The 57,671-nt window shown below is 70.4% G+C and carries 44 protein-coding genes (1 of these 44 running past the window's edge); 20 read left to right on the top strand and 24 right to left on the bottom strand.

The window, feature by feature from the left end; translation table 11 throughout:
* The 3 genes from B0F77_RS19685 to B0F77_RS19675 all read right to left on the bottom strand — a co-directional run.
* Window positions 1–415, bottom strand: the beginning of a protein-coding gene (locus B0F77_RS19685; protein WP_086664390.1) for a helix-turn-helix transcriptional regulator. The gene continues 962 nt to the left of window position 1, outside the view; 415 of the gene's 1,377 nt are visible here — the first part of the coding sequence; its start codon is at window positions 413–415; the stop codon falls past the left edge of the window.
* Window positions 416–608: 193 nt separating this feature from the next.
* Window positions 609–1,058, bottom strand: coding sequence for a hypothetical protein (locus tag B0F77_RS19680; protein ID WP_143466826.1), 450 nt, complete (start codon window positions 1,056–1,058; stop codon window positions 609–611).
* Window positions 1,055–2,473, bottom strand: coding sequence for an Hsp70 family protein (locus B0F77_RS19675; RefSeq protein WP_158102768.1), 1,419 nt, complete (start codon window positions 2,471–2,473; stop codon window positions 1,055–1,057). Before B0F77_RS19675 ends, B0F77_RS19680 begins: the two co-directional genes overlap by 4 nt.
* 234 nt (window positions 2,474–2,707) lie before the next feature.
* Here B0F77_RS19675 and B0F77_RS47990 point away from each other — a divergent pair, with 234 nt between their 5' ends.
* The 8 genes from B0F77_RS47990 to B0F77_RS19635 all read left to right on the top strand — a co-directional run bounded on the left by B0F77_RS47990 (window position 2,708) and on the right by B0F77_RS19635 (window position 11,156).
* Window positions 2,708–3,277, top strand: coding sequence for a hypothetical protein (locus tag B0F77_RS47990; RefSeq protein WP_158102767.1), 570 nt, complete (start codon window positions 2,708–2,710; stop codon window positions 3,275–3,277).
* A 51-nt stretch (window positions 3,278–3,328) separates the two neighbouring features.
* Window positions 3,329–3,868, top strand: coding sequence for an IniB N-terminal domain-containing protein (locus B0F77_RS19665; RefSeq protein WP_086664386.1), 540 nt, complete (start codon window positions 3,329–3,331; stop codon window positions 3,866–3,868).
* A gap of 4 nt (window positions 3,869–3,872) precedes the next feature.
* On the top strand, window positions 3,873–5,636 hold the full coding sequence (locus B0F77_RS19660) for a dynamin family protein (RefSeq protein ID WP_211293884.1): 1,764 nt from the start codon (window positions 3,873–3,875) through the stop codon (window positions 5,634–5,636).
* On the top strand, window positions 5,633–7,024 hold the full coding sequence (locus tag B0F77_RS19655; protein ID WP_086664385.1) for a dynamin family protein: 1,392 nt from the start codon (window positions 5,633–5,635) through the stop codon (window positions 7,022–7,024). The genes B0F77_RS19660 and B0F77_RS19655 overlap by 4 nt, the downstream gene beginning before the upstream one ends.
* Window positions 7,025–7,314: 290 nt before the next feature.
* On the top strand, window positions 7,315–8,445 hold the full coding sequence (locus tag B0F77_RS19650) for an HNH endonuclease signature motif containing protein (protein WP_086664384.1): 1,131 nt from the start codon (window positions 7,315–7,317) through the stop codon (window positions 8,443–8,445).
* Between the two features lie 385 nt (window positions 8,446–8,830).
* On the top strand, window positions 8,831–9,772 hold the full coding sequence (locus B0F77_RS19640; protein ID WP_245848409.1) for a cytochrome P450: 942 nt from the start codon (window positions 8,831–8,833) through the stop codon (window positions 9,770–9,772).
* Between the two features lie 5 nt (window positions 9,773–9,777).
* Window positions 9,778–9,867: a hyalucidin A family RiPP precursor gene (locus tag B0F77_RS51080; RefSeq protein WP_461299700.1), complete on the top strand. Its 90-nt coding sequence runs from the start codon at window positions 9,778–9,780 to the stop codon at window positions 9,865–9,867.
* Window positions 9,868–9,929: 62 nt separating this feature from the next.
* Window positions 9,930–11,156 (top strand): cytochrome P450, encoded by a 1,227-nt coding sequence (locus tag B0F77_RS19635; RefSeq protein ID WP_086664382.1) that lies wholly within the window; start codon window positions 9,930–9,932, stop codon window positions 11,154–11,156.
* 93 nt (window positions 11,157–11,249) lie between these two features.
* Here B0F77_RS19635 and B0F77_RS47985 read toward each other — a convergent pair whose 3' ends face one another.
* The gene (locus B0F77_RS47985) at window positions 11,250–11,609 is read right to left on the bottom strand and encodes a hypothetical protein (protein WP_158102766.1); all 360 of its coding nucleotides are present in this window, start codon (window positions 11,607–11,609) and stop codon (window positions 11,250–11,252) included.
* 21 nt (window positions 11,610–11,630) lie between these two features.
* Between B0F77_RS47985 and B0F77_RS49060 the strand changes: the two genes are divergently transcribed.
* Entirely contained in the window at window positions 11,631–12,461 is an 831-nt protein-coding gene (locus tag B0F77_RS49060) for a PucR family transcriptional regulator (protein WP_211293883.1), read from the top strand.
* On the top strand, window positions 12,458–13,597 hold the full coding sequence (locus tag B0F77_RS19625) for a PucR family transcriptional regulator (protein ID WP_086664380.1): 1,140 nt from the start codon (window positions 12,458–12,460) through the stop codon (window positions 13,595–13,597). The genes B0F77_RS49060 and B0F77_RS19625 overlap by 4 nt, the downstream gene beginning before the upstream one ends.
* A 21-nt stretch (window positions 13,598–13,618) precedes the next feature.
* Here B0F77_RS19625 and B0F77_RS19620 read toward each other — a convergent pair whose 3' ends face one another.
* Window positions 13,619–13,975, bottom strand: coding sequence for a hypothetical protein (locus B0F77_RS19620; RefSeq protein ID WP_086664379.1), 357 nt, complete (start codon window positions 13,973–13,975; stop codon window positions 13,619–13,621).
* Between the two features lie 223 nt (window positions 13,976–14,198).
* Between B0F77_RS19620 and B0F77_RS19615 the strand changes: the two genes are divergently transcribed.
* Complete coding sequence (locus B0F77_RS19615) at window positions 14,199–15,587, top strand: DHA2 family efflux MFS transporter permease subunit (protein ID WP_086664378.1); 1,389 nt, start codon at window positions 14,199–14,201, stop codon at window positions 15,585–15,587.
* On the opposite strand, the gene accC is transcribed toward B0F77_RS19615, so the two are convergent.
* The 12 genes from accC to B0F77_RS19560 are packed head-to-tail and all read right to left on the bottom strand — an operon-like array spanning window position 15,558 to window position 39,263.
* Window positions 15,558–16,901: an acetyl-CoA carboxylase biotin carboxylase subunit gene (gene accC, locus B0F77_RS19610; RefSeq protein ID WP_086664454.1), complete on the bottom strand. Its 1,344-nt coding sequence runs from the start codon at window positions 16,899–16,901 to the stop codon at window positions 15,558–15,560. The two genes, B0F77_RS19615 and accC, sit on opposite strands and share 30 nt — an antisense overlap.
* 4 nt (window positions 16,902–16,905) lie before the next feature.
* Window positions 16,906–17,352: an acetyl-CoA carboxylase biotin carboxyl carrier protein gene (accB, locus tag B0F77_RS19605; RefSeq protein WP_086664377.1), complete on the bottom strand. Its 447-nt coding sequence runs from the start codon at window positions 17,350–17,352 to the stop codon at window positions 16,906–16,908.
* Window positions 17,349–19,007, bottom strand: coding sequence for an acetyl-CoA carboxylase, carboxyltransferase subunit beta (accD, locus tag B0F77_RS19600; RefSeq protein WP_086664376.1), 1,659 nt, complete (start codon window positions 19,005–19,007; stop codon window positions 17,349–17,351). The genes accB and accD overlap by 4 nt, the downstream gene beginning before the upstream one ends.
* Window positions 19,004–20,740, bottom strand: a complete 1,737-nt coding sequence (locus B0F77_RS19595; protein ID WP_086664375.1) for an acyl-CoA dehydrogenase family protein — start codon at window positions 20,738–20,740, stop codon at window positions 19,004–19,006. The genes accD and B0F77_RS19595 overlap by 4 nt, the downstream gene beginning before the upstream one ends.
* Window positions 20,737–20,913 (bottom strand): hypothetical protein, encoded by a 177-nt coding sequence (locus B0F77_RS47975; RefSeq protein WP_158102765.1) that lies wholly within the window; start codon window positions 20,911–20,913, stop codon window positions 20,737–20,739. The genes B0F77_RS19595 and B0F77_RS47975 overlap by 4 nt, the downstream gene beginning before the upstream one ends.
* A complete protein-coding gene (locus B0F77_RS19590; protein ID WP_086664374.1) occupies window positions 20,910–22,661 on the bottom strand; it encodes an acyl-CoA dehydrogenase family protein in 1,752 nt (583 codons plus the stop codon). Before B0F77_RS19590 ends, B0F77_RS47975 begins: the two co-directional genes overlap by 4 nt.
* Window positions 22,661–24,232 (bottom strand): PfaD family polyunsaturated fatty acid/polyketide biosynthesis protein, encoded by a 1,572-nt coding sequence (locus B0F77_RS19585; RefSeq protein ID WP_086664373.1) that lies wholly within the window; start codon window positions 24,230–24,232, stop codon window positions 22,661–22,663. The genes B0F77_RS19590 and B0F77_RS19585 overlap by 1 nt, the downstream gene beginning before the upstream one ends.
* The gene (locus tag B0F77_RS19580) at window positions 24,229–31,032 is read right to left on the bottom strand and encodes a beta-ketoacyl synthase N-terminal-like domain-containing protein (RefSeq protein ID WP_086664372.1); all 6,804 of its coding nucleotides are present in this window, start codon (window positions 31,030–31,032) and stop codon (window positions 24,229–24,231) included. The genes B0F77_RS19585 and B0F77_RS19580 overlap by 4 nt, the downstream gene beginning before the upstream one ends.
* Window positions 31,033–31,038: 6 nt before the next feature.
* Window positions 31,039–36,813 carry a type I polyketide synthase gene (locus B0F77_RS19575; protein ID WP_086664453.1) on the bottom strand — a complete coding sequence of 1,925 codons (5,775 nt, stop codon included), beginning with the start codon at window positions 36,811–36,813 and terminating at the stop codon, window positions 31,039–31,041.
* Window positions 36,814–36,832: 19 nt separating this feature from the next.
* On the bottom strand, window positions 36,833–37,678 hold the full coding sequence (locus B0F77_RS19570) for a thioesterase domain-containing protein (protein WP_086664371.1): 846 nt from the start codon (window positions 37,676–37,678) through the stop codon (window positions 36,833–36,835).
* Window positions 37,675–37,953, bottom strand: coding sequence for an acyl carrier protein (locus tag B0F77_RS19565; protein ID WP_086664370.1), 279 nt, complete (start codon window positions 37,951–37,953; stop codon window positions 37,675–37,677). The genes B0F77_RS19570 and B0F77_RS19565 overlap by 4 nt, the downstream gene beginning before the upstream one ends.
* Window positions 37,950–39,263, bottom strand: coding sequence for an NAD(P)/FAD-dependent oxidoreductase (locus B0F77_RS19560; protein WP_086664452.1), 1,314 nt, complete (start codon window positions 39,261–39,263; stop codon window positions 37,950–37,952). The genes B0F77_RS19565 and B0F77_RS19560 overlap by 4 nt, the downstream gene beginning before the upstream one ends.
* Before the next feature lie 293 nt (window positions 39,264–39,556).
* On the opposite strand from B0F77_RS19560, the gene B0F77_RS19555 reads away from it, so the two are divergent.
* Genes B0F77_RS19555 through B0F77_RS19540 form a run of 4 tightly spaced genes read left to right on the top strand, consistent with a single transcriptional unit; the run spans window position 39,557 to window position 42,690 of the window.
* The gene (locus B0F77_RS19555; protein WP_086664369.1) at window positions 39,557–40,279 is read left to right on the top strand and encodes an SCO6745 family protein; all 723 of its coding nucleotides are present in this window, start codon (window positions 39,557–39,559) and stop codon (window positions 40,277–40,279) included.
* Window positions 40,280–40,297: 18 nt separating this feature from the next.
* Window positions 40,298–41,641, top strand: a complete 1,344-nt coding sequence (locus tag B0F77_RS19550) for a flavin-containing monooxygenase (RefSeq protein WP_086664368.1) — start codon at window positions 40,298–40,300, stop codon at window positions 41,639–41,641.
* A gap of 11 nt (window positions 41,642–41,652) precedes the next feature.
* Window positions 41,653–42,003, top strand: a complete 351-nt coding sequence (locus B0F77_RS19545; protein WP_086664367.1) for a hypothetical protein — start codon at window positions 41,653–41,655, stop codon at window positions 42,001–42,003.
* 15 nt (window positions 42,004–42,018) lie between these two features.
* The gene (locus B0F77_RS19540; RefSeq protein ID WP_086664366.1) at window positions 42,019–42,690 is read left to right on the top strand and encodes an SDR family NAD(P)-dependent oxidoreductase; all 672 of its coding nucleotides are present in this window, start codon (window positions 42,019–42,021) and stop codon (window positions 42,688–42,690) included.
* An 83-nt stretch (window positions 42,691–42,773) separates the two neighbouring features.
* Here the strand turns inward: B0F77_RS19540 and B0F77_RS19535 are convergent, their stop codons facing one another.
* Window positions 42,774–45,485 carry an AfsR/SARP family transcriptional regulator gene (locus B0F77_RS19535; RefSeq protein ID WP_086664365.1) on the bottom strand — a complete coding sequence of 904 codons (2,712 nt, stop codon included), beginning with the start codon at window positions 45,483–45,485 and terminating at the stop codon, window positions 42,774–42,776.
* 259 nt (window positions 45,486–45,744) lie between these two features.
* On the opposite strand from B0F77_RS19535, the gene B0F77_RS19530 reads away from it, so the two are divergent.
* The 4 genes from B0F77_RS19530 to B0F77_RS19515 are packed head-to-tail and all read left to right on the top strand — an operon-like array spanning window position 45,745 to window position 49,068.
* On the top strand, window positions 45,745–46,368 hold the full coding sequence (locus B0F77_RS19530; RefSeq protein ID WP_086664364.1) for an RNA polymerase sigma factor: 624 nt from the start codon (window positions 45,745–45,747) through the stop codon (window positions 46,366–46,368).
* A 12-nt stretch (window positions 46,369–46,380) separates the two neighbouring features.
* Window positions 46,381–47,115: an SDR family NAD(P)-dependent oxidoreductase gene (locus B0F77_RS19525; protein ID WP_086664363.1), complete on the top strand. Its 735-nt coding sequence runs from the start codon at window positions 46,381–46,383 to the stop codon at window positions 47,113–47,115.
* A 19-nt stretch (window positions 47,116–47,134) separates the two neighbouring features.
* The gene (locus tag B0F77_RS19520; RefSeq protein ID WP_158102764.1) at window positions 47,135–48,451 is read left to right on the top strand and encodes an MFS transporter; all 1,317 of its coding nucleotides are present in this window, start codon (window positions 47,135–47,137) and stop codon (window positions 48,449–48,451) included.
* A 5-nt stretch (window positions 48,452–48,456) separates the two neighbouring features.
* The gene (locus B0F77_RS19515) at window positions 48,457–49,068 is read left to right on the top strand and encodes a MerR family transcriptional regulator (protein WP_086664451.1); all 612 of its coding nucleotides are present in this window, start codon (window positions 48,457–48,459) and stop codon (window positions 49,066–49,068) included.
* A 3-nt stretch (window positions 49,069–49,071) separates the two neighbouring features.
* On the opposite strand, the gene B0F77_RS19510 is transcribed toward B0F77_RS19515, so the two are convergent.
* From B0F77_RS19510 to B0F77_RS19495, 4 genes are all read right to left on the bottom strand, one after another.
* Window positions 49,072–49,482, bottom strand: coding sequence for a hypothetical protein (locus B0F77_RS19510; protein ID WP_086664361.1), 411 nt, complete (start codon window positions 49,480–49,482; stop codon window positions 49,072–49,074).
* 119 nt (window positions 49,483–49,601) lie between these two features.
* Entirely contained in the window at window positions 49,602–50,870 is a 1,269-nt protein-coding gene (locus B0F77_RS19505) for a vanadium-dependent haloperoxidase (RefSeq protein ID WP_086664360.1), read from the bottom strand.
* A 173-nt stretch (window positions 50,871–51,043) separates the two neighbouring features.
* Window positions 51,044–52,411 carry a glycoside hydrolase family 10 protein gene (locus tag B0F77_RS19500; protein WP_086664359.1) on the bottom strand — a complete coding sequence of 456 codons (1,368 nt, stop codon included), beginning with the start codon at window positions 52,409–52,411 and terminating at the stop codon, window positions 51,044–51,046.
* A 166-nt stretch (window positions 52,412–52,577) separates the two neighbouring features.
* On the bottom strand, window positions 52,578–53,177 hold the full coding sequence (locus B0F77_RS19495) for a TetR/AcrR family transcriptional regulator (protein ID WP_211293880.1): 600 nt from the start codon (window positions 53,175–53,177) through the stop codon (window positions 52,578–52,580).
* An 85-nt stretch (window positions 53,178–53,262) separates the two neighbouring features.
* On the opposite strand from B0F77_RS19495, the gene B0F77_RS19490 reads away from it, so the two are divergent.
* Entirely contained in the window at window positions 53,263–53,820 is a 558-nt protein-coding gene (locus tag B0F77_RS19490; RefSeq protein WP_086664358.1) for an NADPH-dependent FMN reductase, read from the top strand.
* A gap of 175 nt (window positions 53,821–53,995) precedes the next feature.
* Here the strand turns inward: B0F77_RS19490 and B0F77_RS19485 are convergent, their stop codons facing one another.
* Window positions 53,996–55,591 carry a cellulase family glycosylhydrolase gene (locus B0F77_RS19485; RefSeq protein WP_086664357.1) on the bottom strand — a complete coding sequence of 532 codons (1,596 nt, stop codon included), beginning with the start codon at window positions 55,589–55,591 and terminating at the stop codon, window positions 53,996–53,998.
* A 23-nt stretch (window positions 55,592–55,614) separates the two neighbouring features.
* The gene (locus B0F77_RS19480; protein WP_086664449.1) at window positions 55,615–57,633 is read right to left on the bottom strand and encodes a cellulose binding domain-containing protein; all 2,019 of its coding nucleotides are present in this window, start codon (window positions 57,631–57,633) and stop codon (window positions 55,615–55,617) included.
* Between the last annotated feature and the right edge of the window lie 38 nt (window positions 57,634–57,671).

The following is a 57,671-nucleotide window of genomic DNA, read 5'->3' as shown; positions in this document are numbered from 1 at the left end:
CGGCCGCCAGCCCGGCCAGCCGGCGGGCAGCGGGAGCGAACCCGCCGCGCACCGCCTCCAGCGCCGCGTCCACGCCGTCGAGCAGCACCGTCAACCCCCGCGGCGCGGCACCGGAGAGCCGTGCCCGCGCGTCGGCGAGATCCCGGGCAGCCGAGTCCAGGTCGCCGGCCAGACACCCGGCCAGCGCGGCCCGTGCCGCCGCGGCGACACCAGGCGCGCCCGTCAACGAACCGGCGATGACGCGCCACCGTGCGGCGGCGTCGAACAGGGCACCATCGGCGGCGGCCGCGGCGGCGGCGACTCCGGCCGCCACGCAGTCCTGGTCCGTGCCCTCGGTGAGAATCCGGTCGGCGGTCTCGATCGCCGTCGCGGTGTCACCCTCCCGCCACGCCAACTCCGCTGCGGCCGCGGTCATCTTCGTCTCCCCGTGGAGCAGGTGTTCGAGTTGGGCAGAAACGCCGGCACGCCTGTGCTGGCCACGGCGGTCTGCGCGGAAAGGTCGGCACGCCCGCCGCGATCCCCGCCGGCGGCGGTGTCGGTGAGGCCAGGGCGCCGAGGACTCCCAGCACTGTCAGCAAGATCCGCCGCACCGGCCATCGCCATCGCGGTCATGACCGCCTCCCCGCGAACCACGCGTTCGCCTTGGGCAGGAACATCAGCACCCCAGCCCCGGCCGCCGCGATCCCCACCGCCAACGGCGTCTGCGAGACCACGACCCCGAGAACTCCCAGCACCGCCAACAAGATCCGCGCCCAGTTCCGCCCGCCGACGTAGGCCCGCAGCACCCCCAGCTGCACCAAGGCCACCAGCACGCCCGGCCCGAGCAGCACACCCAGCCCGGCGAGCACCACCTTGTCCTGTGTGGACTGATCGACTCCGCGTGCCGCCACCTCGGCCACCAGCGAGCCGCGCACGTCGCCGAACGCGACCGCGACCACCACCAGCTCCACGGCCACCACAACCAGCCACAACCACGCCGACACCGTCACCAGTCGCGGTCTCGGCGCCTTGACCAGCTGGAACTTCGTCTGCCCAGGTCTCGGGGGCAAGGCGGTCATGGCGCACCCACCTTGGTACCGGCCTTGCTGCTGGGCACCACCGGCGGGACGCTGACCGACTTGCTGACGCTCGGCGCCGAGCTCGACGGCCGCGTGACCGAAGTCGTCGTCGTGCGCTTCGTCGGCGGGGGAGGCGGTGGGGGAGCGACCGTCTTCTGAGGCTGGACCGGCGCGACGTAGGTGGTGGTCACCGGTGCCACGGTCGTCTCCGAGGACGTCGGCGCGGTCGTGGTGGGCGTCGTGTCCGGAGTGGCGTTGCCCGCGAAGTACGTGTTCATCGCGAGACCGCCGCCGACCGCCGCCGCGAGCACCGCGGCGGTGATGTACGGGGTCAGCTTCTTCCGCTTGTGCGGCAACGCGGGCGCGGGAGGCGAAGGCGGCCGCGACCACATGACGGTCGCCACCTCGGGCGCGGGTTCGCGGACGCGGGCCGACAGCGCGGCGCCGACCGCGACCATGCCCTCGGACGCGGGCGTCACCGAACGGCCGAGCAGCGCGGAGACTTCCTGTGTCACCAACGGGGTTCGGGCCGCGCCGCCGACCAGCAGGACGGCGGCGAGTTCGGCGGCGCTCACCCCGGCGTTCTGCAACGCCCGCAGCAGCGCGGACGTGGTCTCGGCCAGGGCGGGCCGGATCATCTCCTCGAACTCGGCCCGGGTCAGCCGCACCTCGCGGACCGAGATCCCCGGCACCGTAACGGGAATCCGCACCTCGGTGTCCGACGACAGCTGTTCCCTGGCGGCCGTGCAGGCCCGCCGGAGATCGGCAACGCCCGCCAGCACAACGGGATTCTCGGTGTCCAGCGAGTCCCACTCGACGAGCGACTCGACGACGTGCGCCAAGACCGCCTCGTCGAAGTCCAGACCGCCGACCTCGGCCTCCTCGGGACGGCCGGCCAGCGCGCAGGAGTCGGCGAGCTTGCGCACCACCACGGCCTCGAAACCGCCACCGCCGAGGTCGTACACGGCGACTACGGAACCCGGTTCGAGCCGGGCCCGCTCGTCGTATGCCACGACTGCGGCCTGCGGGGCGGGCACGAACAGCACGTCGGAAAGTCCGGCTCCCCGAAGGGATTCCAGGCGGTGCGGGCCCCAGGAGGCCGGGTGCGCGATGGCGACGCGGCCGTTGTGGGGCGCGAGCAGCTGCGTGACGAAACGCGCGGTGAGGACGTCGGCACTCAGCGCGACACCGCCCAGTCGCAACGGCGTCGGGTCGCCGACGCGGCGCAGGAACCGGCGGGCGACGCGGCTCGGGTCGGCGGACGCGCGGCGTTCCGCCTCCTCGCCGATGACCAAAGAGCCATCAGGATTTGCGATGACGACGGTCGGGGTCACCGACTCAAGCCTCGGTACCTCGCGGCACGTGGCGACTGCTGTGCGGGTGGATCCGAGATCCAGCCCGATCTGGTAGTTCATCGGACACCCCCTGTAGCGGCGGACAAGGCGGACGTCAGTACACGTGCGTCTCATATGGAGTGGTTCACCTTTTCCGAAATACAAGGGTGAATCCCCTATCGCTGCCCGGATCCCTGTGTGCGCGGTCGGTGACGAACCGGGAGGCGCCCAGATGGCAACGGGCTCCGAGCTCCCTAACTTTGTTGGCAGCCGGTCGAAACGTCGTCCGGCAGACCAGACACAAAGGAGCCCGACATGAGCAACCCCATCGACCTCAACGCCTTCCTCGCCGACCTGACCGCCGACCTGGACGCCGACGGCACCCAGGCGAGCGAGCAGCAGGTCCAGTCGGCTCAGGTCGCGCCGCAGACCTCCTCGCAGGAGGCGAAGCAGGACCAGGACACCACCACGGTCACGGAGACCGAGGGCGGCGACGGCGGCAACGGCGGCATCGCGGTGGCCGGTGACGGCGGCAGCGCGGACGGCGGCAACGGCCTCGGCATCGGGGGCGCCGGCGGCGACATCGACCAGGACGGTCTGGTCAACGTCAACTTCGGCAGCACCTCGGGCGGCAGCGGTGTCGGCCTCGGCGGCAACGGTGGCATCGCGGGCAACGGCGGCAACGCCGACGCCGGTGGCGGCAACGGTGGCGACGCGCGTTCCGACGTGGACGTGGACGCCGACCAGGACGCCGACCTCGACTCGGACCAGTTCTCGCAGCAGGACGCCGACCAGACCGCGGTCTCTGACCAGGACCAGGACTTCGACCTGGACGTCGACGCCGAGATCGAGAGCGTCCTCGAAGACCTCGACCTGCCCATCTGACGCTGACCGGCCCCGCCGCCTCGGGGCCGGTCTCCTCGGTGAGGAGACACCATGCTGGAAAAGCTCATCGACTTCCTGATGAACATGATGAAGGACCCGAAGGCCCAGCAGGCGTTCGACGAGAACCCGCAGAAGGAGCTGGCACGCAACGGCCTGTCCGGGGCGACCGACGCCGACATCCGGGACGCGAAGCTGATCATGGCCGACCGTCCGGTGCGGGAGGTGCACCACACCGAGGTCGTGCACGACCGTCCGGTCCAGCAGATCGACCAGACGTTCAACATCGACGACCGCGACACAGTGCTGATCGACGACTCGTTCAACTCCGACGACGACACGGAGGTCAACTCCGTCGCCATCCAGGACAACGACACCGAGACCAACGTCGTGCAGGTGAAGGACTCGTTCAACGACATCGACGTGGACAAGGACGCCGGCCGGCCCGACGCCGAGCCGCCCACGGAGGACGAGCCCGAACCGGCCGAGGAGCCGGCGCTGGAGCACCCGATCGAGCCGGAGCCCGTGCTGCTGGACGAGCCAGAGCCAGAGCTGGACCTCGAGCCCGACCCCGTCGACACGCTGGCGGGGTGATCCGGTGCCGACCACACCCCAGCAGGCCGTCGAGCTCGCGCTGGCCGCCATCAAGCGCTACGACCGCCCTGACCTGGAGCGACGACTGCACCAGGCGAAGGCCCGGTTGGCCGACGACCACGTGCGCCTGCTGGTCGTCGGCGAGTTCAAGCAAGGCAAGAGCATGCTGGTCAACGGCCTCGTCGGGGCACCGGTCTGCCCGGTGTCCGACGACGTCGCGACCGCCGTGCCGACCGTCGTGAAGCACGCGGAACAGCCGGTGGTGACCGTGGTGCGGGCCGAGGGCCGCACCGAGGTACCGCTGGAGGAGCTGCCGGCGTTCGCCTCGGAAGAGGGCAACCCCGGCAACCGCGAACGCCTGCTGCACGTCGAGGTCGGCCTCCCGCGGCCGTTGCTGGCCGAGGGGCTGGTGCTCGTCGACACCCCCGGTGTCGGCGGGCTCAGCTCGGTCCACGGCGCCGCCACGATGGCGGCGCTGCCGTCCGCCGACGCGGTGCTGCTCGTCTCCGACAGCTCGCAGGAGTACACGGCCCCGGAGCTGGAGTTCCTGAAGCAGGCCATGGCGGTGTGCCCGAACGTGGCCTGCGTGCTCACCAAGACCGACCTGTACCCGGACTGGCGTTCGATCGCCGAACGCGACCGGCGGCACCTGGCGGACGCGGGCATCAAGGCCGAGCTGTTCACCGTGTCGTCGACCTTGCGGTGGCACGCCCTGCAGGCCGGCGACCAGGACGTGAACGCCGAGTCCGGCTATCCGGCATTGGTGACCCACCTGCGCAAGAAGGTGCTGGCCCAGGCCGAGCTGCTGGCCCGGCGGTCGACGTTGCACGACGTGCTGACGGTGATCGGCCAGGTCGTCGACAGCCTGCGGGCCGAGCAGACCGCGCAGGAGAACCCGGAGTCGGTGCAGCAGCTGATCCGGGAGCTGACCGAGGCCGAGCAACGCGCGGCGGGCCTGAAGGAACGGTCCGCCCGCTGGCAGCAGACGCTGAGCGACGGCGTGGCCGACCTCAACGCCGACGTCGACTACGACCTGCGCGACCGAATGCGGGAGATCGTCCGCGAGGCGGAGGAGGCGTTGCTGGCGGGTGATCCGCAGAAGATCTGGGACCAGTTCTCGGTGTGGGCGCAGCAGGCCGTGACGTCCGCGGTGTCGGCGAACTCGGTCTGGGCGACCCAGCGGGCGCGCTGGCTGGCCAAGCGCGTCGCGGAGCACTTCGACTCGGAACGCGAGCAGATGCTGCCGGCGTTGCGCGTCGGCACCGCTGACCCGCTGCGGTCGGTGCCGGAGCTCTCGGTGCGCGAGTCGGACAAGTTCGGCATCGGCAGCCGCCTGCTCACCGGTCTGCGCGGTGGCTACGGCGGCCTGCTGATGTTCGGCCTGATCGGCTCGGTGATCGGCCTGACGCTGATCAACCCGATCTCGGTGGGCGCGGCGCTGTTGCTGGGCGGCAAGGGGATCGTGGACGAGCGCAAGCGGATCACCACGAAACGTCAGAACGACTGCAAGGTGGCGCTGCGCAAGTACGTGGACGACGTGTCGTTCCACGCGGGCAAGGACTCCCGCGACATGCTGCGCGGCCTGCAACGCGATCTTCGGGACCACTTCACGACCTTGGCCGAGCAGCTGAAGCGGTCGCTGCAGGAGTCGATTCAGGCGGCGCAGAAGTCCGTGAAGGCCTCGCAGGGCGACCGTGACGCCCGGCTGACCGAGATCAAGGCCGAACTGGCGGCGCTGGAGCGTGTGGTGAAGCAGGTGACGGCATGATCACCGACGAGGTGCGGCGGGCGCTGCTGGCGGCAATCGACCTGTATCCGCAGGCGCGGGAAGTGCTGCGGCGCCAACTGGTCCGGCTCGACGAGCCGTTGCGGGTGGCCATCGCCGGCAAGGTCAAGGCGGGCAAGTCGACGTTGCTCAACGCCCTGGTCGGCGAGGAGATCGCGCCGACCGACGCCGGCGAGTGCACGAAGGTCGTCACCTGGTACCGCGACGGCCCGACGCCCCGCATCGTCCAGTTCCCCCCGGGAAAGTCGCTGCCGGTGGTCCGCCGCGACGGCGCGCTGGAGATCGCGCTGGACGGTCCCGCCGACCGGCTCGTGGTCGACTGGCCCTCGCAGTCGCTGCGGTCCACCACGTTGATCGACACTCCGGGCATCGCCTCGCTGACCACCGCCAACTCGGTGCACACCAGCCGTTTCCTCACCCCGGACGACTCGACGCCCACCGAGGCCGACGCGGTCATCTACCTGATGCGGCACCTGCACTCGGCCGACGCGAACTTCCTGGAGTCGTTCCGCGACCAGGGCGTCGCGCGGGCCACCGCGATCAACACCGTCGCGGTGATCTCCCGGGCCGACGAGATCGGTGGCGGCCGGGTGGACGCGATGATCTCCGCGCGGGGCATCGCCGGCCGCTACCGGTCGGACCCCTCGTTGCAGGGCCTGTGCCAGAACGTCGTGGCGGTCGCCGGCCTGCTGGCCTTCTCCGGGCGTTCGTTGCGGCAGAACGACTTCGTCGCGTTGTCGAGGCTGGCCGCGTTGCCGCGCGAGGAGCTGGAGTCGTTGCTGCTGTCCGCCGACCGGTTCGCGGACGGCTCGGTGGAACGGCGAGCGCTGCTGGGGCGGTTCGGGGTGTTCGGCATCCGGCTGGCGGTGACGTTGATCAGGCAGGGCGTGACCGAGCCGTCCGCGCTGGCCGCGGAACTGGTGGCGCGCAGCGGGTTGGGCGAGCTGCAGAAGGTGCTGCACACCCAGTTCAGCGAACGGCGGCACCTGCTCAAGGCCCGTTCGGCGTTGCTGGCGCTGGACGGCGTGCTGCGCTCGGTCGGCGACTCGCGGCTGACCGGCGCGGTCGAACGCATCCTGGCGGGTACGCACGAGTTCGCCGAGCTGCGGCTGCTGAGCGCGCTGCGGTCCGGCACGGTGAAGGTGCCCGACGCGGACCTGGCCACCCGGTTGCTGGGCGACGAGGGCGCACATCCGTTGGTGCGCTTGGGTTTGTCCGACGGATGTGGCCCCCGCGAGGTGGGGCAGGCCGCGTTCGCCGCGTTGCAACGCTGGCAGCGGCACGCCGAGAACCCGATGCTGACCAGGCGTGCGGCCGACGCCTGCCGGGTGCTGGTCCGCACCTGCGAAGGCCTGCTGCCACGTCGGTAGTGCTGCGGTCGGGTCGATTCTCGGGCACGCCTTCGGCGACCCGGCACATGCCCTCCTTCGTCGGGCGTGTGCCGGAACGAATTTCTGTGGTTGCGTTGCTTTGGTGGTTGCGGGGCGTGGTCCATTTGCGTTGTTTGGGTTCCGGGGGCGTGCGTGGTTGCTAGTGGTTGCGTGTCGTAGAGAGAAAAACGACGCACGGGCTATACGGCGGCATGTCTGAACTGGGGTTTCACCCTATTGAGTGGTTGGATTTGGCCATTTTGGTTTTTGATCAAGAATAGAATTGGGGTATGGAAGCGGTCGAGGTTCTCGATGCCCTGGCTTATCACGAGAGGGAAATCGCCTATCATCAGGCGCAGTCGTTGCGTGTGCTCGCCGACTATGCGATCGCGTGTGAAGGCGAGGAGTTCTTCGACGCGGAGATCGCGGCCGCGATGCGGTGGACGTCGCGGTGGACCACCGATCAGATCGCCCTGGCGCTTGATCTTGCGTCGAAGTTGCCGCGGACGCTGGACGCGTTGGAGAAGGGCGAGATCGACCTCTACAAGGCTCGTGTCCTGCATGACAAGACCGGGCCGTTGTCCGCTGATCTCGCGGCCGAGGTGGAGGAGCGGGTGCTGGCCAAGGCGGCGGGGCAGACCGGTGCGCAGATGCGGCAGCTCACCAGCCGGGTGGTGATGCGGGTGGATCCGGAGGGGCACAAGGAGCGGGCCGAGGAGCGGAAGAAGCAGCGGTGCACCGGGATTGATGCCATGGAGGAGGACATGGCCCGGTTCTGGGCTTGTCTGCCCGCGCACCTCGCGACCGCCTGCTATGCCCGCGTGGACGCCATCGCCCGCCAGACCAAGACGCCTACCGATCCGCGCACGCTTGATCAGGTGCGTGCTGATGTGGTGGCCGACCTGATTCTGGCGACGCCGGACAAGTCCAGTGCGGTCAAGGTGGAGCTGTATGTCGCGGTGTCGGCGGCGACGTTGATGGGTGTGTCCGAGCAGCCTGGTGAACTCGCCGGGTACGGGCCGATCACCGCTGATCTGGCTCGTGAACTGGCCGGGGACTCCACGTGGCGTCGTCTTCTCACCGATCCGGCGACGGGTGAGGCGCTGGAGTTCGGCACCAGCACCTACCGCCCGCCCGCCGCGCTGCGCAGGTTCGTGTGGATGCGGGATCGGACCTGCCGCTTCCCCGGTTGCATGCGCCCGTCGCACAAGTCCGATCTCGACCACACGGTGCCATTTCCGCTGGGCTCTACCTCGGCCGACAACCTGGGTGCGTTCTGCCGCAGGCATCACCGCGTGAAGCGCCGCTCGGCCTGGCAGGTCAGCCAACCGAAGCCGGGACGGTTCTGCTTCCGCAGCCCAGCCGGGAACACCTACCGGCGCGACCCGGAACCGGTGCTGGGCGATCTGCCGCCCTTCTGACGTCAGGAATTCTCTCTGCTGGCCGGCGCGAATAGGAGGAGGGAATACTGCCGATACGCATCGCCCCAGCGCTGACCAGAGGAGCGGTCGGAGCCGTTCGGCTGCCGTCGTGACGGGGTATTGACATCCTCTTCGCGGGGGCGGTTAGCTGGACGTCTGTTTCCTTTCCCCGTTCGTTTTGTTCGAGGGGAGTGTCATGGCAGCGCTCAGTCCGGATGCTGAACCGCTTGCCGTACTGAGGAAACTCCGTCACGATCGCGGCTCGGTGTTCACCAGGCGCCGCGGTGAGATATTTGTTTCCGATCCGGTGCTCGCGAAAGAGATACTGGCGAACAGCGAAGGCCTTTTCGTCGAGCATTCCGATTTCTTCCGGATCAGGACGGGAATGTTCGCACCGCGATCCGCGCAGGTCGAAATAGGGCGGGCCGCACGGGTGTTGCTGCGGCGACACGCCCACGACCACGCGGACGAACTCCCCGAGCTCGTCGCCGGGCTGGCACCCGTCAGCGACTGGCCGGACGCGGGAAACCGTCTCGTGTACGAACACTTCCGGCCGGCGCTGATCGGTGCCACCCCCTCGGCCGCTTTGCGCGAGACCGTGGACCAGATCGTCGAACGGGCGGTGCTCGCCGGGGCGCGCGACCGGTACTCCCGGCTGGCCCGCCATCGGTTCCGCGCCAAGGTGACGCGGACGCTGTGCGCGGAGCTCGCCACTCGGCGGGCCCGTGGCCGCACCGAGCCGGCCGACCTGCTCGACGTCGTCGCACACGCGGCGAGCGGGCGCACGCGGGACGCCGACCTCGCCGAGGTGTTCCTCTCCTGCCTGTTCGCGGTCGCCGGCTCGGTCGGTTTCCTGCTCGGCTGGTCGCTCTACCTGGTGGGCACGACGAACCCCGAGCCGGCGCACCCGGCGTGGGTGGTGCGCGAGGCCTTGCGGCTGTGGCCGGTGGCGTGGCAGTTCGGCCGGATCCCGAGCCGGGAGCACCGGCTGGCCACGCTCACCGCGAAGCCGGCCGACGAGGTCGTCGTCTGCAGCTACCTCGTGCACCGGGATCCCGCGCACTGGACCGAGCCGGACGAGTTCCGCCCGGACCGTTGGGCCGCCGGGGCGGGGCAGGAGGCGTTCATCCCGTTCGGCTGGGGACCGCACGCCTGCACCGGAGCCGGTGTCGCGACGCAGGTGACGGAGACGCTGGTCGGGCTGATCACCTCGGCCTACCGGCTCGACGTCGTCGCCCCCACTGCCCGGCCCCAGGTCTCGGCGGCGCTCGCGCCCCCGCGGTTCCACCTGCGGCTGAACCCGTTGCCCTGGGCCGAGGGGAGGTGATCCCAGTGTCGAAGATCTTCCGCGCCGCGTTGTCCGCGCTGAACATCCGCAGGTCCGACCGCCAGTACCGGTGGTACCTGTACCACCACATCTGACCGACCGGCGGGGAGCGGGGGCGCACCCTGCCCGCTCCCCGCCCACGGCGACCGGAGTACCGATGGACACGGACGTGCTGCGCGACCTGCGCGGGCCGAGCGCGGCCGCGGGCGGGGTGTTCTGGCAGACCGAGCGCCAGCTCATGGTGTTCGACGCCGACGCGGCCGCCCAGGCCAACACCGACAACTACGCCGACCTCACGCTGCCGGACCGCCTGCGCGACCTCCTGTTGCGCCGGCCGAGCACCCCCGTCTCGTGGAAGCGCGTGCGGTCGGCCTGGATGGCCCAGCTGCGCACGCTTTCCGGTGAAGAAGGCCTGGCGGCACTGGATGCCCGGATGGACTCGCTGCTGCGCGCACGGACCGGTGAGTCGCTGAACCTGCCGTGGCTGGCGCACGAGATCAGCTTCCGTTCGTTGCTCCCGATCGTGCTGGACGGCCTGTCCCCGGCGGACAGCGCGAAGATCAGCGAGGACGCGATCGCGAAACTCGCCAGGCTGTTGGGCGAGGCCGCGGAGGACCCGCCGTGGTGGCGGTCCTGGCGCCCCGTGTCGATCCAGGTCAAGGCAGGCCTGGTGGTCCGCCGCGAACTGCGCCGCCGGTCCCGCGACCCGAACGCGGCGCGCGTCGACCTCACCCAGCCGATCGCCACGGAACTGTTGGCCGAACTCGGCATGGACCGCGCTGTGGACGCCGTCACCGCCGTGCTCACGGCGATCGCGGGCCCGCCGGGCGCGGCCGCGGCGTGCGTGATGTACGAGCTGGTCAACCGCCCCGACTGGGCGGACCGCCTCACCGCCGAGTTCACGTCGGTGAGCCCCGCCGAGCTGTACCGCTCCGGCACCCGGTCCGCACCGGTGGCGCACCGGTTCGTGAAGGAGGTGCTGCGCCGCTGGAGTTCCCCGACGATGCTGACCCGCAGCGTGCGCACCCCGCTGCGGGTCGCCGGCCACGACCTCGAGGTCGGCCAGCACTTCGTGCTCAGCCCCGCGATGGTGCACCTGGACCCGAGACACTGGCGCGATCCGGACGTGTTCGACCCCGACCGCTGGCTGCCCGGCGCACCCCACGGCCCGGCAGGCGGCCAGCACTACGTGCCGTTCGGCTGGGCGCCGACCGCCTGCGTGGGTGCGGGGCTGGGCCTGTGCCAGCTGGTGCTGTTGAGCCGTTTGCTGTGCACCACTTACCGGATCGAACTGCCGCGAGGGGCCACGCCGACGATGGCGACAGGCCCGGTTCCGCTGCCGCTGGGCTTCGACGGCCGAGTGTCCACACGGGACACCGGCTGACGGCGCTGCCCGAGGCCGGAGCCGTCGTCGTCGTCCCGGCAGGCGACGAGGTCGGTGCCATGGAGGGGCGAACGGCCGAGCGCGCCGATGGTCTCACCGGCGGTACTCCTCCTCAGGTCCTCCGAGCACGATGTATTTCGGGGAAGCTGTGGCCGAGGGGGCGATGTGGCGGATCTCTTCACCTCGTGGCGAGATCGTGTCGATACGAACAGCAGACGTGCTGTCGACGTGTACGCGCAGAAACTTCCCGACTTCCGCACGATGACGGACGATTCGGGAAAACGCGCCGCAATGCTCGATTTCCAGATGTTTCTCCGGAAGCGCACAGTCGCTCTGGTGACGGAGAACAAACCCTTTTCCGATGCCGATCTGACTCTTATCGCCCTGGCTGCGCGCAACCGTGCTGAAAACGGCCTCTCGCTGGCGTCCCAGCGGCATGCCCTGCTCATTCACACCTCCCTCACGCTGAAGGAGGTGCACGAGGCGGCCAGCCCGCACGGCCTCGACGACGTCATGCACGCGCTCGCCTCGCTGCCCGCGCTGGGCCTCGCCGCGCAAAACGCGTACACCAAGGGGTTCCTGGCCGGGCAGGAGACGGTCCTGTCCGTGGTGGACCGCGTTCAGCAGCTCACCCGGATGTTGCTGACCGATGATCCGATAGCCGCGGACATGGCCGCCGGCCTGGCCATGAACCCGCCAGGCGAGTGCGTGGTGACGGTGGTTCGCACACCCGCGGGACCTCCCGGCCGCGCAGACGTCCTCCAGGACCTGCTGAGCCGCCACTGGACACCGATCTGCTGGGTGGAGCCAGACGAGTTCGTCGCGCTGGTGCCGGACGGAGCCCAGGACGTCGGTGTGATACAGGACTTCGTGGATCGCGTGGGAAGTCCGTGTGCGATCGGTGCGTCACGCGGCAGAATCGGCGAGCTGGCCGGGACTTTCGCGCGAGCACGGCAGGTCAGCCGGGCCGCGCCGGTCCGTCCGGGACCGAGCGCGGTGCACCACCTGACCGATGTGTTCCCCGAGATCGGCGCGGCGCGCGTTCCGCCGGTCGACCGGTGGCTGCGCGAGCTGGCGGAAGTCCTCGCCACCGGACCGCACCTGGTGGCGACGCTCGACGCCCTCTACCGCAACGACCTGGCCAGGACGCAGACCGCCGCGGTGCTGCACATCCATCCCCGCACGCTGGAATACCGGCTGCGGCGCGTTCACGAACTGACCGGACTCGATCCGGTCTCCGTGCGGGGTGTCCGGATCCTCAGCACCACCGTGAACCGCGTTCTCGCCGGATGGGAAGCGCTGTGAGCGATCTGCTCGGTTCGCTGAGGAGACGTGTGCCCGCCAACGCCGAACGCGTCGTCGAGACCTGCACCACCGAGTTGGCGGAGTACGCCGCTGCCGCCAGGGACCCGCGCGAACACGCGGACATGCTCGACTTCGCGGTGTTCATCCGCCGCCGCACCATCGATCTCGTCGCTGCCGACGAGCCCCTGACCGACGACGACCTCGCGGTGGTCGCGGCCACCGGGGAACGCCGTGGCGAGACCGGCATGTCCAGAACGTCCCTGCGCCGCCTGCTCACGTTGCACGCCGGCGCCACCCTCACCGAGATCCAGGAAGCGTCCGGCCCCCACGACCTCGCCATGACCATGCGCATGCTCGGCTGGCTGGGGCCGCAGGGAGCCGCCGCGCAACAGGCGTACACCTCGGGATTCCTGAAGGGGCAGAAGCACTTCCTGCCGCTGATGGCCCAGGTGCGGCAGTTCGCCGAGATGCTGCTGGCAGACGAGGCGGCCGCCCTCGCCAACGGCGGGAACCTGGGCATTCAGGTACCCGGCTCCTACCGGGTGATCGTCGTGCGCACACCGGACCTGGCCGCGGAGCTGTTCACCGAGGCCGTGCACGTCGTCTGGCGCCGGTACCACGCTCCGGCGACCTGGTACGGCCTCGGCGAGTTCGTGGCACTGCTCCCGGCCGAGCAGGACACCACCGCCACCAGGTTGATCAGCGATCTCACCGAGATCATCGGCGACCCGTTCTCCGTGGGTACGGCCAGCGGCCCGGCCACAGCCCTCGCCGAGGCTTTCGCGCTGGCGAGGCGAGTCAGCCGCGTGACTCGCCCCGAGACAGCGCCCGGTCACCTGCACACCGCGGCCGACGTGTTCATCGAACTGGGGGCCGCGGACCTGCCGGAGATCGACCGCTGGCTGCACCACCTGGCCCAGCGGCTGGCCGGCGGCCCCGGCCTGGTGGAAACCCTGGACGCCTACTACCGCCAGGACCTGAACCGGCCGCGGGCGGCCGCGGCGCTGCGCATCCACCCCCGCAGCCTCGACTACCGGCTGCGGCGGGCCAGGGAACTGACCGGCATCGACCCCACTGGTACGCAAGGCATCCGGATCCTCGGCACCGTCGTGTCACGGGTGCTGGCCAACGGCTGAACCACGTGACCCGGACCGGAATCAGAGCCTCGCGAGCCGGTACTCGTAGGGCGAGGCCCCCGGCGAGGCCGCGCAGTTGCTGCCCTGCCGCGAGGCGGTGTAGGTGTAGCCGGACGGGACTCCGCACGCCCAGACACCGGTGAGGTCGTAGTTCACCGAGTCGAGCAGGAAGTACTCGTAGCGGAACCCGCAGTTGGGATTGCTGCGCACGGACGACCACGTGTAGCCGGACGGGACCGTGCACGCCCAGCTGCGGTGCAGGCCGGCGGTGCCCACGTCCTGGGCCGCGGCCGCCGAACCGCCGGTCAGGACCGAGGCCGTGAGGGTCGTGGCCACACCGACCGACGCGCAGAAACGCTTGAGTGCTGTTCCGATCACGTTCGTCCTCCAGGAAAGGGTTGCCAGTCAACAGAATCGAAGCGTCCCAGCGCATCGGTACGACGTCTTCGTCGATCCGCGAGAACGCGCCGCGGACCCGCCCGCCGTTTTCACGCGAAACGGAAACCGCCCGCGCGAAGTGAGACGGCGCGGTTTCCGCCCGTGCCGCATCGGAAACCCCTTGATGTCAGGCACCGCCCCAGCACCCGGCGAAAGGCGTCCGATGCTCCACACCGAGCAGAGCGTGGCCCGAGCCGTCGCCATCACCGGTCTGGCCGCGTTCATGGCGGGGCTGGACAACCTCGTGATCGTGACGGCGTTGCCCACCATCAGCGTCGAGCTCGGTGGTGCGCTGAACGATCTGGAGTGGACGGTCAACGCCTACACGTTGTCGTTCGCGGTGCTGATGATGCTGGCCGCCGCGACGGGGGACAGGTTCGGCCGGCGCAAGGTCTTCGTCGCCGGTCTGCTGATCTTCACCGTCGCGTCGGCCGCGGCGGCGCTGGCGCCGGGGATCGGCTGGTTGATCGCGGCCCGCGCCGTGCAGGGCGTGGGCGCCGCGGTGATCATGCCGCTGTCGTTGACGTTGCTGACCGCGGCGGTTCCGGAGCGGAAACGCGGTGCCGCGCTGGGCATTTACGCCGCGGTCAGCGGTGTGTCCGCGGCAGCGGGGCCGCTGGTCGGCGGGCTCGTCGTGCAGGAGTTGTCGTGGCACTGGATCTTCTGGCTCAACGTTCCCGTCGGGCTGCTGCTCGCGCCGACGGCGTGGTGGGGGCTCGCGGACAGCCGGGGTCCGAACGCCCGGCTGGACGTGACCGGCACGGTGCTGGTGAGCCTGGGGATGTTCGGACTGGTGTTCGGGATCGTGAGCGGCCACGTGGACGGGTGGAGCTCACCCGTCACGCTGACCGTGCTCGCCGGGGGTGTCCTGGGGCTGATTTTGTTCGTGTGGTGGGAGAAGAGGACCGAAGAACCGATGTTGCCGCTGGCCCTGTTCCGCAACCGGGCGTTCAGCGGCATCAACGTCGCCAGCCTGTTGATGGGGGTCGGTGTCTTCGGGGCGATCTTCCTGCTCACCCAGTTCCTGCAGACGGTGCAGGGGTACGACCCGATGCAGGCGGGGGTGCGGATGCTGGCGTGGACGGCGGCGCCGATGCTGGCGGCGCCGGTGAGCGGGATGCTCGCGGACCGCTTCGGGGGCCGCCCGGTGGTGCTGGTCGGGCTGGTGCTGCAGACGCTCGCGCTCGGCTACTACGCGGTGGTGATCACGCCGACGGTGTCGTACTTGGTGCAGCTGCCCGCGTTCGTGCTGGCAGGAATCGGAATGGGACTGTTCTACGCGCCGATCATGCACGTGCTGATGGGGTCGGTGCGGGAGCACGAGCAGGGCATCGCCTCTGGCGCCAACGCGGCGACCAGGCAGCTCGGTGCGACGATCGGTGTGGCGTTGCTGGCGGCGGTCTTCAGCGGGTGGGGCGGGCTGGAGTCGCCGCAGCGGTTCGTCGACGGGCTGGAGCCGGCGTTGTGGGTGGGGGCGGGCGCGTTGGCGCTGGCGGTGGTGGCGATGGCGCTGGTGCCGCGCTCACAGGTGGTTGCGCAGGAAGTCCGTTGACACGCCGCCCCGCCGGAACACGGGGTGCCGCACCAGTTTCCGCTGGAACGACGCGGTCGTGTGCACGCCGGGGCCCTCGACCCGCAGTTCGGTGAGAGCGCGGTCCATCCGGTTCAGGGCGGACGAACGGTCCTCCGCCCACACGATGACCTTGCCGATCATCGAGTCGTAGTGCGGCGGAACCGTGTAGCCCGGCACACAATGCGAGTCGAACCGCACCCACGGGCCGCCGGGAGGCCGACAGACTTCCAGCAGACCGGGAGTGGGGGCGAAGTCCCGTGCCGGATCCTCCGCGTTGATCCGGCATTCCACGGCGTGGCCGCGCAACACGACGTCCTCCTGCTTGACCGACAACGGCCGGCCCGCCGCCACCCGCAGCTGTTCGGCCACGAGGTCGACCGACGTCACCAGCTCGGTGACCGGGTGCTCCACCTGGATCCTGGCGTTCATCTCCATGAACCAGAACCGGTTGTCCTCGTCCAGCAGGAACTCCATCGTCCCCGCACCCCGGTAGCCGACCGCGCGGGCGCCGCGGACGGCAGCCTCGCCGAGCCGGGCGCGCAACTCCTCGTCGACGACCGGTGACGGCGACTCCTCCAGGAGCTTCTGGTTGCGGCGCTGCACCGAGCAGTCCCGTTCCCCGAGGTGGATCGCGTTGCCGTGGTCGTCGCAGAACACCTGCACCTCGATGTGCTTCGCCGGGCTCAGAAAGCGTTCCAGGTACACCGAGGGATCGTTGAAGAGCGTCTGCGCCTCGGCACGCGTCGCGCGCACCGCGTCCGGCAGCTCGGCCGCCGACGGCACGATCGTGATGCCCCGGCCACCCCCTCCGGCAGAAGCTTTGAGCAGCAACGGAAAACCGACGTCGGCGGCGGCCTCGACCGCTTCTTCGACGGAAGCGGGCGCGGACAACGTGCCCGGCAGCAAGGGCAGTCCCGCGTCGGTCATCAGGCGGCGCGCGGTCGCCTTGTCGCCGAGCGCCTCCATCACCTCCGGTGGCGGGCCGATGAACGTGATGCCGTGTTCGGCGCAGATCTCGGCGAAGTACGGGTCCTCGGACAGAAAGCCGTAACCGGGGTGGATGGCGTCCGCACCGGTCTTGACGGCGGCACCGATGATGTTCGGGACGTTCAGGTAGCTCTGCTTGGCGGGCGACTCGCCGACGTGCACGGCCTCGTCGGCGAGCTCGACCGCCATCGACGACTCGTCGGCGGTGGAGTAGATCGCGACGGTGCGCACCCCGAGCTCGCGGCACGCCCTGATCACGCGCACGGCGATCTCGCCGCGGTTGGCCACGAGCACCTTGCCGAACATGACCTCAGCTCCCGTCACGGGACAACAGGATCAGCGGCTGGCCGTACTCGACCATCTCGCCGTCCCCGGCCAGCAGCTCCGCGACCGTGCCCGACTGGGTCGCCTCCACCGGGTTCATCAGCTTCATGGCCTCGACGATGCCCACCTGCTGGCCTTCCGCGACCACGTCACCGACCTCGACGAACGGCGCCTCGCCGGGACCGGGCGCGCGGTAGAACGTGCCGACCAGGGGAGCGGTGATCCGCGGTCCGCCAGGTTGGTCGTCCGGGGAAGGCGTCGCGGCAGCCGGTTCACCGGCCGGATCCGCGGTCGTGTCCCAGTCGACCTCGACGGCGGTCCCGGCGGCCTCGACCTTCATCCGCTGCGGCGTGCCGGGCAGTTCGTTGGCCAGTCGCACCACCTGGGCCGCGACGGACTCGGGATCCACGCCCTGGGTCGTTTCCTCGGTCATGCCGGCACCTCGCTTTCAACGGGAGCGCCGAAGCGCGCGAACCGCGTGTAGCGGTCCTCGGTCAGCTGCTCCGGGGTCAGGCCGTCCAGCTCGGTGAGCGCCTGCACCAGGCCGGAACGGACGTTGCGGGCGGTGGTCTCCCAGTCGGACTGGGCACCGCCGGGTGGTTCCGCGACCACGCCGTCGACGAGCCCCAGCGCGAGCAACTCGCGTGACGTGATCTTGAGCGCCTCCGCGGCCCTGGACGCCTCCGCCGACGTGCCCCAGAGGATCGACGAGCAGCCCTCGGGGCTGATCACGGAGTAGTAGGCGTTCTCCAGCATCAGCACGCGGTTGCCGACGCCCAGCGCCAGCGCGCCACCGCTGCCGCCCTCGCCGGTGAGCACGACCGCGGTGGGCACGCGCAGCCGGGACATCCGCATGATGCACTCGGCGATCGCGGTGCCCTGACCGCTGCGTTCGGCGTCGGCGCCGGGGAACGCGCCCGGTGTGTCGACGAGCGTCACCACCGGGAAGCCGAACCGTTCCGCGTACGCCATCAGCCGCCGGGCCTTGTGGTACCCGCTCGGGTTCGGCATGCCGAAGTTGTGCCGCACCAGGTCCGGTGGCGAATGTCCCTTCTGCGAGCCGATGACGACGACGGTGCGCCCGGCGAGCCGGGCCAGACCGCCCACCACCGCCTGGTCGTCGCCCGAGCGGCGATCGCCGTGCAGCTCCACGAGTCCGTCGTCGAACACGGCCGCGCAGTAGTCCAAAGTGGTCGGACGGCCCAGGTCGCGGGCCGACTGCACGACGTCCCACGCGGCGCGTTCGGGGATCTGGGCCGGATCGGTGATCAGCGTGCGCGGGGTTTCGGTGAGCTGTTGCGGCTTCGTGTGCATGCCCAGCAGCCGGCCGAGCAACGGCCGCAGCGCGTCTCTGGACACCACCAGGTCGAGCATGCCGTTGGCCAGCAGGAACTCCGCGGTCTGGAACCCGTCGGGCAGCTCCTCCCTGATGGTCTGCGCGATGACGTTCGGGCCGGCGAACCCGATGCGCGCACCGGGTTCGGCGATGATGACGTCGCCCAGCGTCGCGAACGAGGCCGTCGCGCCGCCGTAGGTCGGATCGGTGTTGAGGTTGAGGCACAGCACGCCCGCCTCGTGCAGCCGCGCGACCTCCTGGCTGGTCTTCACCAGCTGCATCAACGACAGCGCGCCCTCCTGCATCCGCGCCCCACCGGATGCGCAGATGATCAGCAACGGCGTGCGTTCGTCGAGTGCCCGGCGGGCGGCCAGCGCGATCTTCTCGCCGGTCGTGCCGCCGATGCTCCCACCCATGAAGCCGAAGTCCACGGCCGCGATGATCACCCGTGCGCCGTCGATGGAGCCTTTCGCGCAGATGCAGGCCTCGGCGTCACCGGTGCGACGTTCGGCATCGGCGAGACGCCGCGCGTACGGCTTGCTGTCGTGGAACTCCAACGGGTCGTTCGGCTTGAGGCCGGCACCGAACTCCTCGAACGACCCGTCGTCGAACAACAGCTCCAGCCGTTCGCGCACCGGCATCCGCCAGTGGTGTGAGCACTCGGGGCACACCTTGGCGTGCTTGTCGAGCCGCTTCAGGTACACCAGCGCGGTGCAGGACGGGCACTTCGCCCACCGGACGTCGTCGGTCATCGCGGGTCACCTCCTGGAACCGAGCTCTTGGCGAGGGCGAACTGGCGGTAGCCGAACGAGCGGTTCTCCTGGTGCAGCCGCAACATCACCGCTGTTCCCGTGTCCACATCGGACTCGTCCACCACCGTGTCGAGCGGGTGCAGCAGGTGCCAGAGCCGTTGCAGGCACAGCAGCAACGGCTCGGGGCCGTCGAGCGGTTCGCTGATCCACGACGACAACGCCCGGTGCGCCAGGCAACACGCGGCAGCGTGCACCACGCAGTACCGTTCGGCCAGCAGGAACAGCTCGGCCGAGTCTCCGTACCGGCGGCCGAGCTTCTCGCGCAGGGCCTCGCACTCCTCGCGCATCCGCTCGATCTCCTGCTCGAAGCACTCACCGAGTCGGACGCACTTGTCCCAGCCTCGTTGCCGCAGCAGGTCCAGCGCGTGCGGCAACGTCCGCACCGCATCGTCGCCGGTGCGGCTCACCGTCTGCGCGGCCCACGGCCGGATCGGCGGCAGCTCGGCGTCCCAGTCGAACACGACGGAAGCACGCTCGACGTCGGCTTGTGCCGGCTTGAGCAGGTTGTGCAGTTGCAGCGCGATGTTCTTGAGGTTCACCACCGTGTTGCCGTCGGCGAAGTTCGCCACCAGCAGGTCGCGCTTCGCCTTCTGGAACGCCCCGTACCGCGGGTGCGCGCGCAGGTAGTGCCGCGCGCCGAGCACGACGGCGAGAGCGCTGACCGTGCGGTCGAGCACGGTCGGTATCAGGAACTTCGCCACCGACGACCACACCGAACTCTGGTCCGGCGAGGCCTGCAGCCCGCGCGCGGCACAGTTCGCGAGCACATCGCACAGCAACTGGTCAGCGAAGCACTCGACCAGCTTGCGACGCGAGTACGGCACGTCGACGACCTCGCGCCCGAAGATCCGCCGGTGGGTGGTGAAGTCGAGCGTCAGCCTCAGGGCCGTGTCGGCACACCCGAGCGCGATACCGGTGATCATGACTCGCACCGGGTGCGAGCTCTTCAGCGCGATCTCCAGCCCCTGCCCCTCCGCGCCGATGCGCGCGGACTCCGGGATGAAGCACCGGGTGAGCCGCACGCCGCTCATGTCGATCCCGCGCAGTCCGTGCAGCTGCTCGTCCGGCAACGCGGTGATGTGGTGCGCCGGCGTGGATCGCTTGTCCAGCACCAGGATGGTGAATCCGGCAGGCCCACCGCGATCCTCCGTGCGCACGAACAGCACGATGTGGTCCGCGAGCGTGGCGTTGCCGATCAACCACTTCTCGCCGTCGACGACGTAGCCGCCCTGCACTTTTCGGGCCGTCATCCGGTTGGCCAGCAGATCGCTGCCGTGCTCGCGCTCGGACAGCCCCCACGACACCTTGGCGCCGTCGCAGACCGCGCGCCCGTAGCGTTCCCGTTGCTCGTCGGTGCCGCCGACCCAGATCGGCAGGTACGCGAGCATCGTGATGCTCAACGCCGTGGCCGCCGTCGCGTCCCGGCGGGCGATGGCCGTGCCGAACGCGACGGAGTCCTGGGTGGCCACCCCGCGCCCGCCCGCGCTGACCGGCACGCCGAACTCGTGACAGCGCCAGGCCCTGAGGTGGTCGAGCAGGACGTGCGGATACTGCTCGCGCTCGTCGAGATCGAGGACGGTGGCGAAGGACGCCGGGCTGTTCGGGTCGTGCGGGTCGCCGAGGTGCCGTTCGAGGTCCTCGGTGAGCGCGGCGAGGTCGGCGACGCGAGTCATGACGCGCCCTCCCGCGGCAGCACCGGTGCCGCGCTGAACAGGCGGCCGTCGTGGTGCTGCGTCTCTGCCCGCGCGAAGGGTGCGGCGGCGGTCTCGGGTTCGAGCCGGCCGTGCGCCCGATGACTGCGGTTGTACGGCATGTCCAGTGCGGCGAGGTCGGCGACGCGAGTCATGACGCGCCCTCCCGCAGCAGCACCGGTGCCGCGCTGAACAGCCGTCCCTCCGCGTGCAGGGCCTCGGCGAGGACGAAGGGTGCGGCGGCGATCTCGGGTTCGAGCCGGCCGCGCGGTCCGCGGCCGCGGTCGCGCAGGACGTCCAGCGCGGCGACGAGCCAACCGGTCGAGCCCGGCGGCTGACCGAAAAGTGGCCGGTGACGGTTGAACCACCACAGGTGCACGCAGCTCGCGGCGGCGTGCAGCAGGGTGAACCGCTCGGCGAGGTCGAGCAGCTCTGCCGAGCGGCCGCACTCCTTGCCGAGCAGGGTCGAGAGCTCTTGCACCTCACGTGGAACCAGGCTCAGCGCTGCCTGCAGTGATCCGAGCCGGCCCAGCAACGGGCCGGCGGACGGCGCCCCGGCGAGGAGGTCGCGGATCTCGTGCGAGACCGCGGGCAGTGCGGCGGTCACGTCGTCGCGCCCGCGCCAGGACAACGCGAGATCGCTCAGCCGCAGTTCGGGCAGCGGCGCGTCGAGGCTGAACGCGGTCATCAGCTCCGTGCTCGGCGGAGGCTGGTCGAGCACGTCGTGCGCCGCGAACCGGCGCAGTTGTTGAGCTGTCAGGCGCAGGTTGCCGATCGGGTCGATGTCGATGTACCGCACGACCGCGTTGTCGCGGCGGGCGACACCGAACGCGCCGGTCGGGCCGTCGGCCAGCTGGCCGCGGAACGCCAGCACGTCGGCGCAGCGGGCGAACACGTCCTCGGACAGGTCCGTCACGACCGCCTTGGCGACGCTCGACCACAGGCTCTGCTGACCGGGCAGGGTGTGCAGGCCGCGGGCGCAGGCGGTGGCGACGACGTCGGCGACGGTCAGCGCCGCGGCCGAGGCACCGAGTTCCCGGCGCACGTACGGCATCGCGGTCAGCGGCGCGCCCTCGAACCGGGCGGTCGTGGCGTGGTCCATCGTGAGGCGCAGCGCGGTGTCGGCGCAGCCGAGGTTGGCCGCCGTGCTCATGGCGCGCACGAGCTGCAGGGCGCGCAGCACGGTCTCCATGCCCTGGCCGATGCCGCCGACGACGTCCTGTGCGGGTACCAACAGGTTGTCGAAGCAGAAGTCGGCGAACTCGATGCCGCGGAACCCCTCGGTCCGGTGGACGTTCCGCTTGGCGTTCGCGAGGTCCTGGTCCCGCAGCAGCACCAGTGTGAAAGCCGCGGGCCCGCGGCCCCCGGTGCGGGCGAGGACGAGCAGTGCCGAGCACTCGGGCCCGAGCCCGACGCGCCACTTCCGCCCGGTCAGCCGGTAGTCGCCGCGGCCGTCGTCGAACAACGAGCAGTCGCCCGCCAGGAGGTCGCCGTCGTGTTCCTCCTCGATGAGGGCGAAACCGGTGGTCTGCCCGTGCCGGGCCATCGTCACGACCTCGGCGCACTGCTCCGGGGTGCCGGCCAGCAACACGCACGTGGTCGCGGTGATGCCGAACATGGTGGCGGGCATGGCCGTGCCGTCCCGGCGCGACGCGAGCCTGGCGGACATGAGGGTGTCGTCGGCGGTGCGCAGTTCACCGCCGAAGCACTGCGGCACGAACGCGAGGCGCAGGTCGGTCCCCGCCTCGTCGGCTAGCGCGGTGAGGTCGGCGTGCTCGTCGCGTTGTCTCATCGCGGCGAACCCGTAGGGGTTCTCGTCCGCGCGCGGGTCGCCGAGCCGGTGATCGAGTTCGGCACCGGCGGGGTAGCGGGTGGCCTCCGGTCCGTTCAGCGTCGCGGACATCAGGACTCTCCGGGTTCTGTGGACAAGGGGGTGGGGCGGTAGGTCGTGCACGACGCGGGCAGCCGCACCCCGGCGAGCTTCAGCTGCCACACCCGCGAGGTGTAGGCGGCGCCGCGCATCAGGTGGGTGGCGACGTCGGCGGCGGCACGCCTGGCCGGGTCCTCCAGGTAGGTGCCGCGCACCCAGTCGTTGAACGCGCCCATCGCCGGGCCGCACCAGATCTGGTAGTCCTGCGTGCGGTCGGGCTCGCCGGTCACCGCCCAGCGCGAGGCCATGCCGAGGTACCAGCGGAAGATCAGCGCCATGCGGCGGCGGGGGTCGGCGGCGGCGCGTTCGAGCTGGGCCGGGTCGCGCCGGGTGAAGTACGCGACCACGTCGGCCCACACCTCGTCCAGCGGGCGGCGGAAGATCTGTTGTTCGAGCCGCAGCCGTTCGCTCACGGGTAGCGCCTCGACGCCCTCGTACGTGCGGTACAGCTCGTACAACTTCTTGGCACGCATGGGGAACAACGTTCCCTTGCGCAGGACCTGGAGGTCGACGCCGAGCTCGAACATGTCCGCGGCCGGCGCCATCTCGCAGTCGGCCACGTCCGCCTCCGCCAGCAGTCGCCTGGCCGCGTCGGAGGTGCCGGACTCCACACAGGACTGGTTGACCGAGCCGGTGACGGCGTAGTCCGCGCCCATCGCGTACACCGCCGCCAGCGACGCCGGGGTGCCGAGCCCGCCCGCCGCGCCGACCCTGATCGGCCACCGGTGCCGCGCCTGCTCGGCGTCGCGCAGACCGAGGATCGTGGGCAGCAACGCCCCCATGGGCCTGCGGTCCGTGTGACCGCCGGAGTCGGCCTCGACGGTGATGTCGTCGGCCATCGGCACCTGCTCGGCGAGTTCGGCCTGCTCGGGCGTCGCCAGGCCGTGCGCGACCAGATCGGCGACGACGGAAGCGGGTGCCGGACGCAGGAAGTGCGTGGCGACCTCGCTGCGGGACACCTTGGCCACCAACCGGTTCCGCGCGACCGGCCGGCCCTGCTGGTCGCGGCACAGTCCGGCCACCCGGTAGCGCACCACGTGCGGTGTCAGCGCCATGAACGCCGACGCCTCGACGCACCGCACGCCGTACTTCAGGTAAAGCTCGACGGCGTCGCGTTCCAGCGCGTCCTCGCTGGGGCTGTGGATCAGGTTAGCCGCGTACGGCAGATCCGGGATCTCGTCGCGGAACCGTTGCAGCGCCTTCTCGATGTTGGTCGGCAACACGCCGGCCGCGCCGTAGGTGCCGAGGCTGCCCGCCCGCGCGATGGCGATCACCAGGTCCGGCGAGGCGATCCCGCCCGCCATGGCGCCGCACATGTAGGCGTACCGCACGCCGTGCGCCTTGCGGAACGCGGCGGACCCGAGCCGGTCGGCGGTCAGCGGCGCGGCCACGGCGATCACCGCGCTGTCGTCCGCGGGGCGTTCGGTGGTCAGACCGACCCGGCCCTGCCCGCGCACGACGTAGCAGGGCAGGTCGAGGCGCATCAGGGCGTTGCGCATGCTTTGCCCGTCGCGGGTGGTGGGGCGGTCGGTGGTGAGCGTCATCGCTGTTCCTCCTCGCCCGGCCGCACCTCGACGGCGATGCCGGTGAGCTCGTAGATCCGCAGGCCGGACGTGCGCCAGAGGCTGGCGTCCGCGATCACGACCACGCTGTCGTCCTGCCTGCGCACCTCGCGGACGTGCAGGTCGAACGTCATCGCCGGATCGGTGCGCAGGATCTGGCCGCGGTAGCGCCACGCCATCTCGACGTCTCGTGCGGTGGTGAAGACCGGCCGGGGGATCCCGTCGGCCAGGCCTGTCTCGCGGATGAACACCTGGAGTCCCTGGATGATCGCCTCGACGCCGAGTGAACCGGGCATGACCGGGTCGCGGTGGAAGTGGCAGTCGAAGTACCAGTCGTCGGGGGAGATGGTCCGCGTGCCGCGCACGTAACCCTTGCCGTGCTCGCCGCCGCCGACGACGATGTCGAGTTCGTTCACCAGACGCAGGTGCCCGTCGCCGAGCGCGGGCGCTTCGGTGAACCAGCGGTCGTCGAGTTCCAGATGGATGGTGTCCGCTTCGGACTGCTGGTCGAGCCATGGCGGCACGCAGGTGCCGTTGTCCAGGCCGACCTGGTTGCTCAGCGCCTCGTCAGTGAAGTACCCGAATAGCGACTCACCGGTGTAGAAGACCTCGCCGTCGGCGGAGAGCTCGTACCGGAAGTTCTGCAGCACCACGCCTTTCACTGACTGGCTGGACAGCATCTCCGAGTGGTGCCGGATCGTCCTGCCGCGCAGGTCGAGGTCGCGGACCAGGGTGGCGCGGCCGTCCAGGTTGCGGATGCTGAGCTCGGTGTCCGGGAAGTCCAGCGTGGCGCCGAGGTAGTAGCCGAGGAAGATCGCCGCCTGCAGCGACGTCTCCATCAGCACGCAGTTCGGCACGTCGCCCGCCGGGTTCTCGTGGAAGTACCAGGCTTCCGGCGGCGCGTCGTACTCGCTGTCCATCGTCGCGCCGGGGACGAGCTTGCGGCGGGTGCCGTCGAGCCGCATGACCCGGTCCACGAACCGGAAGTCCCCGTTGGGGATGTAAGGCGCGCGCAGCTCGCGGTAGATCTCGAACTCCGGCCCCATCGCGACGTCGAGGTCACCCTTCGCCGCGTGCGCGAGGTGCAGTTCGTTGACGAACGCCTGTTCGCCGGTGTGGTTGCGCCGCCCGAAGAACGGCGGCACGCCACCAGGTCCTGGCCGGTACGGGGTGCCGGGCTTCTCGCGCAGCCGGATGCCGAAGTCGTGGATGCTGATGATCGGCTTGTCGCCGTCGTAGATCACCAGATCGGCCACGAGCGTGGGCCGCGGCAACATCGTGATCTCGATGATCTCGGCCTCGTAGCGGATCGCCGCCGTCTCCGGCGTGATCTGGCCGCGCACCTTGATCGTGGTGCGCAGCCCCGGCACCGGCTGGAACTCCGCGTCCGGGAGGACCAGGTGCAGGCCGAGGTACATCGCGTAGACCTGCAGCAACTGCACGCCACCCTCGGCCACCAGCGAGCCCGCGAGCACGGGGTCGCCGGTGAAGTGGCAGGCGAAGTACCAGCCGTCCGGATCGAGGTTGGTGACGGCGCTGAGCGCGCCCAGACCGCGCGGACCGCCGAGCCGGTCGATGCGGGTGATCTCGTCGATCATCCGGAGCCGGCCGTGCGGCAGCCGGATCGACGGGTTGCAGCCGTCCGCGCTCTGGTCCCAGCGCTCGCCGAACACCTCGGCGGGCTTGCCGTCCGCCAGCAGGTCCAGGTCCGTTGTGGACAGTGAGGTGCGGTCGGTGCGTTCCAGCGGCTTGAACCACGTGCGGGTCATCGCCTCGCGCCGCTTGCGGTCGGCCTCGCTGGTGACCACGCCGAGCGAGTCGTCGAGCTCACCGGCGGTGAAGAAACCCGCGCAGGCGTCGTGCAGCGCGAGGATCAGCTCGCCGTCGGCGAAGCACTGGTAGTTGAAGAAGAACAGCAGGGTGTCGCCGTTGCGGACGAACCGGTCGATGTTGATCTCGTAGCGCAACGTCTGACCGGCCCGCGGGAAACCCCCGTGGAACACCAGCGTGCTGTCCAGCAGCCGGTAGACGCGGTGCCCGCGGGTCTCGAAGTCGATGCCGAGATAGCTGATCAGCATCAGGTCGCACTGGCCGGCCTCGACGGTGATCGCCGTCGGGGCGACCCCGTCGACCAGGTACCAGGCGTCGGCGGGGACGTCGTACTCGGTGGTGATCGCCGACGGCTCGAACCTGCCGGTTCTGGCTTTGAGCTCGGTGACCCTGCTGACGAACAGGTAGGGCGGCGCGGGCAGCCGCACCCGGTAGGCGAAGCCGTCGACCTCCTCGAAGCGGGCGCCGAACACCTTCGCGACGCTGCCCGTCGCGAACTCCAGCAGGTCGGCCTCGTTCCAGATCGCCTGGTCGCGTCCTTGAGGTACGAGCTGGTCGAGCATTCGCTGCTGGACCGCGTCGTGGGCGCGCAGTGCCGCGCGATGTGCCTCGGCGACCGTGCCGACGAGCGCCCGCACCGGGCTCTTCACCGGGCTCTTCACCGAGCTCCGCACCGGTGGGCGGATGCGCCGGGCGGTGACCTCGACCGGCTTCGGCCGCAGGTGCACGAACGGGTCGCCGTCGACCACGATCTCGTCGACGCCGTCGTGGTGTTCGGCGGCCGGCATCGGCTGTTCTTCGTGTTGCACCACGGCTTCCGCGGCCGTGCGCACCTGCTGGACGACGGATTCGGCCCCACAGACGACGGGCACGGTCAACCGGCCCGTCGCCTGGTCACCCGAATCCGTGCCGAACAGCACGGAGAGGTCGATCGGCAGTCCGTGACTGACGAGCCGGGCCAGCGCGGCCGCGAGCGCGACACCCGTCGACGCGCCCCTGCGGTCGACGGAGACCGCCACGTGCGGCTTGTCGGTGAGCGTCTCGCCGATCCACCGCGTGCAGGTGGCGCCGGGCCCCACCTCGACGAAGTACCGGAACCCGCGGTCGTGCGCGGTCTCCACCAGCCGGACGAAGTCGATCGTCCCGCAGAGCGTCCCGGCGATGTGCTCGGCCAGCTCCTGCTGGTTCGGTGCGCCGATCCGGTCGTAGTTGTAGGCGGACAGCAGTTCCACGTCCAGGTCGGGCTGACCGAGCGGGTAGCTGTTCAGCTCCGTCAGCCCGTCGAGGACCGGGTGGATGAGCGGGCAGTGCATGACGTGGTTGGCGGGTGCCCGCGCGGCCTTGCAGCCGGCGCGCGCGATGACCTCGGCGCACTGCTCCGGGTCACCGGCGATCACGACCTCGCCGGGTGTGTTGATGTGCGTGACCCACACGCGGTCCAGCTCGGCGATGGCGTCCTGCACTTCTTGCGCCGCGGCGAGCAGCACATGGGTCGACCAGACTTTCTTGTCCGCCGTGTCGTCCGGCAGGTTCCACGCTTGGCGCACGAACTCCTTGCGCCCGCACAACTGGTCGCGGAACAGCGGCGTGGCCACGAGCGCCGCGTCGTCACGCGCCGACTCGGCCCACACACCGGTGGCGAACAGCATGCTGCTCTCGCCGAGGCTGTAACCGAACGCACCGTGCGGCTTCAGGCCGAGGACGTCGCGCAGCAGCTGGGTGGTGAGCACGGCCAGGTTGGTGCCGGTGGCCAGCACGGCCGGGATGTCCTCGATCAGCTTCGTCTCGTGGTGCATCAGCTCGCTGCGGTCGAGCCTCCGTGTTCCCATCGGATACAGGGCGTCGAGCTTGAAGCGCCGCACCGGGTGTTCCTCGTGGTCCTCGAACTGGGCTAGCAGGCCGGGGAAGAGCCGGAACAGATCCCGGCCGGCGCCGGGATACGTCGTGAAAGCGCCGGGGTAGACGAACGCGACCTTGCCTTCCGCGCCGATCGGCTCAGCTGTGCAGCAGCTGCCCGACGGGGTGCTCCACTCGCCGTCGAGGTTCTGGAGATCCCGTTGCGCGGCTTCGAGTTCGCGTTCGAGTCCGGCCGCGTCCGGCGCGACCAGCACGGCCGTCAGCTCGCCCTGCTCGGACCGGACCAGTCGGTGTGGATCCGCTCCGGATCGCAGTTGGTCGAGGAGATCACCGGCGCGCTGGGCGAGGCCGGGGCCGTCGTCCGCTCGTACGGGAAGCAGCAGCGGGCCGCCGTTCTGCCAGTCGACCTCGACCTCGCGACCCCGCTCGCTCGCGCCGGACAGGATGAGGTGGGCCGCGTGCCAGCCGCGCGGGCCGTGGTGGCCGATGGCGCTGATCGCGGCGGTGCGGGGACGGTTCCGGTCGTGGCGCAGCCACGGGACGGGTTCGCTCGGCACGCGGAACCGGGTGTCGTCGACGGTGAGGGTTTCCGGGGCGGCGGGGAACTCGGCGCGGTGCAGGAAGAGGGCGACCTTCACGAGGGCGGCGAGGACCGAGGCGCGCTGCACGTCGCCGGTGAGGTCGCCGAGCCTGCCGACCACGCACCCGGGGGTGTCCTCCACTGTCCGGTAGACGTCCGCGAGCCCGCCGATCTCCGCCGCACTCGAAGCCGCGGTCAGCCCGCCGATCTCCAGGTAGTCCACATCGGACGCGTCCAGCCCGGCCGCCCGCAGACCGTCCCGCGCCGCGCGGCCGACCGAGTCCTCGCCGCGGTGCGACCCGACCGCCTCGACGGTGGCGTACACCCGCCGGCCGTCCGGCACGTCCTGCGGCCGCATGACCACCACGGCCGCGGCGCCGTCGCCGAGCGGGGGCACCGAGTCCGCACCTTCGGCGAGTTGCTGGCGGGCCAGGGTGTTCTCCGCGCCCGCGGCCAGGTCGACGCCGCCGACCAGCACTGCCTCGATGGTGGGGTCGAGCAGCAGCAGACCCGCGATCTCGAGTGCCACGGCACCGGCCGCGGAGTCGCTGGAGATCGTGAACGACGGGCCGGTGAAGTTGTGCGCCGCGCACACCCGGCTCGCCATCACGTTGCCGATGTAGCTCAGCACCTCGTTGGCGCCGAGGTCCGGGTGGATCGCGCGGCGGGCGGCGTCCTCCAGCCTGGTCAGGTCCTTCTCGCCGAGCTGGACGCCGGCGCGGTCGATCTCGGAACGGACGTGCGCGCCGATGTCGAACCGGGCGCGATGGGCGTGCGTGTGCGGTTCCATGTCCATCGCGATGAGCGTCGCCACCCGCCGCGGCTCCTGGCCGGCCGTGGTGGTGAAGCCGGCGTCGGCCAGTGCCTCGTCGGCGGCCTCGAAGAACACGAGGTGTTGCGGGTTGGCGTGGCCGAGCTCGGCGGGCGGGATGCGGTAGGCGCGCACGTCCACGTCGACGGTGTCCACGTGGCCGCCCTCGGTGTCCGGCACCTCGGGCAGGTCGTCGATGCCGTACCACCGCTGGTCCGGGCGCTCGCCGAGGACCGGGGTCGCGGTGCGCACCGCGTGTGCCAGCTCATCCTTGCCGGACAACGGTCCCAGTCGCACGCCGAGTCCCACGACCGACAGGGGGCCGGGCTGCGCGGGCTCGGCAGCCGGTGAGGAAGCCGAAGCCGAGAAGACCACGTGCGCGTTGGTCCCGCCGAACCCGAACGCGGAGACGCCCGCGCGGCGGTGTTCGGAGTCCGGCCACGGCTGCTGCGAGCGCACGACGCGCTGAGGTGCCTGGTCGCACTCAGGCACGCGCAACGGTTCCCGCACGCCGGGCGTGGCCGGGATGATCCCGTGCCGCATCGCCAGGATCACCTTGAGCGCGCTGCTGAACCCGGCGACGGTGAGCAGGTGGCCGACGTTCGCCTTGACCGACCCCAGCGGTGGCACCTGGCCCGCGTTCTCGACGAAGAACTCCTCCAGCCCGCGCAGCTCGGTCGAGTCGCCGAGCGGCGTGCCGGTCGCGTGGCACTCGACGTAGTCCACAGTGGACGGATGGATGCCGGAGTCGTCGTAGGCGCGGCGGTAGGCCTCGATCTGACCCGCCAGGTTGGGGCTCAGCACGTGCTTGCCCGCGCCGTCGTTGCTCAGGCCGATCGCGTCGATCACCGCGTGAATCCGGTCGCCGTCGCGCTCGGCGTCGGCGAGGCGCTTGAGCACGAACACCCCCGCGCCCTGCCCGGTCACGATGCCGCGCGAGCCGTCGTCGAACGGCTGGCTGACCCCGTTGTCCGGATAGGCCTGCAGGTCGGAGAAGGACAGGTGGATCAGCAACGGATCGGGCGCGCACACCGCGCCCGCCAGCATCACGTCGGCACGGCCGGTCGTGAGCTGGTCGCGGGCCAGCGCGAGGCTGTAGAGGGCGGAGGAACAGGCGGCGTCCAGCGACCAGGCGGGACCGCCCAGGGCGAACGCGTCGGCCAGTACCGTGGCGGGCAGTCCGGCGGCCCACAGGTTGTGGGGTTCCACGTCTTCGGACTCGTGCGGCGGAACCTCGATGCCCGCGCGCCGCAGCCCCTCCGACACGGCCTCCTGGTGCAGGGGCAGCGACATCCGCACCGACTCCTCGGTGGGGAAGGAGTAGTTGCCCAGCGCGAGGCCCGTGCGCGCGAGCACCGGGTCGTCGAGCTCGATGCCGGCGTCGGCGAGCGCCTGTCGCGTGACGTGCAACGGCCACCGCACCACCCGGTCGAGCCGGGCGAGTTCGTCGGGCGGGACGTGCAGGCCGGTCAGGTCGATCTCGGGCTCGGTGACGAAACCGCCGCGGGTCTCGGTGATCCGGTGCGCGTCGTCACCCCAACCGCCGGGCTCGCCGGGGTCGGTGCCGAACTCGTCCGGACCGCCCGGGGTGCGCAGGTCCGCGTCACTCAGCAGGTGCTGCCAGAACTCGTCCGGCGAGGACGCTCCAGGCAGCAGACACGCCATGCCGATCACGGCGATCGGCCGCTGGGTTGCGGTTCGCATGGCTCCTCACTCACCTCGGCTCGTGAACTGTTCGGCGAGCCCCTCACTGCACACGACGTCGACATCGGTGAACCGCAGCAGCACCCGGCCGTCCGGGGCGCACGCGGTCACGGTGCAGCGCGCGGAGTCGCCGTTGGTGGCCACGTCCCGCACGACGACGGCGAACGGCGAACCGTCCGGCAGGACGTCGTGGACGTCGATCGCGCCCACCGCGGTGGGCAGGCAGTTGCGGCCACTTGTCCGGTGCACGCGGACCAGCACGGCCTGCAGCAACAGATCGGCTGGCACGGGGCTGTACCGGCGGGTCTGGTAGCCGCCATCACCCAGCACGGCGTCGGGCAGCTCGCAGCGGAGCACCAGCTGCTCGTCGTCCTCGGCCAGCAGCGCGTGGATGCCGCGCAACGGTGGCCCGTGGAACAGGGCACCGTCGTCATACGGACTCACCGGCGTGCCGGAGTCGAACGCGGGAAGGTCCACCGTCTCGGGAGCAGGCGCGTCAGCCACCACCTCGCCGCGGTACCGGGGTTTGCCGTCCGGATCGCGGACCAGGACCTCGGCGCCGGTGAGCGCGAACTCCAGCTGGTCCGGGGCGTCGTCGAACCGCAGCCCGCGCAGCACCGAGAAGGACCGCAGCCGCAACGGTTCGGTGCGCACTCGCGACACCACGTTGAGGATCGCGCCGATCGCCGCGGTCGCCGGCAGCACCGCGGTGCCGCCGAGCGCGTGGGACGCCAGCACTGGATCGGCCGCCAGTGAACGGATGTCCCGGCGCAGCACCACATCGGCGGCATCAGGAGAGTCCGGTGTGGACAGAGGTGAGGTCGGACCGGCGATGCAGACCACGTCACCGGACCGTTCCGGGGTGAACTGGTCGGCGAACAGCCGGACGCCCTCGTCGAGCGGGATCAGCGGGACACCGCGCTCGGAGAACATCCGGGCCAGCTCGGGCGTGACCATGCCGCCCTCCCACGCGCCCCAGTTCACCGCGGTCACGGCGGCGGACGGCAGCGAGCGCTTGAGCGAGCAGGCGATCCGGTTCAGCGCCTCGTTGGCCATCGCGTAGTCGGACTGCGCCCGGTTGCCGAAGAACCCGGCGACGGACGAGAACAACACCACGTGCCGCAACCGTTCCAGATCCAGCGCGTCGAGCACGGACGCCAGCCCGGTGAGCTTCGGTGCGAGCACGCGCGCCACGTCCTCCGGCGTCTTGTCGGCGATCAGCTGGTCGGCCAGCACACCCGCACCGTGCACCACACCCGCGATCGACCGCCCTGCCAACACCTCGGCGACGGCGTGAGCATCGGTCACGTCGACCGCCACGTACTCGGCCGTCGCTCCAGAGGAACGGATCGAGGAGAGCGTGGCGCGAATCTCCCGCTGGGCCAGCAGATCCCGTGCGATCCGGTCGACCTCCCGCGGCTTCGGTCTGCCGTCCGAACGCAGGGCGATCACGCCGCGCAGCTCGCGTTCCGGCACATCCGCGGCCCACGACGGCTCGTCGGTGAGCGACGTGCGGCCCAGCAACAGCAGGCCGGTCCGGTACCGGCGGGCGAGTTCGGCGACGCAGGCCGCAGTGACGCCACGACCGCCTCCCGTGACCACGAACAGGTCGTCGGGGCCGGGGGAGTCGACGGGGGGTCCGGACGGCAACAGGTCGGACCGCGCGTCGGACACGCCCACGGTCCGGCGCACGCCCTCGGCGTCATAGGCGACTTCGGGCAACGACTGGGCGTCGTGCAGTTCGGCGAGCAGCAGGGAAGCGCAACGCTCGTCGGTCAACGACGGCGCAAGGTCGACCACGCGGCAGAACAGCGACGGTGCCTCGATCGCCAGGGTCTTCACCAGGCCCGGCAGACCGCCCAGCACGGCGGCCTCCCTCTCGACACCACCGAACCCGAGCAGGCCGTCGAGCCTGGTGACGACCAGGAAGGCCGCTCGCCCGCCGGCGGCTGCCGCCTCCAGCCGCCGGTGGGTGTCGCGGGCGAGCAGCAGAGCTGACGTGAGCGTTCCGTCCGCGTGCACGACCAGGTCCAGGTCGGTGTCGTCGGGCAGGTCCTGGGGCCCGAAGGTGGTCCAGCCGGACTCGGTGAGAGCAGCGGTGAGCGGCGAGGAGCCCACCACGAGGGCGTTGCGGGTGACGAAGGGAGCGTCGAGCTGGTCGGGAGCGGGAACGGCCAGAAGGCACGCCTGCTTCCGCCCGATCGCTCCCTCACGTGCTTTTGGGGTGGCCGTCACCTCGCTGGCCTGCTCGGTGACGAACCGGACGATGTCGTCGAGCGTCCGCAGCTCCGCCAGCTGTTCGGGACTGGCCTCCTGGGCGTCCGGGAACTGTTCCCGCAGCCCACCCATGATCTCGACGCGCTTGATCGAGTCGATGCCGAGATCGGCCTCGACGTCCATGGACGGGTCGAGCATGTCGGTCGGATAGCCGGTCTTCTCGGCCACGATCGCGAGCAGCGCCGAACGGACGTCGTCAGCCGAACCCGCCGGAGTGTCGCCGGACGGCTCCGGCACCTCCTCGGGCTCGTCCGCGACCACGATCTCCTCGTCCGTGACCACGACCTCGCCGTCCGGCACCGGGACGTCGTTCGGCACCGAGACGTCGGCCGGCTCGTCCCCGGTGGGGGGAGCCGGTTCCAGCTCGGCCGGCGGTGCGGGCTCGTAGCGGCGGGGCGCGGGAGTCGGCGCATCCACCGTCGCACCCGGCGTGTCCAGCTGCACCAGGCTGCGCAGCACGTCGCTCGCGTGGATGTGGCTCTGCCCGATGGCGACGCTGTGCTCGGTCACGGCGTTGATGCCGCTGATCACGCTGTCGTCCGGGGTCTCGCCGTCGGCGTGCTGCTGCAGCACCTCGGTGAGCCGCTCGGCCACTTTCAGCTGGCTGGTGAGGTACTCCTCGTGCATCGACAGGTGGCCGCCCACCGCACCGGAGACGTCCGCCTCCGGATTCGTGATCAGCTCGCCCTGCTGCGGTTGGACCCTCTCCTCTGTCGGCTGGCTTTCTTCCATGGCCGCGCGATGCGCGCGCCGTTCGTCGGACACGTGGTTCACCCCGTTCATCGGAATCGTCATGCCGCCGGCCGGTTCGGACGGCTCCGCGGGTGCGGTGAAGCGGTTGAACCCGGCGAGCGGCAACCCGAGCACCGCGAGCTGGGCGGCGGTCTGCTTCAACGTCCGGTCGCCGTCCGCGCGCGGGCCGCCGTCGGCAGAGAGCACGACGACGTCGTCGTGGTCCGCGAGCGTCCGGCGGACCAGGCCGCCGAGCACCTTCTTCGGTCCGAGCTCCACGAACACCCGGAACCCGTCGGCGTACATCTCCTCCACGCGCGGTGCGAACAGCACCGGCTTCAGCAACTGGTCGACGAGAACACCGCGGTTCGACGCGACGTCCGGGCCGTACCGGGCGTCCTCGCTGTTGGCGTAGACCGGGAACGACGGTTCGGCCGGCGAGACGTCCTCGACCGCCGCGCGGAACTCCGTCACGGCGTGCGCCACGTGGTCGGTGTGGAACGCGGCCGCCACCGGTAACCGCTTCGCCTCGGCACAGGACTCGACGAACCGCTCGACCGCCTCCGTGGCACCTCCGACAACGACCTGCTCCGGGCTGTTCACGTTGCAAACGCTCAGATTCGGGTGCTCGGCGAGCAGTTCGCGCGCCCGCTCCAGTCCACAAGAGACAGCCGCCATCGCGCCGGCGTCCTCACCAGTACCGGCCATCGCCCGGCCACGTGCCGCGGCGAGCAGGAAGAAGTCCTCGTCGCTGAGGCTTCCCGCACACCACAACGCGGTCAGCTCACCGAAGCTGTGGCCCAGCGCGCCTTCCGGTTCGAATCCCAGCTCGTGCAGACAGCGGAAGTGCCCCGCGGACAGCGCGCCGATGGCAGGCTGCGCGAAGTCGGTGCGACGCAGCGCGATCTCCTGTTCCTCGGCTGTCCGCTCGTCGAACGCCGTCGGCGGGAACACCACCGCCCCGAGCCCCGGCGGTCGATGAAGGGCTCCTTCATCGACCCCAGGTGGAGGAAGGAGCCCTTCATCCACAGCCAGGGCGGCCTCGTCGAACGCGGCGCGCAAGGGAGGAATCGCCAGCGCCGCACCGGTTCCCATCCCCGCGTACTGGCTGCCCTGACCGGCGAACAGCACCGCGACCTTGCCCGGCACCTCCGCGCGCGGCCGGTAGTAGATCCCCGGCAGCTCGAACGCCTCGGACGACTCCCGCAACCGGTCGGCTGCCTGCGCGCGCAACCGGGCCAGCTCGTCCTCGTCGCGAGCCACGACGGCGAGCCGCGCGTGGTCCTCCGGCACCGGCCCGTCGGACTCGTCCACGCTCAGCAACTCGGCCGGATCGGCCGCGTGCCAGAGATGCACCCGGCACACGCGGTGCAGGACCTGGGCAGCGGCGTCGTGCTCCTCCAGCACGCAGTGGAAGTTCGTGCCGCCGAAACCGAACGACGACACCGCTGCCCTGCGCACCGGCCTCGCGGGGTCGACCACCCACGGCCGGGCGGTGGCGCCGAGGTGGAACGGCGAGTCGTGCAGGCCCTTCGCGGGCTCGGTGACGTTGATCGTGGGCGGCAGCACTTTCTGGTGCAGCGCCAGGCTCAGCTTGATCAACCCGGCCGCGCCGGCGGCGGCCTTGGTGTGACCGATCTGCGACTTGATGCTGCCGACCGCGACCGAACCGGGTGCGACGCCCGCTTCCTCGTAGATCTCGCGCAACGCACCGAGTTCGGTGTCATCGCCCACCGCGGTGCCCGTGCCGTGGCACTCGACCAGCCCGATGTCGGCAGGAGACAGGCCCGCGTCGTCGTAGGCGCGGCGCAACGCGACCGTCTGCCCCTCGGCGCGGGGTGCGTAGATGCTCTTGAACCGGCCGTCGCTGGACGAGCCGATGCCGCGCAGCACCGAGTAGATCCGGTCACCGTCGCGCTCGGCGTCGGCGAGCCGCTTCAACGCGAGCATCCCGATGCCCTCACCGATCAGCGTGCCGTCGGCGTCCGCGTCGAACGGCCGGATGCGCTCGCTGGGGGAGAACGCGGGTGTCTTGGAGAAGCAGAGGTACATGAAGATCGTGTTCTCGGCGTCGCACCCACCGGAGATCATCAGGTCGGCGCGCCCGGACACCAGTTCGGCCGCGGCCATGTGCACCGCGGCGAGCGAGCTCGCGCAGGCCGCGTCCACCGTGCAGTTGGTGCCGCCGAGATCGAACCGGTTGGCGATCCGGCCGGCGACGACGTTGCCGAGCATGCCCGGGAACGAGTTCTCCTCCCAGGGCGCGAGGGCCGCGACGAAGTTGTCCGCGATGTCCTCCGCCTGGGCGTCGGTCAGGCCGCAGTGCCGGGCGACGCGCCGCAGCAGCGGGGTCTGCAACCGGGTCGACAGCGGCTGGGTGAGCGAGTTCGCGCCGGTGATGCCGAGGATCACGCCGGTGCGCGACCGGTCGTGCTCGGGAGAGTCGGCCAGCGTTTCGCGAGCCACCACCAGACTGAGCAGCTGCAGGACGTCGGTGACCTCCAGCGTGGCGGGCGGCATCCCGAACTCGACCGGGTTGAAGTCCGTCGTGGGCAGGAACCCGCCCTTGCGGCAGTAGGTCTTGTCCGGCGCGGCCGGATCGGGGTCGTAGTAGTCGTCGATCCGCCAGTGCGTCTCCGGCACGTCGGTGATGCAGTCGACCGCATCGGCGATGTTCGACCAGAACTCGCGCACGTCACGGGACCGCGGGTACAGCCCGCCCAGCCCGACGACGGCGATCGGTGTGTCGCACAACCTCACGTGGTCACCCATCATCAGCCCCAACGGCTAGTCAGGCGGCGATCTCGGCGAAGCACCGGATCGCCGCGGGATCGCGCAGCATCGTGTAGTGGTCGCCCGGACAGCGCAGGACCTTCGGCGACTCGGCCACCTGGTCCCAGCCCAGCGCCCCCGGCCGGTCGACGAGCCCGCGTTCGGGACGCAGCACCACCACCGGCACGTCAGTCCACTTCGGACTGTGTGCGAGCACGAGATGGTTGTTGCGCAGAAGTCCGTCGCGGTAGGTCGTGAACACCTTGCGCAGCCCGGCGGTGGTGGTGCCCGGCAGCAGTGCCCCGCCCGCCACGGCCGCGTCCAGCACCTCGGCGAGCGCCGGCTCGAACTCCCTGCCGCGCAGCCGTTCCGGCGGCACGTCCACGATGCCGCCGCGCTTGGCGGCCAGGTACATCGCGAACCAGCCGAGCACCTGCACCGGGTCGAGCTCACCGTCGCGGGCGGTGAACTCCGGCACCGGCGCGAGCGCGTCCAGCACCAGCACCCGTTGCGGCAGCTCGTCCTCGTCGAGCAGGTCGAGCAACGCGTGGCAGATCGAGCCTCCGAACGACCACCCGGCCAGCACCCAGTTGGTTCCGGCGACGGGCAACGTCCGCAGCTCGCGCGCGACGTCGGCGGCGATCTCGTCGATCGTCGTGGTGATCCGGCGGGTCAGTGCCGCCTCGAAGTACGCGGGCATCTGCTCCAGATCCACGATCACCAGTTCCCGCACCGGGTCCACGCCCTCGGCCAGGTCGCGGTAGTGGCTCACGGGGATGGCGCCGGGGTGGATCAGCACCACCGGATCTCCCCGCCGTCCCGGCGTGCGGACCAGCAGGGGACGATCGGGCCGCGTCGCCGTCACGTGTCCTGCTTCAACGAGACGATGTACGGCGCGAGCTTGGCGATCGTCGGGTGGTACCAGAGCGCCGTCGGCTCCAGTTCCATGCCGAGCCACGACTCGAGCTCGCCGGAGAGCACCAGCGCCTCGGTCGAGTCCAGCCCGAACTCGTCGAAGTACTTGTCGGGATCGACCTGGTCCGGCTCGACGCCCAGCCGCTCGGCGAGCTTCCCGGTGAGCCACTGCTGCACGTCCTGCGCGGTCAGTGTTCCCGTGTGTGCTGCTGAGGGGTTCGTCATGTCATGACCCTTTCGGTGAAGCGCTCGAGATCGGCGATCACTCGCTCGGCCGCGCTGAACCCGGACCCCACGGCGGTGTCGTGGTTGCCCAGCGAGTCCGGCCCGTACCGGCGGGAGTGGAAGTAGGAGCCCGCGAACTTGATCCGCGACCCGGCGTCGATCGAGTCGATGTCCTGCTGGATCCGGCGCGCCTCGAGGTCGAAAGTCGGGTGCTCGTAGCGGAGTTCGGAGATCACGAGGTCCGCGCGCGGTTCGATCGGGCACGCCACCGAGACGAAGTAGTCCGTGGAGCTGGTGAAGCAGTGCAGTTCGTTCAGGTAGTACACGACCCACGGCACCGGCTTGCCGGCGACGTCCTTGCGGCCGTAGTTCCAGCTCCGCCAGTCCGCGCGGTCGCGCGGCATGACCGCGGGATCGGTGTGCAGCACCGCCGTGCTCGGGTGGTATCCGATCGCGCCGAGCAACCGCCGGTGTTCCGGCGTGGGCTCGGCGAGCAGCCGCAGCGCCTGGTCCGCGTGCGTCGCCACGACCACCTGGTCGAACCGATGAGCGCCGTCCGCTGTCCGGACCGTGACTCCCGAACCGTCCTCGGACACGGAGTCGACCGGTGTGCGAAGCCGGAGCTCACCACCGGCGCCGCGGAGTTCCTCCACCACCCGGCGGACGTAGGTGATGCTGCCGCCCCGGACGGTTCGCCACGGCACACCGCTGCCGCCGAGCGGCTGGGCGCCGTGCGCCATGAAGAAGGCGATGATCGTCGCCGCGGGCATCTCCCAGATCTTGTCCGCCGGCACGACCCACGCGGTGGAGCACATCATCACCACGAAGCCGTGCAGGAACTCTTCGCTGTAACCGTTGCGCACCAGGTACTCGCCGAGCGGCATGTCCACGCGGCCGCGCACGAAGTCCCGCGGCGACTCGGCGTGGAACCTCCTGGCCTCGCGCCAGAGCCCGAGGAACTCAGGCGGGCAGTGCGCGCGCACCTCGTCCTCGGTGCGCTGGAAATCGTCGGACACGTAGCAGGAGCCGGTGTCGGTGTCGTAGAAGCTGAACCGGCCCGGATGCTCGACGCCGTCGACACCGAGGTCGGTGAACAGGCGCATCAACTCCGGATAATTCGGTTCGTTGTAGACGATGAAGGCGGTGTCGAGCCCCAAAGTGCGACCGTCGTCCGATATTTCGACTGTGTGTGCGTGTCCTCCCGGTTGGTCGCCCGCCTCGAACAGCGTGACCTTTGTGGACGATCGCAGGCCGTGTGCGGCCGAAAGCCCGGCCGCGCCACTGCCTATGACAGCTACCTCTGGTTTCACGCTTCCTCCCGTGCCGTCTTCCGCCACCACAGTGCGGCGGCCACGTTCCACGGATACGAAAAGCGTCCTATTTGCTCCGATCGGGCGGATGCGTGAATTCGATGTTTGAACACGGTGATTCCTGGCAACTAGGCCGGCTGGGTGAATTATCAATAACTCCGGGCTTCAACTCACCGTGACCTTGCGCTACGCTTTGTTTCGCGCCCGCCTCGACCGTCACCGAGCCGTCTTCCGCAATTAGGTTCGTGACCCGAGGAAAGGACCGCCACGTGGATGCGCAGGAGTGTGCGCGGATGACCCGTGAGGTCGTCGTGCACCGCGGCGGGCGATTCATGGCCTCGCCCGAGCTCGCCACCCAGGAGCGGCTGCTCACCCTTCCCGCGCGCTCGCTGTACTTCCGCGGGCGCTCAGCCGTCCTCGGCGACCCGCCGGTCCCGGTGGTGGCCGAGCTCTTCGGCATCTTCCCCGGCTGGCTGGTCGACCTCGCGTTGTCCTCGCCCACCGGGAAGCTGGCCGCCGAACGCGCCGTCGAGGCGTACACGGCGGCGTGCTGGGAGTGGGGGCGCCACCACCTCACCGCCGTGCCGGACCCCGGTGCCACCGCCGACCTGCTGTTCACCGTGGTGGACGCCGCGGACGGCAGCGGTTTCGCGCTGTTCGCCGGGTGGCGGCACGCGCCCAGACCCGCGGATCCGCCCGCCCGCCTGGCCCACGCCCTGATGGTCGCCCGCGAGCTGCGCGGCGCGTTCCACTTCGCCGCTCTCAGAGCCGGTGGGCTCGGCGTCGTCGAGGCGGTGTTCACCGATCCCGACGGCGGCCCGCGGCGGATGCGGCAGACCGGCTGGCGGGACGAGGACGTGGCGCCCGTCCGAGAACGCCTGCACGGCCGGACCGATCTGGAACCGCGCTGGCAGGAGGCGCAGCGGATCACCGACGAGACGTTCGGCGCCTGCCTGGCCGTGTTGAGCGCGGACCAGCGCGCCGACCTGGCCACCGCACTGCACGCCGCAGCCTGAACCAGAGGAGAAGCACTCGTGGCACGAGGAACTCACTGCGTCATCGGGGCCGGGTTCGCCGGGCTCGCGGCGGCGCGCGCACTGCTGAAACGCGGTGTCGGCGTGCACGTGTACGAGGTCAGGCCCGAGGTGGGCGGCAACTGGCTCGACGGCGTGTACGACTCGACGCACCTGATCACGTCCCGCCGCAGCACCGGCTTCCCGGAGCGTCCGATGCCGGCCGACCTGCCCGACTTCCCGCACTGGACGGCGTTGCGGGACTACCTGAAGGCCTACACGGACGAGTTCGGCCTGCGCGAGCACATCATGTTCGGAACCGAGGTCACGGCCGTCGTCCCCGCCGGCGCGGCCGACGGCACCGATGGCTGGCTGGTCACCAGCCGCGCCGCGAACGGCGAGCAGACCAGGCACTACGCCGGCGTCGTGGTCGCCAACGGCCACCACTGGGACAAGTTCGTGCCGGACAAGCCGGGCTCGTTCACCGGCGCCCAGTTGCACGTGAAGGACTACAAACGGCCTGACGACCTGGTAGGGCCCAAGGTGCTGGTCGTCGGCGCCGGCGTCTCGGCGTGCGACCTCGCCGTCGAGGCGGGCCGGACGTTCGGCACCGCGTGGATCTCGATGCGCCGCACGCACCACTTCGTGCCGAAGACGGTCTACGGCAAACCCGTGTCCGAACTGAACAACCCGTGGATCCCGGCGTGGCTGCAGCGGGTCGTGAGCACCGCGATGCTGCGGGTCGTCAACGGACCGTACAGCCAGTACGGCATGCCCGAGCCCGACCACAAGCTCTTCACCGAGCAGGTCACCGTCAACACCCAGCTCCTTTACCACCTGCGGCACGGCACCGTCCGCTACCGGCCGGACATCGAGCGCTTCGACGGCCGCGTGGTCCGGTTCGCCGACGGGACCGCGGAGGAGTTCGACAGCGTCGTCTGGGCGACCGGGTACCTCAACACCTTCCCGTTCCTCGACCACGGGCTCTTCGAGTGGGAGAACGGGGTACCGCGCCGGGTGTGCGGGCTGCTGCCGGAACGGACCGCGGGCCTCTACGTGTTCGGGCTCATCCAGCTGCGCGGCGGTGCCGGACCGATGCTCGCGCTCAGCGCCGAACTGCTCGCGGACATGGTGCAGGCTCAAGCCCACGCCACCCGTCCGATCAGCCTCGACCTGGGGCGCGAGCGCAAGCCGGACGCCAGGTTCTACGCCTCCGTGCCCGAGATGACCCGCCAGGTCGAACGCGAACGAGCCCTGCTGGCCCGGCTGCGCCGGCGCGAACACTGGCTCGACACCGACCCGCAGGCAGGGGAGCAGGTCGACGGAGACCTCGTGCGCGTGCCGGCGAACACCGCCGCACGGTGAGGAGTGAAACCATGCAGATCCTGCAGTCCTTGCTCGTCGGAGCGCACCTGCTCGGCATGGCCGGGTTCATCGCCGCGTACTTCGTGCAACGCCGCACGCAGCCCGACGGCCCGCTGATTCCCATGTGGGCGTGGTCCGTGCTGATCGTCACCGCGTCCGGGTTCGGCCTGGTCGGCGTCGGCATCGCGACCGACGACCACCACGACCCGGTGAAGATGATCATCAAGGGCGGCCTGATGACGGTCCTCGGCGTCGCGGTGCTGATCGTCTTCTTCCGCCGCAGGGCCATCCCGCGGCAGCTCCCGGCGGTCTTCACCACAGCGGTTCTGGCCGAGGTGGCGGTGTCCGTCCTGATCACGTGACCTGGGGGAGGAGCCATGCCGACCGCACTGGTCACCGACCCCCGCACCGGACTCGGCACGGCGTTCGCCCGGCGGCTCGGCGCCACGGGCCACGACCTCGTGCTGGCGGGCCACGGCGAACGCGAGCTCGGCGCGCTGGCCGCGGAGCTCGCCGACCGGCACGACATCACCGTCGAGGTGATCGTGGCCGACCTCGCCGACGCCGGTCAGCGCGCCCTCGTGGAGGACCGGCTGCTCGACGAGGACCGCGCGCCGGTGGACCTGCTGGTGAACAACGCCGCCGGGGACGTCAGCCCGGGCTTCCTCGCCACGCCGGTCGACCGGGTGCAGGCGGACTTCGACCTCCGGGCCACCAGCGTCCTGCGGCTCACGCACGCGGCGCTCGCCGGCATGGTCCGCAGGCGACGTGGTGCGGTGATCAACGTGGCCGGTTCCGACGGGACGTGGTGGGGTCTGGGCAGGTGCACCGTGCAGGACGCGTTCGTCCGCACGCTGTCGCAGAACCTGGCCGACGCGCTGTGCGGCACGCCGGTCCACGTCATGGCGTTGTGCTTCGTCACCACGCCGTGGCTGACGAACGGTGCCGCGGACGTGGTCGTGCGGCGGGCGCTGCGGGACGTGGCCCAGCGCAGGCCGGTGTCCGGCAGCCGGTTCCAGCTGATGGCGCGCTGGCTCACCTCACGGTGAGCACCTAGTCGTGTGCCATGAACGGCGCTTTTGTGGACCTCAGGTCCACAAAAGCGCCGTTCATGGCACACACCGCGGGTGGGTCATGGTGACACCTCGCTGGGCGACTCGTCGGTGCGCGAGAGCCCGAGCCGCTTCCGCAGCGCGACCGACTGGTCGAGGTAGCGGGCCGCGGCGTCGGGTCCGTGCAGCACGTGGGCGACCCGCGCGACGCGGTGCAGCAGCTGCTCCTCGGCCCTCCGGTCGCCCAGCCGGCGGGCCAGGTCCAGGGACTGCTGGTAGTGGTCCAGCGCGTCGGCGTGCTGCTTGAGCCGTTCCAGCACGAGTCCGTGCCGGGCGTGTGCGAGCACGTGCGCGTCGCACAGCGGTACGTCGGCCAGCAGGGCGAACGCGCGGCCGAGGTGGTCGAGCGCGTCGGTGGTCGCCCCGAGATCGGTCGCCACTCGGCTGAGGTTGCTGAGCCACTTCGCTTCGAGGTAGGGCTCGCCGAGCTCACGGGCGATGCGCACGGCGTCCCGCAGACAGGTGTGCGCCTCGTCGACGCGGCCGCTGAGCAGGTGTGATTCGCCGAGGTTGTTGAGCACGGTGGACTCGGCGAGCCGGTCGCCCAGCTCGCGGGCCATCGCGAGGGCCTCGCGCATCCTCGGCACCGCCTCGTCGTGGCGGCCCAACTCGGCCAGCGCCAGGCCCATGTTGCTCAGCAGCAGCCGCTGGGCGGGCCGGTCGCCGAGCAGGCGGGCCGACTCCAGACCCGGTTCCAGCACCTCCAGCCATCGGACCTTGTTGCTGCACCGGTAGTGCAGCACCCCGGTGCGATAGGCCAGCCGCCACGCGCGTTCGTGGTCGCCGTACCGCGCCGAGGCTGTCACCAATGCGCGGATGTTGGGTTCCTCGGCGTCGACCCAGGTCAGGATTTCGGTCGCCGATCTGAACGGGGGCAGCGTCGCGGGCGGATGCTCGACCGGCCCGTCGAACAGCGGCGGCCGCGGTTCCAGGGTCAGCCGCGCCACCCCGACGGTGTGCAGGAAGTAGTCCACCAGCCGCCGGCCCGCCGCAGCGCACTCGTCGTCCTCACGCGCGAGCTGCGAGGTGTACAGCCGGACGAGGTCGTGCCGACTGTACCGGCCGGGCACCGTCTCGATCACCAGGTGCGCCTCGGCGAACTCCTCGAGGTGGCGGCGGGTCTCGGCCGTGCTCGCGCCGAACAGCGCGGACGCGGCGAACCTGTCGACGTCGGGTCCGGGATGCACCCCGAGCAGCCGGAACGCGCGTTGGGAGCGCGCCGGCAACGCGCGCACGCTCAACGTCAGCGACGCGCCCACGGCTCGATCGGCGGGGACGAGCGTGCTCGCGCGTTGCTGCTCGTCGGCGAGGTCGTCGACCATGCGCTGGAGCTGCCAGCGCCGATGCGTCGCGAGCCGGGCGGCGACGATCCGCAGCGCGAGCGGGAGCCGGCCGCACAGCCGGACGAGCGCGCGGGCGGCCTCCGGTTCCGCGGCCACCCGCGGCCGGCCGATCACGCCCGTGATGACGTCCAGGGCGTCCTCCTCGGTCAGCACGTCCAGGCCGAGGTGGGCCGCTCCCTCCCGCGCGACCAGGCCCTCCAGCCGGCTGCGGCTCGTGATCAGCGTGAGGCAGCCGGGCGTGCCGGGGAGCAGCGGGCGCACCTGGCCGGGGTCACGGCAGTTGTCGAGGACCACCAGCATCCGGCGCCCAGCCATGGACGACCGGTACAGGGCCGATCTCTCGTCGGGGTCCGAGGGCATGTCGCCCTCCCGGACGCCCAGCGCGTGCAGGAACCCGACGAGCACGTCCGCGGGCGGCTGCGGTTCCCGCTCGTCGTAACCGCGCAGGTCGGCGAAGAGCTGGCCGTCGGGATAGCCGTCACTGATCTCGTGCGCGTACCGCAGTGCCAGCGTCGTCTTGCCGATGCCGGCCTGGCCGCTCAGCACGACGATCCGGCGCGTGGTCTCCCGCAGTTCGAGCAGTTCCTGGTCCCGGCCGGTGAAGCCAGCGGCGCCCAGCGGGAGCTGGGCGGGTGACGGGCCGGGCGCGGAGGCGGTCTGGGCCGGAGGCTGGCCGCTGACCAGCGCCTCGTGTTCGCGGCGCAGTCCCTCGGACGGCTCGACGCCCAGTTCGTCGGCGAGTGCCTCCTGCGTGCGCTGGTAGACCTCGAACGCCTCGGAACGGCGGCCGGTGGCGTGCAGCGCGCGGACCGCGAGCTGGGCGAGCTCCTCGCGCAACGGGTGCTCGGACACGTGTTCGTCGAGCAGCGTGCTGGCGTCGGTCGGGCGGCCTAATCGCAACAGGCGGGCGGCCAGGTCCTCGATCGCGTGCAGCCTGCTGTCGGTGAGCCGGGCCGCCGCCGCGGCGAGGTAGAGGCTGTCCGCGGTGCCCGCCAGCGCCGGGCCGCGCCACAGCCCCAGCGCCTGCTGCAGCAGCACCACGGCCACGGAGTCGGACCGGTGCTTGGCGTCGGCCAGCAGCCGGTCGAACAGGTCGGCGTCGACCGCGTCCGCCTCGGTGACCAGCTCGTAGCCGGACGCCCTGCTGTTCAGCCGGGCAGGTCCGGTGATCACCTTGCGCAGCGCGGAGATGTGTCCCTGCAGCGCGGTGCGGGCGTGCGCGGGCGGGTCCTCACCCCAGACCCGGTCGATGAGCGCGTCGGTGCCGAGCAGCTGGTTGGGCGTGAGCGCGAGCGCCGCGAGGACCGACCGTCGTTTCGGCGCCCCCACCGTGAACATGGAACCCTTCGCCGTGACGATCTCCACGGGGCCGAGAAGACGGAATTTCATTCACGTTCCCCCCTGCGGTTCAACCTTTCGTGACGACGTCGGCAACTCTCCCGGCGAGCGGCCGGGAACGTTGCTTTGGGCAACTAATCGAATTCCGGATCACCGAACGAGGTCAGTGTAAGTTGGCAGATACCCGGCATGGGCGTGATTGATTCACAAATCGCCGTATTGAGACGCTTAGGGCAGCATTAGGGGGCCATTAAGCCGCTCTGCGACGGTGTTCGAGGAGGGAACAAGTCCGTCGCGAGTGGGTGGGTGCATGAGTGTCGTTCACGAGAAAGGCGTGATTGACGGGGTTGGGGGACTCGCCGGCCGGGAACCCCAGCAGACGGTTGTGTTCCAGTGCGGCCAGCGGGGAACCGAGGGGGCGTGGGAATCGGTGGTCGAGGAGTTCACGCCGCTCGTGTGGAGTGTCGCGAAGTCCTTCGGACTGCCGCCGGACGACTGCGCGGACATCTGCCAGTCGACTTGGGCGCACGCCGTGACGTCCATTGACCGCATCCGGCAACCGAGCCGTTTTCGCACGTGGATCGTGACCGTGGCGAAACGGGAAAGCATCAAGCTCCGCCAGTTCGCCGCCCGGCACGTGCTGGTGGCCGACGTGGAGAGCGGTGGCAGCGGCGTCGACCACCGCGGGCCGGAGGAGGTCGTGGTCGAGCGGGCGGACCACGTGCGGGTGCGCGCCGCGCTGCGCAAGTTGCCGAGCCTGCACCAGGAACTGCTGTGGATGCTGATCTCCGACCCGGCGCCGAGCTACGACGAGATCAGCCGCACGTTGCACATCCCGCGCGGATCCATCGGCCCCACCAGGAGAAGGGTGCTGCTGCGGATGCGGGAACTGCTGGAGGAGGACTCGCCGGCGACCGACTTCCGAGTCGCCTGAAGGGAACCGATCATGCCCACAGCTCTGGTGACAGGACCGACGGCGGGCATCGGCGCGGCGTTCGCCCGCAGGCTCGCGTCGGACGGCTATCGGCTGGTGCTGGTCGCGAGGTTCGAGCACACGCTGAAGGAACTCGCGGCCGAACTGGACGGTGACCACGAGGTGCTCGCCGTGGACCTCACCGATCCGGTTGCGCGGCAGCGGGTCGAGGACCGGCTGGCCGACGTGGAATCACCGGTCGACCTGCTGGTGAACAACGCGGGAATCGGTGCGGTGGGCCGGTTCTGGGAAGCGAACGCGGACGTGCTGCAGGCGCAGTACGAGCTCGGTACGACAGCGGTGTTCCGGCTGACCCGTGCCGCGTTGCCGGGGATGGTCGAGCGCGACCGCGGTGCCGTGATCAACGTGGCGAGCTTCGGGGCGTTGCTGCCGGGCCGCAACGGTGCCGCGTACACCGCGTCGAAGTCGTACGTGGTCTCGCTGACCGATCGCATCGCCGCCGAACTCGAGGGCACCCACGTGTCGGCGATCGCGGTGTGCCCCGGATGGACCCGGACCGAACTGCACCGGCGGTCCGGCAACGACTGCCCGGACCCGGCTTCACGCTGGTGGCTCGACGCGGACGCGGTGGTGGACCAGGCGTTGGCCGATCTCGCGAAGAGGAGAACCCGCTCGGTGGCGGGGGCGCGGTACCGGTTGCTGTACCGGGCGTCCCTGTTGCTGCCGCGCGGACTGATCCCTCGCTGACGTCATCGGGAGAACCCACGTGAACCGCATCGAGCAGCGTGCCTGGTACCAGTACGACTGGGCGAGCGCCGCGTTCCCCACGCCGATCCTGACCGTGTTCCTCGCGGTCTACCTCACCGGTGTCGCGGAGGCCGCCGCCCGTTCGTCCGGCCAGCGATGCCTCGACTCCGCGCTGGTCGACTGCGACGTGAGCGTGTTCGGCGCCGGCTTCCCTGCCGGTTCGCTGTGGGGCTATCTCCTCGTGCTGGCAACGATCGTGCAACTGCTGGCGCTTCCGCTGGTGGGCCTGGTCGCGGACCGGACCGGCCGGTGGTCGACGGTGTTCCTCGCGTGCGTGATCATGGGCGCGGGAGGAACGGCCGGACTCGCGCTGGTGTCGGCGCCGGACTGGTTGCCGGGCTCGCTGCTCTTCGTCGTCGCGAACGCCGGCTTCGGCGGCGCCCAGGTCATCTACAACTCCTATCTGCCCTGGATCGCCACCGAATCGGAGCGGGACGCCGTCACCGCGCGCGGAACCGGTCTCGGCTACCTCGGCGCCGGCCTGATCCTGGTCGCCCAGCTCGTGATCTACCTCGGGCACGACGCCATCGGCATCGGTGAAGCGCCGGCCGTTCGGCTGTGCTTCCTGCTCTCGGGCCTGTGGTGGGCGCTCTTCTCGATCCGCCCGTTGCGCGTGCTGCGCCGCTACGACCCGGCGAACCGTCCGGAGTGGACGGTCGGGCAGCACTCGATCTCGTTGCCGGCCACCGTTCGCACCATGACCCGACATCCGATCGTCCTGCGTTTCCTGATCGCGTTCTTCGTCTACACAGCGGGCATCAACACCGTGAACGCGGTGGCCTCGCAGTACGGCGAACGCGAGATCGGCCTGACCCAGCAGACGCTGGTCCCGATCCTGGTCACGGTCCAGTTCGTCGGCGCGCTCGGGGCCTGGCTGCACGGAAAGCTCGCGCTGCGGCTCGGCACCCGCAACGCCGTGCTGGCCAGCCTCGCCTGCTGGTCGTTGCTCATCTGCATCGGCTTCTTCGTCCCGCGAGGGGCGACCTTCGGCTACGCCGCCCTCTCCTGCGGGGTGGGCCTGGTGATGGGCGGCACCATCGCGTTGTCCCGCTCGCTGTTCAGCAAGCTGGTTCCGGCAGGCCAGGAAGCCCGCTTTTTCTCCCTGTTCAGCGTCTTCGAACGAGCCGGGTTCCTGCTGGGGCCGCTGGCGTTCGCGGCGATCGGCCAGCTGACCGGTTCGTACCGCCCCGCCATGATGTCGACGCTGGTCTTCTTCGTCGGCGGCGCGGTGCTGCTGTGGTACCTGCCCGCGCGAGATCGCGCCGAGGCCAGGTGAGTTCGATGCGCATCGGCGAACTGAGCAGCACCAGCGGTGTCCCCGTCTCGACCATCAAGTACTACCTGCGCGAGGGCCTGCTGCCCACCGGCCGGTTGACGTCCGCGAACCAGGCCCAGTACGACGACCACCACCTGCGCAGGCTGACCCTCGTGCGCGCCCTGGTCGACGTCGGCGGCCTCTCGATCGCCACCGTGCGCGAGGTGCTGGAGGCCGTGGACGCGTCGGACTCCAGTGCGGTACGTCTTGTGCACGACGAAATCACCGCGGTTCCCCCGACGGATCCAGATGCCGACGCGGAGCAGGAAGCCTTGTCGTTCCTGTCGACCTGCGGACTTCCCGCCGAGCCCGGCAATCCCGCTACCCGCTCTCTGGTCGCCGTCGTCGCGACCGCCCGTCGTCTCGGTCACCCGCACTTCACCGACCAGTTGGGCGTCTACGCGGACGCCTGCCGCCAAATAGCCGAAGCCGATGTGGACCGCGTGATGACGCACTCCTCGGTCGAGGACGTCCTCGAAGGCGTCGTCGTCGGCACTGTGCTGGGCGATGCCGCCATGGTGGCGTTGCGCAGGCTCGCCCAGCTCCAGGAGTACCGCCGGCAGTCCGGTTCCGAGTAGTGCTCAGGCCCGCAGAAGTCCGATGCCGAGCATCACGGTCGCGACCGCGAGGCTGAGCGCGCCCAGGTAGATGAACGCGATCATCTTGTTGGGCCGCTGGGCCCGGGGCGAGGTCACCGACAGGAAGAACCCGATCGGCGTGAGGATCGGGCCGATCACGAAACCCCACCGCACGATCGTCCGCGCGGTCTCGGGAAGGTTCGCCTTGTCGACGTAGAGCAGTGCCACCAGGGCGAAGATCACCCACACGCCCGCGTGCGCGTGGCCGGCGCGGAACATGTGCCGTCGCACGGAATTCTCCAGGTAGCCGCGGTCTCGTTTGGCGATCATCCGCAGCAGCGAGTGGCCGCCGAACTCGATGGTCGGCACGACGATCAGCAGGATGGCCGCCATGGTCAGGGATTCTGGGGACATGTCGTTCCTCGCTGTCTCCGGCGGTGGCCTCCATGCTATTTCAGCGGCCCGGCCGCCGCAGATCGCGCGACGATCGGGTCCACTGTGGACATCGGGATCGTGACCCGGCCCCGCAAGCTCTACAATGGACAGCCGCCGTGATGTGTCGGTCCGTTTCGCTTCAACAGCCGCGTCGCGAGCACCTCCGCCGCGACACCACGCCCGAGGGCAAGCCCGCCCTGGTTGCTGAACTCGAAGTGCTGTCCACCGAACACCCGCGACTTGCCGGCCTCGGCAGCGGCGGCGGAGAAGCTCGGATAGCTGCGCGCCTGACCACTCGGTGCGGTGTCCGTGGTGTGCGTGAACCGGATGTTGTCCGAGCAGAAGAACCCGGCCAGCACAGCCGCCGCCGCACCGCTGTAGGAGCTGTGCCCGGACGGGTACTCCGGTGTGCCGCCGATGCTGCCTGCGCGCGGCGCCCAGCCCGGATTCGGCTGCGTCAAAGGGTTTCCGTCGGTGTCGGCCTCGCGGATCGCCGTGGTAGGACGCCAGTGCCGGTAGGTGAACTTGGTCGCGACGGTGGGCACCGTGGCGTCGGCCAGCGCCATGGTCAGCAACGCGAGCAGGCGTGCCGAGGCGGAGAGCGGCAGGTCGTGGGACACCGTCAGCGCGATCTTGACCCACTCGCCGGCGGGCTGGCCGGTGCCGGTCGGCACGGACCAGAACTGGAAGGTGGCCAGCTTGTCGGGGGCCGGGATCGCGGCGTCGCCGAGGAGTGCGACGTCGGCGAAGGCAACGGCGTAGTCGAGACCGTCCAAGGCCGGTGGCGGGCCCGGTACGTACGCGGCGGGGTTGGTGATGGCGAACGGGCGGACGTTGCGGTACTGCACGCCGGACCACTCGGCGCGGAACACTCCGGGGCCGGTGCCGGCGGGCTGAGTCTGGACCGGCGTCGAGCCGTCGTCGGCGCGGGAGGCCACCACTCGTTGGCCGACCTCTCCGCCCCAGCGCACCCCGGCGTCGCGCTGGTGGCCGGGACGCAGACCGGCGAGGTCGGTCTGCAGTTGAGCGTCGTAGGTGGCGGTTCGGGCGGGGTCCAGCCGGACGAGGACGGCATGTGCCGCTGCGACGGCCGCGGCGTGGGAATCAGCGCCGCGCGGGCTGGGGCCGGGGATGAGCGCGTGCGCTCGGGCCGGGTGGGCGAGGCCGTTGACCGCGTCGTAGATGGCCACGTTGAGCATCGCGTACGTGCGGGCCGCGTCGGCATCGGTGGCGCGTGCGGCGCGCACCGCGGTCAACGCCAGTTCGTTCCACACCCGCACGCTGTCCAGTCGCGGCTCGGCTTCGGCGGGGGCGCTCAACCCCGCTGCGGCCAGACCCAGAACCAGTGCCAGGACGATCTTCTTCACGACCCCTCGCCTCCCACGACGAATGAGAATTCGCGAACGTCCTATCGTGGCGTGGTTCGAGCCGCGCTGCGACGGCTACATGAGGGCGCCCTGGCTGGTACGAATGGCCGGTGCGGGCCCGCCGCGAACGACGGGCCCGCGATCGAACCGCCGGTCCGATCAACGCGGATCGGCTACGCGGTGCAGACCGGGTTCAGTCCCGCACCGCTTCCGGTGCCCTGGAAGCCGAACTCGGTGGACTGGCCCGCCGGCACGTTGGCGTTGTAGTCCACATTGGACCAGTTGATGCTGCCGCTGTTGCCACTGCGGTTGGCACTCCACGAGTTCGTGACGGTGCCGTTGGCCAGCGTGGTCGTGACGGTCCAGCCGCTCAGGGCGCTGGAGCCGGCGGTGACCTTGATCGTGGCGACGAATCCTTCGTTCCACTGGTTCAGCGACACAGACGCGGTGCAGCCGCCCGGACCGGGGCCGTTGGTGGTCGTGGTCGTTGTGGTGGTGGTCGTTGTCGTGGTCGTGGTGCTCGTCGTCGGACCGGGGCCGCCCGCGTTGAGCGCGTCCAGCACCGCCGTGTAGGCGGGCTTCTTGGCGCCGGAACCGGTGAACAGCAACGGGTTCTCGCCGGTGCGCCACGAGTCGGTGTCGCGGATGCCCCACACGGTGATGCCGGTGCATCGGACGACGGCCAGACAGGCCCTGGTGACCGCGCCGTACGCGTTGGCCTGGTTGGAACCCGCGATGTCGAGCTCGGTGATCTGGACGTCGACGCCGAGATCGGCGAAGCGCTGCAGGTTCGCCTGCATGTCGGAGGGCGCGTTGTTGGTCAGGTGTGCCTGGAACCCGACGCAGTCGATCGGCACGCCACGGGACTTGAAGTCGCGCACCATGTTGTAGATGCCGGTGGACTTCGCGTTGATGCCGTCGGTGTTGTAGTCGTTGTAACAGAGCTTCGCGCCGGGGTCGGCCGCGCGGGCGGCGCGGAACGCCGCCTCGATCCAGTCGTTGCCGGTGCGCTGCAGGTTGGAGTCGCGCCGGCCGCCGCCGCCACCGTCGGCGAACGCCTCGTTGACCACGTCCCAGGCGTAGATCTTCCCCTTGTAGTGGGTGGCGACCTGGGTGACGTGGTTCATCATGGCCTGGCGCAGGTCGGACCCTTCCATCCGCTGTGCCCAGCCCGGTTCCTGCTGGTACCACAGCAAAGCGTGGCCACGCACCCGTTTGCCGTTGCTCACGGCGTGGTTGAGGATGCGGTCGCCGCCGGAGTAGTTGAACTGGCCGCGGTTGGGCTCGGTCGCGTCCCACTTCATCTCGTTCTCGGCGGTGACCATGTTGAACTCGGTGTTGAGGATGTTCACGTAGGTCGAGTCGCCCAGCTTGCCCGCCGCGACGGCGGTGCCGTAGTAGCGACCGGACTGTGCGGCGGCGGCGCCGAGGGTGGTGGCCGCGTTCGCGGGGGCGGGCCCGATCAGCGTTGCTCCGAGTGTCACCGCCGCGGCTGTCGCCACGAGCGGCACCAGTGCCACTGACCTCGATGTCAGTTTCATTGTTTCCACACTTTCGAAACTCGTTCGAAATGCCGAGTCAGAAGTGTGTCACCGGCAAGTTTGCACTCACAAGATCGCTTCGACGCGTTCGACGGAAGAATCTGCCGAAAGTGTTTCGAAACAATTGTTTCCAAACTTCGCGCCTGGCTTTTCGGTATTGCCGCCCTCAGGGCAGGAGCCGGTCGACCAGATCGTGCCAGCCGGCCTCGACGCGTTCGAGTGCCAGCCCGTGGCCGCGAACGAGGTGGTCGACCAGTACGACGTCCAGCGACGACAGCAGGGTGTGGGCGAGCAGTTCGGCGTCGGCGTCCGGGAGGACCGCGCGCACCAGCACGGCGACGTGGGTGTGGCGCACCCGCCCGGCCGGAACCGTGAACCGCCGCTCGGGCGTGGGCTCGGCGGCCAGGTAGAGGTCGACGTGCGCGCGTTGGTGGTGCAGCAGGGCCGGCCCGAACGCCCTGAGTCGCTCGCCGGCGTCGGCACCGGGGCCCAGTGGTGGCGGACCGGAGAGGAACGATGCCTGGAACCGCTGTTCCGCGCGGTCGAGGAGGGCCTGGAGCAGTCCGTTGCGGTCGCCGAACCGGCGCGACACGGTGCCCTTGCCGACGCCCGCCGCGGCGGCCACCGATTCCATCGTGATCGCCGCCGCGCCGTGTTCGGCCGACAGCCTGGCCGCGGCCTCCAGCAGGCGGGCCCGGTTGCGGACGGCGTCCGCACGCAGTGGCGTTTCCGTGCCGATGAGGGGCAGGGGTGTGCTGTCGATCACGTTCGCAGCCTAGCCGGAAGATAAACGGGCCGCGTCCCGTTTGTGCGGAGGACTGTTCACCGAAGCCTGCTCCTGGGAGTTCGCAATGGCCGTTCGCATCCTCACCCTCGTCGGCAGCCTCCGCGCCGGATCGCACAACCGCAGGCTCGCCGAAGCCGCCGTGCAGATCGCGCCGGAGCACGTCGAGGTCGGCCTGTTCGACGGCCTGGACACCGTGCCGTTCTACAACGAGGACATCGACGCCGAGGGCAGCGTGCCCGCCTCGGCCGTCAAGCTGCGTGAGGCCGCCGCCGAGGCCGACGCCCTGCTGCTGGTCTCGCCCGAGTACAACGGCACGATTCCGGCCGTGCTGAAGAACGCCATCGACTGGCTGTCGCGTCCCTACGGCGCGGGTGCCCTGTCCGGCAAGCCGGTCGCCGTCGTCGGCACCGCGTTCGGCCAGTACGGCGGCGTGTGGGCCCAGGACGAGGCCCGCAAGGCCGTCAAGATCGCCGGCGCCGAGGTCGCCGAGGACCTGACGCTCTCGATCCCGGGCTCGGTGGTCCGCTTCGCCGAGCTCCACCCGGTCGACGACCCCGAGGTCACCGAGAAGCTGACCGTCGTCATCGAGGGCCTGGCCGCCCGCACTGCCGCCACCGTCTGACCTGCTGCTGCGCTCACGCGGGGCCCTTTCGTGCACCAGTAGTGCACGAAAGGGCCCCGCGTGCAGTGCTGAACGCGGTTGTTGAGGGCTTGGTTGCCCGCGCCGCTGCCTTGTTGTGAAGTGCACGCGGGGAGCTTTCGTGTACTGGACGTGCACGAGAGCGCCCCGCGTGCGGCTAGACGCAGGCGGACTGGTTCAGGGTTACTGCGGCGGGCGCCGCGACCGCGCCGTTGGCGGTGAAGCCGAGTGACACGGACGCCCCCGCGGCCAGGGACGGGCTGTGTGAAGGCGCGGTCACGGTGACCGTCGAGCCGGACTGGGTGAAGGTGCCGTTCCAGCCGTTGTTGATGGTGGCTCCGCCGGGCAGCGTGAACGTGACCGCCCACGGGTTGGCGGCACTCGTCCCGGTGTTGGTCACGGTCAGCGCGCCCTGGAAGCCGCCCTGCCAGGAGTTGTCGAGCTTCCACGCCGTCTTGCACGCGCCCGTGCCACCGCCGCCGGTGGTCGTGGTCGTCGTCGGGCCGGGGCCGCCGCCGGTGGGTGGGATGAGGTACGGCTGCAGGATGCTCTGCTTCGCCTGGTTGACCGTGGTCCAGTCGTCGCCGACGATGCCGCCGGTGTCACCGGAATTGGGATTCCACGACCAGTAGGTGAACGAAATCCCGTTCACGCCGGTCCCGGTGTAGGCCATGAGATTTTCCAGCCACACTTTGTCGACCGGATTGGCCAGCGTGGTGCCGAATTCGCCCATCATCAGCGGAGCGATGTTCTGCTTGTACAGATAACCCCAGTACTTGTCCCAGATTCCCGGCATGTTCGCCGGGTAGTTCGGGGCGCTGAACCACGGCTGGTTGTAGACCGAGGTCGCGTATTCGTGCGGGGAGTACACCAGCCGCCCCGGCACGGACAGGCGCACCGGGAACTGGCCCGCCTTCGACAGGTTCCCGCCCCACCAGCCGCAGTCCTCGTCGTTGGACGGGTCGCCGTCCCACACGTTCGACAGCCCGCCGCTCGGGCAGCTCACGCCCTCGACGAAGATCAGCCAGTTCGGCTGCACGCCCAGGATCGCGTTGCCCGCGCGTTCGGCGGCCAGCCGCCAGTCGCGGTTGGTGTCGCCGCAGCCCCAGCACGAACCGGTCGCGGCCGGGTTGGTGCCTTCGGCGTGCGGCTCGTTGTGCAGGTCGGCGCCGATCACCGTGGTGTTGCCCGCGTAGCGCTGGGCGAGCATCTTCCAGTCGTTGATCCAGGTGCTCTCCGGCACGCCCGCCGTGTACCAGAGGGCGGACTGGCCCGAGCTGGTCGGCCGGTGCCGGTCGAGGATGACGCGCATCCCCTTCTGGCCCGCGTAGCCGATCACCTTGTCCAGGATCTGCAACGGGGACAGGCCGACCAGGTCGGGATTGGTGTAGTCGTTGATGCCGGTGGCCCTGGCGTCGGGTTTCAGCGAGTCGTTGGAGAACGGGACGCGCAGGGTGTTGTAGCCCAGCTGCGCCATGTGGTCGAGCTGCTGGCGCCACGTGACGCTGGCCCACAGCCCGTGGAAGGTCTTGTTGTCGGTCTCCATGCCGAACCAGTTGATGCCGGTCAGCCGGACCGTCGCGCCGGTGCTGTCCAGGATCTTGTTCCCGCTGGTGTGCAGGTACCCGGTGCCGGTGCCGCCCGCGGCCGCCACCGCCGCGGTGCCCTGGCCTGCCGTGCCGATGACGATCATCCCGGTCGCGGCTGTCACCGCCGCGATCAGCGCTCCCAGAACCTTGTGCCGCCGCTTCATCCGCTCTCCTTTGAGCCAGGGGTTCATGACGTCGTGTGGCAGAGAGTTCCGTTCAGCGTGAAAGCCGACGGAGGAATGTTCGGCCCGGTGTAGTTGCCGACGTACCCGACGCTGACCGTCGCGTTCGGCTCGATGCGGGCGTTGCCGGTGACGGTGACCGTGCTGCCGGTCTGGGTCCACGTCGCGTTCCAGCCCGACCCCACCTGCTGACGGCCGGTGGGCCAGGTGAAGGTGAGCGTCCAGTCGGCGAGCGGGTTCGGCCCGGTGTTGGTGATGTCGATGCCGCCCACGTAGCCGCTGCTCCAGTCGGTCACGTTCGACAACCGGACCGTGCAGCTGCTCTCGGCGGGACTGCCGGTGGTGACGGTGAGCGGGGGAGAGGACCAGGACACGGCGCCCGCGGCGTTCCGTGCCAGCACGTTGACCGTGTACCTGGTGCCGGGGTTGAGGTTCCCGGCGGTGAACGACGTGCCGGACGTCTCGCCCCACTGCTCGCTGGTCGTGCCGAGCTGGCGGTGGACCTCGTACTTCACCACGCCCGGCACGGACGGCCAGCTGATCGTCGCGGTCCGGTCGGTGGTGGCACCGGTGGGCTGTCCAGGTGCGGCGGGAAGCTGTGCGGTGCCGGACGGGTGCAGGACGAGCGTGGTGAGCGAGAACGGCGGCAGGGTCCGGCTGGTCGCGCTGCCGTCGGTCGACGTCACGACCCCGGTCGCGCCGTTGGTGAACGTGTGCACCGTCGGCGCCGCGGTGGAAGGCGTGTAACCGGCGTAGTCGAGGGTGACCGTGCGGGCGTTCTTCTCGTCGGAGTTGAGCAGCAGCACCGCGAGATCGCCGTTCGGCCGGCGCGCCGCGTGCGCCCTTACCGCCGGGTCGCCGGAGCCCGCCCGGACGAGCTGGTCACCGGGGCGGGCGAAGAGACTCAGCATCTTCAGCCCGTGGTACGGCGCGAACGGCGTGTTCAACGGTGGCTCGCACGCGCCGTCCGCCAGGCATCCTCCGCTGGACAGCAGTCCGAAGTCGTCGAAGTCCGGCTGACCGCCCACGGTGGACGCTTTGCCTGGTCCGTTGTGGACGTTCCACCAGTCGACGGTGAAGACGCCGTTCTCCAGCAACGACGTGTAGGCCTCGGCCGCGAACAGCGCGCCCGGCTGGGTGTTGCGGCCGTACGAGCTGTTCACCTCGGTCATGGCGATGCCGAGCCGGTCCGCGTCCGGTCCCGCGTACTTGGTGATCTGCTGCCGCAGCAGGTACGTCATGTCGGGGATCTGGTCCGCGCTCGCCAGCGTCTGCTCGGTGGTGGACCCGCCCGGATACCAGTGCACGATCACGAAGTCCACGTACGGGCCCGCGATCGACAGCACCGTCTGGTTCCAGCTCGCGGCGTCCCCGGCACCCACGATCGCGTCCGGCCAGTTCGCGGGGGTGGTGAGCACCGCGCCGACCTTGATCGTGGGGTCGGCGGCCTTCATCGCCTGGGCGAACGCGACGGTCTCCCTGGCGTACCCGGCGGGACTCTTGTCCGGGTGGTCGTCGGCCTCCCAGTTGGCGCCGTAGTGCCCGTTGCCGTAGAGCTCGTTGCCGATCTCCCAGTACTTCACGCCGTAGCCCTTGGTGACGTTGGCGTAGCGCACCCAGTCGGCGGCTTCCTGCGGCGTGCCGGTGCCGTAGTTCGCGATGATGATCGGCTGGGCCTGCGCCCTGCGCACACCGGCCATGAACGTGTCGAAGTCGGTGTTCGGCGCCACGTAACCGCCGGGGGCCGTGTGGTCCTTCCAGTGGTAGATGTCGCCGTAGGAGCCGCCGGGGTAGCGCATCATCCGCACCCCGGCGTCGCCGAGCAGGTCGTTCACCGCGTTGGTGCCGAGCTGGCTGTCCCAGATCGCGTGGTTGACGCCGATCGCGGTGTCCGGCACCGTCGCGAGCCCCGCTCGGGCGTTGATCACGACGGTGGCGTCCGGTGCGCCGGACGCGGTGATCGACACCGCGGGCAGGCAGGCCGCGACGAGCGCGGTCACCACGAGAAGTCTTCGGCTCGCCATGCGCATCACGTCCTAGTCAGGAGTCTGGGAGCGCTCCC

This window comes from Lentzea kentuckyensis (genome assembly GCF_002150765.1).
Lineage (GTDB): Bacteria > Actinomycetota > Actinomycetes > Mycobacteriales > Pseudonocardiaceae > Lentzea > Lentzea kentuckyensis.
Note: the sequence above shows the minus strand (reverse complement) of the source record. Positions and strands in the feature narration are given on the sequence as shown.

Coding starts and splice junctions, on each gene's coding strand:
- B0F77_RS19590 (WP_086664374.1), bottom strand. CDS start 22,661: ATGTCCGCGACGCTGAACGGACCGGAGGCCACCCGCTACCCCGCCGGT.
- B0F77_RS19540 (WP_086664366.1), top strand. CDS start 42,019: ATGCCGACCGCACTGGTCACCGACCCCCGCACCGGACTCGGCACGGCG.
- B0F77_RS19580 (WP_086664372.1), bottom strand. CDS start 31,032: ATGCGAACCGCAACCCAGCGGCCGATCGCCGTGATCGGCATGGCGTGT.
- B0F77_RS19585 (WP_086664373.1), bottom strand. CDS start 24,232: ATGACGCTCACCACCGACCGCCCCACCACCCGCGACGGGCAAAGCATG.
- B0F77_RS19500 (WP_086664359.1), bottom strand. CDS start 52,411: ATGAAACTGACATCGAGGTCAGTGGCACTGGTGCCGCTCGTGGCGACA.
- B0F77_RS19615 (WP_086664378.1), top strand. CDS start 14,199: ATGCTCCACACCGAGCAGAGCGTGGCCCGAGCCGTCGCCATCACCGGT.
- B0F77_RS19525 (WP_086664363.1), top strand. CDS start 46,381: ATGCCCACAGCTCTGGTGACAGGACCGACGGCGGGCATCGGCGCGGCG.
- B0F77_RS19515 (WP_086664451.1), top strand. CDS start 48,457: ATGCGCATCGGCGAACTGAGCAGCACCAGCGGTGTCCCCGTCTCGACC.
- B0F77_RS19675 (WP_158102768.1), bottom strand. CDS start 2,473: ATGAACTACCAGATCGGGCTGGATCTCGGATCCACCCGCACAGCAGTC.
- B0F77_RS19640 (WP_245848409.1), top strand. CDS start 8,831: ATGTTCGCACCGCGATCCGCGCAGGTCGAAATAGGGCGGGCCGCACGG.
- B0F77_RS47990 (WP_158102767.1), top strand. CDS start 2,708: ATGAGCAACCCCATCGACCTCAACGCCTTCCTCGCCGACCTGACCGCC.
- B0F77_RS19545 (WP_086664367.1), top strand. CDS start 41,653: ATGCAGATCCTGCAGTCCTTGCTCGTCGGAGCGCACCTGCTCGGCATG.
- accB (WP_086664377.1), bottom strand. CDS start 17,352: ATGACCGAGGAAACGACCCAGGGCGTGGATCCCGAGTCCGTCGCGGCC.
- B0F77_RS19535 (WP_086664365.1), bottom strand. CDS start 45,485: ATGAAATTCCGTCTTCTCGGCCCCGTGGAGATCGTCACGGCGAAGGGT.
- B0F77_RS47975 (WP_158102765.1), bottom strand. CDS start 20,913: ATGACTCGCGTCGCCGACCTCGCCGCACTGGACATGCCGTACAACCGC.
- B0F77_RS19650 (WP_086664384.1), top strand. CDS start 7,315: ATGGAAGCGGTCGAGGTTCTCGATGCCCTGGCTTATCACGAGAGGGAA.
- B0F77_RS19510 (WP_086664361.1), bottom strand. CDS start 49,482: ATGTCCCCAGAATCCCTGACCATGGCGGCCATCCTGCTGATCGTCGTG.
- B0F77_RS19575 (WP_086664453.1), bottom strand. CDS start 36,813: ATGGGTGACCACGTGAGGTTGTGCGACACACCGATCGCCGTCGTCGGG.
- B0F77_RS19485 (WP_086664357.1), bottom strand. CDS start 55,591: ATGAAGCGGCGGCACAAGGTTCTGGGAGCGCTGATCGCGGCGGTGACA.
- B0F77_RS19530 (WP_086664364.1), top strand. CDS start 45,745: ATGAGTGTCGTTCACGAGAAAGGCGTGATTGACGGGGTTGGGGGACTC.
- B0F77_RS19555 (WP_086664369.1), top strand. CDS start 39,557: ATGACCCGTGAGGTCGTCGTGCACCGCGGCGGGCGATTCATGGCCTCG.
- accC (WP_086664454.1), bottom strand. CDS start 16,901: ATGTTCGGCAAGGTGCTCGTGGCCAACCGCGGCGAGATCGCCGTGCGC.
- B0F77_RS19680 (WP_143466826.1), bottom strand. CDS start 1,058: ATGACCGCCTTGCCCCCGAGACCTGGGCAGACGAAGTTCCAGCTGGTC.
- B0F77_RS19595 (WP_086664375.1), bottom strand. CDS start 20,740: ATGACTCGCGTCGCCGACCTCGCCGCGCTCACCGAGGACCTCGAACGG.
- B0F77_RS19635 (WP_086664382.1), top strand. CDS start 9,930: ATGGACACGGACGTGCTGCGCGACCTGCGCGGGCCGAGCGCGGCCGCG.
- B0F77_RS19490 (WP_086664358.1), top strand. CDS start 53,263: ATGGCCGTTCGCATCCTCACCCTCGTCGGCAGCCTCCGCGCCGGATCG.
- B0F77_RS19655 (WP_086664385.1), top strand. CDS start 5,633: ATGATCACCGACGAGGTGCGGCGGGCGCTGCTGGCGGCAATCGACCTG.
- B0F77_RS19665 (WP_086664386.1), top strand. CDS start 3,329: ATGCTGGAAAAGCTCATCGACTTCCTGATGAACATGATGAAGGACCCG.
- B0F77_RS19480 (WP_086664449.1), bottom strand. CDS start 57,633: ATGGCGAGCCGAAGACTTCTCGTGGTGACCGCGCTCGTCGCGGCCTGC.
- accD (WP_086664376.1), bottom strand. CDS start 19,007: ATGACCGACGACGTCCGGTGGGCGAAGTGCCCGTCCTGCACCGCGCTG.
- B0F77_RS19565 (WP_086664370.1), bottom strand. CDS start 37,953: ATGACGAACCCCTCAGCAGCACACACGGGAACACTGACCGCGCAGGAC.